This window comes from Pseudomonas putida (genome assembly GCF_028682455.1).
Taxonomy (GTDB): Bacteria; Pseudomonadota; Gammaproteobacteria; order Pseudomonadales; family Pseudomonadaceae; genus Aquipseudomonas; species Aquipseudomonas putida_AA.
Genome location: NZ_JANHLD010000001.1, coordinates 1,520,200 through 1,577,870, shown reverse-complemented (window position 1 = coordinate 1,577,870; position 57,671 = coordinate 1,520,200). Strand labels below are relative to the sequence as shown.

Genomic DNA, 57,671 nt, shown 5'->3' with positions numbered 1-57,671 from the left:
CCATAATGGCCGATTCGAATCTCCACGACCCCTAAGGATCGCCCGTGAGCCAAGCCTTGATCACCGCGTTGCAAAACCCCGCCCTGTTTCCCCATCCGGTCAAGCAATTCCAGGTGATCGAAACTCACATTTCCTGGGTGCTCCTGACGGGCGACTATGCCTACAAGATCAAGAAGCCGATGAATTTCGGTTTCCTGGACTTCACCGAACTGTCCGCACGCAAGCACTTCTGCGCCGAGGAACTGCGCCTGAACCAACGCCTGACCGAGGGCCTGTACCTGGAAGTGCTGCCGATTACCGGTAGCGCCGAAGCGCCACAGCTGGCCGGCGATGGCGAGCCTATCGAGTACGCAATCAAGATGCGCCAGTTCCCACAGGACCAGATGCTCAGCACCCTGCAGGCAAACGGCGAACTGACTGCCGAGCACATCGACCAGATGGCCCGGCAGATTGCCGAATTTCACCTGCAGGCGCCAAAAGTGGCTGTCGAGCACCCATTGGGTACTCCTGACAGCGTCATGGCGCCGGTGGAGCAGAACTTCGAGCAGATCCGCCCGTTCCTTTCCGACAAGGCCGACCTGCAACAGCTCGACGCATTGCAAGCCTGGGCCCAGGATAGTTTCAAGCGCCTGCACAGCTTGCTCGAAACGCGCAAGGCCGAAGGCTTCATTCGTGAGTGCCACGGCGACATCCACCTGGGCAATGCCACCCTGATCGACGGCAAGGTGGTGATCTTCGACTGCATCGAGTTCAACGAGCCGTTCCGCCTGACCGATGTCTATGCCGACACCGCCTTCCTGGCCATGGACCTGGAAGACCGGGGCCTGAAGTCGCTATCGCGCCGCTTCATCAGCCAGTACCTGGAACTCACCGGCGACTATGCCGGCCTCGAACTGCTGAACTTCTACAAGGCTTACCGGGCGCTGGTACGGGCCAAGGTTGCCCTGTTCAGCATGCCGGCCAACGCCGATGCGGTGCAGCGCGCCACCACCCTGCGCACCTACCGCAACTATGCCAACCTGGCTGAAAGCTACAGCGCCATTCCATCGCGTTTCCTGGCGATCACCCATGGCGTTTCTGCCGTGGGCAAGAGCCACGTGGCCATGCGCCTGGTCGACGCCCTGGGGGCTATCCGCCTGCGTTCGGATGTAGAGCGCAAGCGCATGTTCGGTGAGCAGGCCAGCGCCAGCGCAGGTCAACTGCAGACAGGCATCTACAGTGAAGACGCCAACCAGGCCACCTACCAGCGCCTGCACCAACTGGCCGAAACCATCCTGCGCGCCGGGTTCCCGGTTGTCATCGACGCCACCTACCTCAAGCAGGCCCAGCGTCAGGCTGCCGCCGGTGTCGCCAGCGAGACCGGCGTGCCGTTCCTGATCCTGGACTGCAATGCTCCGGAGGCGGTCATTGCCAGCTGGCTGGCCCAGCGCCAGACTGACAAGAACGACCCATCGGATGCCACCCTGGAGGTGATCAAGGCTCAGCAAATCAGCCGCGATCCGCTCAGCGCCGAAGAAGTACTGCAGAGCAAGCGGGTGGAAACCAACGAAAGCGGCAGCCTCGACCTGCTGGTCAAGCAGATCCGCCAGCGCCTGCCAGGGCTCTGACCCTCCCCAAGCGTGAAGCAGTCGACACTTCACGCTTGAACCCGAACGCCTCCACGATGATGGCACTATAGTGTCATCATCGAGTTCCACAGGGAGGCGCCTTCATGAATCAGCCACGGCAATTGGACAGCGCGCTGTATGCGCTGGTGCATGACGAACAGATCGCCCACTTCAACCGCGAGAAGCCCAAGGACGCCAGCATCGACTTTCGTGGCGGTGACTTTCGGGGGCTGGACCTGCGCGAACTGGACACCACTGGCATCGACTTCAGCGATGCCTATTTTCGCGCCGCCGACCTGCGCGGGCTGGACCTTCGCCATAACGGCCTGGAAGGTGCGAGCCTGGCTCATGCGCAAATTTCCGGCACCTACTTCCCCAGCGAACTGAGCGCCGACGAGATTCTCATGTCGGTCAATTTCGGCACACGGCTGCGCTATCGCACTCGCTCGTAACCCTGAACGCCCCGCCGGGCGTGGCCTGGCGGGGCGTTTGTGGCTACCCGTCGGCACCCGATGGCAAAACGCCGCGTATTCTGGAAGTGCCGCTACACTGCTCATTGACCTGCCAGCGATTCCCTCTCAAGACCGTTCAGCCGTCGCAAGGAGGCTTGATGAACGATGAACTCCAGCATCTGAAAAATCTTGGCAAGACTTCTGCGCAGTGGCTGCATGCGGTCGGTATCCACAGTGCTTCGGATCTTCGTCGGCTTGGCGCGGTGAATGCCTACCAGGCCGTACGCACCCGCGGCTTCCGGGCCTCGAAGGTGCTGCTCTACGCAATCGAAGGTGCCCTGCTCGACATGCACTGGAACGACATTCCCCCTGAACGCAAGGAAGCGCTCAACCAACAACTGGATGCCAAGACCCCGAGAAAAAATAATTGAAAATAGACGGGTACAACGATTGACATCGAAATGAGAATCGTTATGATTATCACAACTGGTCGCGAGACTGGTTGGGTAACCTGAAAGCCCCTGGTTCGGACTCTCAGATTATCTCCTCATCAGGCTAATCACGGTTATTGACCCGGCAGTTTTGCCGGGTCTTTTTTTGCCTGCGTTTTGTTCGCTCAGCGGGCGATGATCAGCGGATGCCCCCGCTCCGGATGCCGCTGCACCAGCACATCAATACCGAACACCGACTTGAGCGACTCAGGCTGCAACGCCTGGTCGGGGGTGTCCAGGGCGTGCATGCGACCCTGTTCGAGCAACAGGATCCGGTCGCAGTAACGTGCCGCCAGGTTAAGGTCATGCAATATGACCAGCACCGCCGCGCCACGATCTGCGAATGCACGCACGGCCTGCAAGGTGGTGTGCTGGTGCAAGGGATCGAGCATTGACGTCGGCTCGTCGAGCAGCAGCGTCCTCCCCTCCTCTCCCGGCCACAGCTGCGCCAGCACCCGCGCCAGGTGAACCCGTTGGCGCTCACCTCCCGACAATGCCAGATAGTTGCGCCCGACCAGGTGCCGGGCATCGGCGGCCTGCAGCGCAGCGTCGACAATCTGCTGGTCATGGAGCAGGCCCGTACGGTGCGGCAGGCGCCCCATGCCGACCACGTCCTCGACCTTGAACGCGAACCCAAGGCTGGATATCTGCGGCAACACCGCAAGACGCTGGGCACGCTCCTGGCCAGGCCAGTACGACAGGTCCCTGCCATCCAGGGTCACGCGCCCCTGACTGGCGCTCAATTCGCCGCACAGTGCCCCGAGCAGGCTGCTTTTACCGGCACCATTGGGGCCAAGCACACCCAGCACCTGAAAGGGCTGCACCGCCAGGCTGATATCACTGAGCACCTGATTGCGACCTCGTTGCAGGAACAGGTTCTCGACACTGAGCATCAGGTACGCCCCCGCAGCAACAGGTAGAGGAAAAACGGTGCGCCGATAAAAGCGGTGACGATACCGATCGGCAACTCGGCAGGCGCCAGCGCCAGTCGCGCTATCAAGTCGGCAAACAGCAGCAGTGCCGCCCCCGCCAACAGCGAGGCCGGCAGCAGCACCCGATGATCGGGGCCAGACAACAGGCGCACCAAATGCGGCACCACCAGCCCGATGAAGCCGATCAGGCCGGCAGCCGCCACCGCTGCCCCGACACCCAGCGCGGTACAGAACACCAGTTCGCGCTTGAGGGCCTCGACCTCAATGCCCAGGTGCCTCGCCTCAGATTCGCCCAGCAACAAGGCATTCAGGGCCTGGGCCCGACGCGGAAGCCACAAAACAATACCGACGGCGACCATCACCAGCGGCCACAGCCGCTCATAGCTGGCACCGTTGAGACTGCCCAGGTTCCAGAAAGTTAGTGTGCGCAGGGTGGCGTCGTCGGCCAGGTAGGTGAACAGGCCCACCACGGAGCTGGCCAGCGCCGTCAAGGCGATGCCGGCCAGCAGCATGGTAGCGACGCTGGTCTGACCATGGCGCCGTCCCAGGCGATAGACCAGGGCTGTCACACCCAGGCCACCGAGAAAGGCAAAGATCGACAACAAGTAGGGTGAAAAGGCTTCGGGGATACCGCCCAGCCAGCTACTGCCGACAATCGCCACCGCCGCACCGAGCGCCGCGCCACTGGATACCCCCACCAGGCCAGGGTCGGCCAGCGGATTACGAAACAGACCTTGCATGGCCACCCCGGACAACGCCAGCACCGCCCCGACCGTCAGGCCGAGCAAGGTGCGCGGCAGGCGAATCTGGCCGAGGATGAGCTCGGCCTGATCAAGGCCGTCCCCGCCAATCGGCATGCCCAGCAGTCGCAGGCCCGCGCGCAGCGTATCGAACAACGGCAAGCTCACCGGCCCCAGCGCCAGGGACAACCCCACCGCCAGCAGGCACAGCAGCGCCAGGGCGACGAACAGCGTCCTAGGTTTGATCAGCTGATTCATTGGGCTGTGGGGTAAAAGGCTAGCGAGAGATGCTGCAAGGTGCTCGGCAGGCGCGGCCCCAGGCCGCCCACCAGCAAGGTTGGGTCAAGCTCTACCAGTCGTCCTGCTCGAGCAGCCTTCGAGGCCTTCAAGGCTGGGTTCTCCTTGAGCAGTGCCTGCATGGCCTGTTCGCCACTGAGACTGCGATCGGCAAACACCAGCACGTCCGGGTTCAACGCAGCCAAGGCCTCGACCGAGAAGTTCTTGTAGCCGTCGTTGTCGGCCAGGTTACGCGCGCCAGCCTGCTTGAGCAGCCAGTCACCGGCGGTGCCCTTGCCTGCAATCATTGGCTTGGCGCCAGCATGGCCGACCAGCAGGATCACCCCTGGGGCCGGCTGCCGGGCCTGAACCTGCTTGAGCTTATCTTGCAGGTCATCGAGTTGCTGGCGGTACTCGACGTAGGCCTGCTCGGCCTGCGCTTCGTTACCGAGCAACCGCCCCAGGTGCTTGAGATTGGATTCCACCGCCTGCAGATCGGCCTTGCTGGAAAACAGCTCGACCTTGACCCCCGCCCCACGAATCTGTGCCAGCACCGGCGGCGGGCCCATTTCTTCGGTTCCGACCAGTACATCAGGGCGGAGGCTCAGAACCCCTTCGGCCGATAACTGACGCTGATAGCCGATACTGGGCAAGGCCTTGAGCGACTCGGGATGCTGACTCGTGGTATCGACCCCGACCAGGCGCTTTTCACCGCCCAGCGCCGTCACCCATTCGCTCAGTGCCCCGCCGGCGCTGACCCAGCGCTGCGGCAAGGTTTCGGCATAGGCGAAGCTTGTGAACACAAGACCCATACACAGGCTGATCAGGCTGGCACTTCGGCGCATAACGGACTTCCTGGGGAAAGGGGCGGTATCCGAGTGGATAACACAGGGCGCCACGGGTTATAAAGCGTCCGACGCGGCGTATTCGAACAATTTGATAATTGTTTGCATTTGAACGTCAAGCGAACACCGTGACCCAGGTAACTCCCCTCGCCATGCACTTTCTTTGTTTACCCAACGAACTGGGCGAAGGCCAAAGCCGTGGCTTTGTCCTCGACGATACCGCTCTGTTCGCCGTTCGCCGCGCAGGCACGGTGTACCTGTACCAGAATCGCTGCCCCCATCGCGGCATCCCGTTGAACTGGGAGCCGGACCAATTCCTCGACAGCAGCGCCAGCCTGATCACGTGCTGCCGGCATGGCGCGCTGTTTCTGATCGAGTCGGGTGAATGTGTGGCCGGGCCCTGTGCCGGCGACCACCTGACTGCCCTGGCGTGCCGGGAAGACAGCCAGGGCATATGGCTGATCAGCTGAGCAATACGGGCAGTGGCCGGTCGATGTAGATCTGCTCGCCGTCGATGTGGGTGCCATACGCCAGCACCTCGACGCCATCCGCCACCGCAGCGCGCAAGGCTGTGGCATAGGCCGCATCGATTTCCCCGGCAGGGCGTACCGCCTCGATGCCGCTGAGATTCACACAGTACAGTTGCACCGCCCTCACGCCTTGACGCGCCAACGCCGCCAGTTCACGCAGGTGCTTGGCGCCGCGCTGGGTCACCGCGTCCGGGAAGGCAGCTACGGCCGAGTCGGCGTACCCCAGGGTCACGCTCTTGACCTCGACATAGGCCGGCCCCTGGGCATAGTCCAGGCGAAAATCCACCCGGCTACGCTCCTCGCCGTAGGCAACTTCGCGCTTGAGCCCGGTAAACCCGGCCAGCTCACTGATGCGTCCGGCGAGCAACGCTTCTTCGACCAGGGCGTTGGCGCGTCCGGTATTCACACAGGCCAGCCGCCCCTGGGGAGTCTCACTGATTTCCCAGGTGCCCGGCAGCTTGCGCTTGGGATCACTGGAGCGGCTGAACCACACCTGCCCGCCTTCGACCATGCAATTGAACATCGAGCCCGTATTGGGGCAATGGATTGTGATCTGCTCGCCGCAAGGCAGTTCGATGTCGGCCAGGAAGCGTTTGTAGCGGCGTAGCAGGCGAGCGCTTTCGAGGGTTGGAGTAAAACGCATCAGCCTTGCCAGCTCCGCAAGCCACGGGCAATCCGCTCTACTGCTTCCTGCAGTCGCGGCAAGCTCTGGGTATAGGCAAAGCGCACGTGATGCCCCGCGAGGTGGCGACCGAAATCCAGACCCGGGGTGAACGCGACATGTTCGGTTTCAAGGAAATGCTGGCAAAACGCAAAGGCATCACCGCCAAAGGCGCTGATGTCGGCGTACAGGTAGAACGCCCCTTGCGGCTCCACGGCAATGCCGAAGCCCAGCTCGCGCAAGGCTGGCAGCAGGAGGTCGCGGCGAAGCGCGAACTCGGCGCGGCGCTCTTCGAGAATGGCCAGGGTCTGTGGTTCGAAGCATGCCAGCGCCGCATGCTGAGCCATGCTCGGGGCACTGATATAGAGATTCTGTGCGAGCTTCTCAAGATCGCCCACCGCCTCGGGAGGCGCCACCAGCCAGCCAAGGCGCCAGCCGGTCATGCCGAAATACTTGGAAAAACTATTAAGGACGAAGGCGTGGTCATCGACTTCCAGCACGCTGGCAGCGTCCAGCCCGTAGGTAAGCCCGTGGTAAATCTCGTCGACAACCAAGTGCCCACCATGGGCACGGGTGGCCGCAGACAGGCCTGCCAGCTCGGAGCGGTCCAGCACGGTACCGGTCGGGTTGGCCGGAGATGCCACCAGGGCACCGACGGTGTCGTTGTCCCAGTAGCGCTCGACCAGATCGGCTGTCAGTTGATAGTTGACCTCAGGTCCCACCGGCACCAACTGCGCGCCGCCTTCGACCAGGCGCAAAAAGTGCCGGTTGCAGGGGTAGCCCGGGTCTGCCAGCAACCAGTGCTTGCCTGGGTCCACCAGCAGACTGCTGGCCAGCAGCAAGGCGCCGGAGCCACCGGGGGTGATGAGGATGCGCTGGGGGTCGATGTCCAGTGCGTAGCGCTGGTGGTAGAAGCCCGCAATGGCTTCTCGCAAGGCCGGCAAGCCGCGCGCGGCGGTATAGCGTGTGTGCCCGGCAGCCAGCGCGGCCTGACCGGCCTCGACGATGGGGGCGGCGGTGGTGAAGTCCGGCTCGCCGATTTCCAGGTGAATCACATCACGGCCGCTGGCTTGCAGCTCATTGGCGCGCGCCAGCAGGGCCATGACGTGGAAGGGTTCTATGGCGCGGCTGCGCGCACTGTAGGACTGGGCCATCAGCCTTCTCTCAAATGGGTCTAGAATATTGATTCTACCCATGTGCCGGAGCGAACGTGTGGCTAAACCTGCTGTCAACCACGAAGACAACCGGGAGTAGCGCGCCCCGATTCGATCTGGTAAGTTCGGCGGCTCGCAGTCGCAGGGCCGGCGGGCGCCGGAGATGGAGCAGCCTGCGCAATGGATTAGAAGAGTGAGAGGCGGTCTATTCATGTCCACCCAAGAAAAGCAACAAAGCAGTCAACTCGTTCGCGGCTTCGAACCCTACAAAGAAACCAAGGGTGAGGAGTACATGGGTGCCCCCATGCGCAAACATTTCACCACGCTCCTTCAGAAGTGGAAGAAAGAGCTGATGGAAGGTGTGGACGCGACTGTGGACCACATGAAAGACGAGGCAGCCAACTTCCCGGACCCGGCCGATCGCGCCAGCCAGGAAGAAGAGTTTGCCCTTGAGCTGCGTAATCGCGATCGCGAACGCAAGCTGATCAAGAAAATCGACAAGACTCTGCAACTGATCGAGGACGAAGAGTACGGCTGGTGCGAAAGCTGCGGTGTGGAGATCGGTATCCGCCGCCTGGAAGCCCGTCCGACTGCCGACCTCTGCTACGACTGCAAGACCTTGGCGGAAATCAAGGAAAAGCAGGTCGGCAAGGCCTGATCCGACCAGAACGGGGCGCTCAAGGCGCCCCGCTTCATTTATAGCTGTACCGATTGTCTCGTACCCTCGCCATGAGCATGAACAACCCTCGCTACATCGGGCGCTTCGCCCCAACCCCAAGTGGATTCCTGCATTTCGGCTCGCTGGTCGCGGCCTTGGCCTCCTGGCTCGATGCGCGCGCCGCCGGCGGGCAGTGGCTGCTGCGCATGGAAGACATCGACCCACCACGCGAAGCCCCCGGCGCCCAGGCCGCCATCCTGCACACCCTGGAAAGCTACGGACTGGAGTGGGATGGTGAGGTGGTCTATCAAAGCCGGCGCCACGACGCCTATGCCGAAGTGGTCGAGCGCCTGTTCCGGCAGGGACTAGCCTACGCGTGCACCTGCTCGCGCAAGCAGCTTGAGGGCTACCACGGCATCTACCCAGGCCTGTGCCGCAACCTCGGCCATGCCCAGCAGGATGCCGCCATTCGCCTGCGCGTACCGGAACTTACCTACCGGTTCGAAGACCGCGTACAGGGCACTTTCGAACAACACCTGGGCCGTGAAGTGGGCGACTTTGTCATTCGCCGCCGCGACGGACTCTACGCCTATCAACTGGCCGTCGTGCTGGATGATGCCTGGCAAGGGGTGACCGATATCGTGCGCGGCGCCGACCTGCTGGACAACACGCCACGCCAGCTCTACCTGCAGGAGCTGCTGGGCCTGTCGCAACCTCGCTACCTGCACGTGCCGCTGATCACCCAGCCCGATGGGCACAAGCTGGGCAAAAGCTACCGTTCCGCGCCCTTGCCTGCCGAGCAAGCGACCCCGTTGATCCTGCGTGCCCTGCGCGCCCTGGGCCAGCCCACTGACCCTGCCATGGAACATTCCCGGCCCGCCGAGGTGCTGGCCCATGCGGCCCGGCACTGGAACGCCGACACCCTGCCGCGACGCCTGACCGTGCCGGAAGCGGATTTGCACTAGAGCCGGTGGAAGCGGCTTGCCCCTACAAAGCTCAATAAATTCAAAACTTTGGCTAAAACGCGCAAGGCCGTTTGCAGTCGCCAGCCCATCCGTTACCATCGCCGCAGCCATTTGCGCCAATAATAAGTCCAAGCAGCAGCGCCCTAACCTTTGAGGCCAGCATGTATATCTATCGTTTGGTCCTGCTTCTGGTCGTGGGGATCTACCTGTTCTCCCCGGCCATCATGGACTGGTGGATCGAGCCGACCGGAGCCTGGTATCGCCCTTACCTGCTCTGGCTGATCCTGATCGTCGTGACCTTTATCCTGCAGAGCCAACGTGATGCCGATGAGCTTTAGCCTGACCCAGATGATCCTGATCAGCGCCGCCTACTTGCTGGTGCTGTTCGGCGTGGCCTGGGTCAGCGAACGCGGCATGATCCCGCGCTCGATCATTCGCCACCCGCTGACCTACACCCTGTCGCTGGGGGTCTACGCCAGTGCCTGGGCCTTCTATGGTTCGGTGGGACTGGCGTACCAGTACGGCTATGGATTCCTGGCCTGTTACCTCGGGGTTTCCGGTGCCTTCCTGTTGGCGCCGGTCTTGCTTTATCCGATTCTCAAGATCACCCGCACCTATCAGCTGTCGTCCCTGGCCGACCTGATCGCCTTCCGCTTCCGCAGCACCTGGGCTGGCGCCCTGACCACGGTGTTCATGCTGATCGGCGTGCTGCCCTTGCTGGCGTTGCAGATCCAGGCGGTGGCCGACTCCATCAGCATCCTCACCGGTGAGCCTGTGAAGGCCCGGGTGGCCCTGGCCTTCTGCGCGCTGATCACCCTGTTCACCATCTTCTTCGGCTCTAGGCACATCGCCACGCGGGAAAAGCACGAAGGCCTGGTCTTCGCGATAGCCTTCGAGTCGGTGATCAAGCTCCTGGCCCTGGGCGGCATCGGCCTGTACGCCCTCTATGGCGTGTTCGGTGGTCCGCACCAGCTGGAAGTCTGGCTGCTGCAGAACCAGACCGCCCTGGCCGCACTGCATACGCCATTGCAGGAAGGTCCGTGGCGCACCCTGCTGCTGGTGTTCTTCGCCTCGGCCATCGTCATGCCGCACATGTACCACATGGCCTTTACCGAGAACCTCAACCCGCGCTCGCTGGTCAGCGCCAGCTGGGGCCTACCCCTGTTCCTGCTGCTGATGAGCCTGGCGGTGCCGCTGATTCTCTGGGCTGGCCTGAAGATGGGCGCCAGCACCAGCCCCGAATACTTCACCCTGGGCCTGGGCATCGCCGCCAACAACCAGGCGCTGGCCTTGCTGGCCTATGTCGGTGGCCTCTCCGCCTCCAGCGGCCTGATCATCGTCACCACCCTGGCCTTGTCGGGGATGGCCCTCAACCATCTGGTACTGCCGCTGTACCAACCACCCGCCGAGGGCAACATCTATCGATGGCTGAAGTGGACCCGCCGGGCCTTGATCGTCGCCATCATTGCCGCAGGTTTCGGCTTCTACCTGACCCTGGGCAGCCAGCAGGATCTTGCCAACCTGGGCATTGTCGCCTTCGTTGCCACTCTGCAGTTCTTGCCCGGCGTCCTCTCGGTACTGTATTGGCCCACCGCCAACCGGCGCGGGTTCATCGCCGGTTTGCTGGCCGGGATCCTGGTGTGGATGGTGACCATGTTGCTGCCGCTGGTGGGCAACCTGCAGGGCTTCTACATCCCGCTGCTGAACATGATCTACGTGCTCGACGACACCAGCTGGCACATGGCGGCCATCGCCTCGCTGGCAGCGAACGTGCTGTTGTTCACCCTGATCTCGCTGTTCACCAACGCCAGCAGCGAAGAGGTCAGCGCTGCCGAAGCCTGCGCCGTGGACAACGTGCGTCGGCCCCAGCGGCGCGAGCTGCATGCCGCATCCCCCCAGGAGTTCGCCACGCAGCTGGCCAAGCCCCTGGGAGCCAAGGCAGCACAAAAGGAAGTGGAGCAGGCCCTGCGCGACCTGTACCTGCCCTTCGATGAACGTCGCCCGTATGCACTGCGCCGCCTGCGCGATCGGATCGAAGCCAACCTGTCTGGCCTGATGGGCCCCAGCGTTGCCCAGGACATGGTCGAGACCTTCCTCCCCTACAAGTCCGGTAACGAAAACTATGTCACCGAAGATATCCATTTCATCGAGAGCCGCCTGGAAGACTACCACTCGCGCCTGACCGGCCTTGCCGCCGAGCTGGATGCCCTGCGTCGCTACCACCGCCAGACCCTGCAGGAACTGCCCATGGGCGTCTGCTCGCTGGCCAAGGACCAGGAAATCCTGATGTGGAACAAAGCCATGGAGGAGCTCACCGGCATTGCGGCCAAGCGCGTGGTCGGCTCGCGGCTGACCACCATCGGCGAACCCTGGCGCGGGCTGTTGCTGGGCTTTATCAACGTCCCCGACGAACACCTGCACAAGCAGCGCCTTGGGCTCGATGGCCAGACCCGCTGGCTGAACTTGCACAAGGCCGCCATCGACGAGCCCCTCGCACCAGGCAACAGCGGCCTGGTGATACTGGTCGAGGACCTCACTGAAACTCAGGCCCTGGAAGACAAGCTGGTGCACTCCGAGCGCCTGGCCAGCATCGGTCGCCTGGCCGCTGGCGTCGCCCACGAAATCGGTAACCCGGTCACCGGGATCGCCTGCCTTGCCCAGAACCTGCGCGAAGAACGGGAGGACGATGGCGAGATTACCGAACTGAGCAGCCAGATCCTGGAGCAGACCAAGCGTATCTCGCGCATCGTTCAATCATTGATGAGCTTTGCCCATGCCGGCAGCCACCAGCACAGCGACGAGCCGGTATGCCTGGCCGAAGTGGCACAGGACGCCATCGGTCTGCTGGCCTTGAACCGGCGCAATTTCGAAGTACAGTTCTTCAACCTGTGCGATCCCGAACACTGGGTCGACGGCGACCCGCAACGCCTGGCCCAGGTGCTCATCAACCTGCTCTCCAACGCCCGCGACGCCTCGCCTGCCGGCAGTGCCGTGCGGGTCAAGAGCGAAGCCAGCGAGCATACCGTCGACCTGATCGTCGAGGACGAAGGCAGCGGTATTCCGAAAAACATCATGGATCGGCTGTTCGAACCCTTCTTCACTACCAAGGACCCGGGCGAAGGTACCGGACTGGGGCTTGCTCTGGTCTATTCCATCGTGGAAGAGCATTATGGACAAATCACCATCGACAGCCCGGCCGATACCCAGAGCCAGCGCGGCACCCGGATCCGAGTGACCCTGCCGCGTCATGTCGTAGCGACGTCCGCTGTGAACTGAGACCGTCGAGAGAATTGAATCAATGCCGCACATTCTGATCGTCGAAGACGAAACCATCATCCGCTCGGCGCTGCGTCGACTGCTCGAGCGGAACCAGTACCAGGTCAGCGAGGCCGGCTCGGTTCAGGAAGCCCAGGAACGCTTCAGCATTGCCACCTTCGACCTGATTGTCAGTGACTTGCGCCTACCCGGCGCCCCGGGCACCGAGTTGATCAAGCTCGGCCAGGGTACACCGGTGCTGATCATGACCAGCTACGCCAGCCTGCGTTCGGCTGTCGACTCGATGAAGATGGGCGCGGTGGACTACATCGCCAAGCCGTTCGACCATGACGAAATGCTCCAGGCCGTGGCGCGTATCCTGCGCGACCGCCAGAACGCCCCGGCGATCCCTGCCGAGGCCCGTGGCAACGGCAAGGCTGCCTCGGCAGACAAAGGCACCAGCACTGCGGCCAACGGCGAGATCGGCATCATCGGCTCCTGCCCACCGATGCAGGACCTGTACGGCAAGATCCGCAAAGTGGCGCCCACGGACTCCAATGTACTGATCCAGGGTGAGTCGGGCACCGGTAAGGAACTGGTCGCCCGAGCCCTGCACAATCTTTCACGCCGGGCCAAGGCGCCGATGATTTCGGTGAACTGCGCGGCGATCCCGGAAACCCTGATCGAATCGGAACTGTTCGGCCACGAAAAGGGCGCTTTCACCGGCGCCAGCGCCGGTCGCGCCGGCCTGGTCGAAGCTGCCGACGGCGGCACCTTGTTCCTCGACGAGATCGGCGAATTGCCCCTGGAAGCCCAGGCGCGCCTACTGCGGGTATTGCAGGAAGGCGAGATCCGCCGGGTCGGCTCGGTACAGTCGCAAAAGGTCGATGTGCGCCTGATCGCCGCGACGCACCGGGACCTGAAGAACCTGGCCAAGGTCGGGCAGTTCCGTGAAGACCTTTATTACCGCTTGCACGTCATCGCCCTCAAGCTACCCGCCTTGCGCGAGCGCGGCGCCGACGTCAACGAAATTGCCAACGCCTTCCTCGCCCGCCAGAGTGCACGCATCGGTCGTAACGACCTGCGCTTTGGGCATGACGCAGAGCAGGCCATCCGTCACTACTCCTGGCCGGGTAACGTCCGGGAGCTGGAGAACGCGGTGGAGCGCGCAGTGATTCTGTGCGAAAGCCCGGAAATTTCCGCCGACCTGCTGGGCATCGACATCGAGCTGAGCGACCTGGACGACGATGAACCGTTCGCGAGCCTGCCAGGCAGCGGCAGTACGACCAACAACACCAGCCACGAACCCACCGAGGACCTGTCCCTGGAAGACTACTTCCAGCACTTCGTACTCGAACACCAGGACCACATGACGGAAACCGAGCTGGCGCGCAAATTGGGGGTCAGCCGCAAGTGCCTGTGGGAGCGTCGTCAACGCCTCGGTATCCCGCGGCGCAAGAGCGGTGCGACCAGCGACAGCTGATACCTTTCAGCTGTCACCGCGGGTGCGCGGCGGTAACACTGTCACGTTGCGACAAACTGTTACCTCGCCACAATCTCGTAACAAAAACCGGGGCTTACGGTAACGAAGCCCCGGTTTTTTTTCGCCCTGCCAAGGCCCCCAACCCCCTCCAACCCCTTGTTTTACTGGGGTTTGCAAAAGTTGGCACGGCACCTGCTATATGTTCGGTACAAGAACAATAACAAGCACTGCAAAAGACAATAAAAATAAGACGAATCGGCTCACGCACAATAAGAACAAGACGGCGGAGGCGCAGCTAACTGATTCTTTTGGAGAGGAGTTGTTTTTGGGGCTTGCCCCACAACCAGGCAGAGAACAATAAAAACTGCACTCAAGCAGGGCCTGAACTGGTTGGATCGCAAGATCATTGCAACATCAGCGACCAAAGCAATCCGTTTGCTCTTGAATCCCGGTTAGGGAGATCGTCCACAAGCTTTGCGTTTTGTGGATAGGGCACTCAACAAAAACAAGAAGCCCGGCAAAAAAACAATAAGAGCACGCAACTACTTCTTGGGGAGCTTCGGCTCCCCTTGTAGTTTCTCCCCTCGCTCCACCCCCTCGTTTTGCTACCGCCTACACCATCTGCCCAGTAAATGCTAGAATCCCCGGCCATCATGCGGCCATTCTTCGTTTTTGGCCGAACATTCCTTCAAACAGTGCATCCCATGCTGAAGAAGCTGTTCCAGTCGTTCCGTCCTCCCGTACGTGGTCCGCACCACAAGCGCACCACGCCTGAAGTGATCAATAGCGGTCAACACTCGCTGCAACGTGGCCAATTCAGTCGTCATGCGGTGAGCATCGTCGAGCGCCTGCAAAATGCTGGCTACCAGGCTTACCTGGTGGGTGGCTGCGTGCGTGACCAACTCCTGGGGATCACCCCCAAGGACTTCGACGTCGCCACCAGCGCCACGCCTGAACAAGTCCGCGCCGAGTTTCGCAATGCGCGCATCATTGGCCGCCGTTTCAAGCTGGTTCACATCCATTTCGGACGTGAGATCATCGAAGTCGCCACCTTCCGCGCCAACCATCCGGAAAGCGAAGCAGAAGACAGCCACACCTCGTCACGTAACGAGAGCGGGCGAATTCTGCGCGACAACGTCTATGGCACCCTGGAAGAAGATGCGCAACGCCGCGACTTCACCATCAACGCCCTGTACTACGACCCGGTCAGCGAGCGCATCCTCGACTACGCCAATGGCGTACACGATATTCGCAATCGCCTGATCCGCCTGATCGGCGATCCGACCCAGCGTTACCAGGAAGACCCGGTGCGGATGCTGCGTGCCGTGCGATTTGCCGCCAAGCTGAACTTCGGCATCGAGAAGCACACCGTGCAGCCGATTCGCGACCTGGCGTCGATGCTGCGTGAAATCCCGGCCGCTCGCCTGTTCGAGGAAACGCTCAAGCTGTTCCTCTCCGGCTACGCCGCCGATACCTTCGAGATGCTGGTCGACCTGCAGTTGTTCGATCCACTGTTCCCGGCCAGCGCCGAGGCCCTGGAAGAACATCCGACCTATACCCACACCCTGATCAGCCAGGCGCTGATCAACACCGACCTGCGCATCAAGCAGGGCAAGCCGGTTACCCCGGCTTTCCTGTTCGCCGCCCTGCTCTGGCCGGCCCTGCCAGGTCGCGCATTGCGCCTGCAGAGCCGTGGCATGCCGCCAATCCCGGCCATGAACGAAGCGGCCCACGAGCTGATCGCCGAACAATGCCAGCGCATTGCTATCCCCAAGCGATTCACCCTGCCGATCCGCGAGATCTGGGACATGCAGGAGCGCCTGCCACGGCGCAGCGGCAAACGTGCCGACCTGCTGCTGGACAACCCGCGCTTTCGCGCCGGCTACGACTTCCTGCTGCTGCGTGAAAGCGCTGGCGAGGAAACCGATGGCCTGGGCCAATGGTGGACCGACTACCAGGAGTGCAACGACACCGAGCGACGCGAGATGATTCGTGAGCTGGGCAATCGGGACGAAGGCGCCGCTGCCGGCCCACGCAAACGCAAGCGCAGCCCGAGCAAGCGCAAACGTGCCGACGCCGCGGGCGAATAAGCATGGAGCGTGTGTACATCGGCCTGGGCAGCAACCTGGATGAACCGCAGGAGCAACTGCGCAGCGCGGTCAACGCGCTGCAGCAATTGCCTGGAACGACGGTAGCGGCGGTGTCGGCCTTCTACAGCAGCGAGTCGCTGTCACCCGGCCAGCCGCACTACACCAATGCTGTCGCCGCCCTGGACACCCAACTGCCCCCCCTGGCACTGCTCGACGGCCTGCAGGCCATCGAGGCCGCCCAGGGTCGCGAGCGCAAGGAGCGCTGGGGCCCACGCACCCTCGACCTGGATATCCTGCTGTACGGCAACCAGGTGATCGACATTCCCCGCCTCAAAGTCCCGCATTACCACATGCAGGCCCGCCCCTTCGTCCTTTATCCCTTGGCCGAGCTGGTCCCGGATGACTTTCTGCTGGCCGACGGACGCGTACTGTCCGAGCTGCTGGCAGATTGCCCGTTCGTCGGCCTGGAGCGCCTGTAGCCGGGCCCTCCCCCACGCGGTAACGCCCGTAACAGTGCATTCGTAACAATGCGGTAACAGGGTAATTGACTTCAGCCCCCACCCTCACGACTATAAGCGTCCCGTGGCGCCTGCGCGCCACAAAAAGGCGTATATAGGCCTGGAACAGGTCGTAACCAAAACACCACAATCGATGATGTGCTGTTCCAGAAGATGAATACACGCGTTGTACGCAGTCGTTTTTCACAGCGCCTGAACGAGGATTCCTTTTCATGCCAGAAGTAACCCTGACTACCCTGCAAAGCCTCAAGGCCAAGGGTGAGAAAATAACCATGCTGACCTGCTATGACGCGACGTTTGCTCAGGCTGCCAGCCGTGCCGGCGTGGAAATATTGCTGGTGGGTGACTCCCTGGGCATGGTCCTGCAGGGCCATGACAGTACCCTGCCCGTCAGTACCGCCGACATGGCCTACCACACTGCCTGTGTGAAGCGTGGTAACGACGGCGCACTGATCCTCGCCGACTTGCCCTTCATGGCCTATGCCACCGCCGACCAGGCCTTCGCCAACTGTGGCGCCCTGATGCAGGCCGGTGCCCACATGGTCAAGATCGAAGGAGCCGCCTGGCTGGGCGATACCATTCGCATGCTGGCCGAGCGCGGTGTACCGGTGTGCGCCCACATGGGCCTGACGCCGCAGGCAGTCAACATTCTTGGCGGCTACAAGGTTCAGGGCCGCCAGGAAAGCCAGGCCCGGCAGATGCGTGCCGATGCCATCGCCCTGGAACAGGCCGGCGCTGCCATGCTGCTGCTCGAATGCGTGCCGAGCGAACTGGCCGCGGAAATCACCCAGGCGGTGAGCATTCCGGTGATCGGCATCGGCGCGGGTAGCGCCACCGACGGTCAGGTCCTTGTGCTGCACGACATGCTGGGCCTGTCGTTGACTGGCCGAGTGCCCAAGTTCGTGAAAAACTTCATGGTCGGCCAGAGCGACATCCAGGGTGCACTCCAGGCTTACGTAGCAGCGGTCAAGGACGTCAGCTTCCCAGGCAGCGAACACGGGTTCAGTGCATGAATACAGTCAAGACCGTCCGCGAACTGCGCGCCGCCGTTGCGCGCGCGCGCAGTGAAGGCAAGCGCATCGGCTTCGTGCCGACCATGGGTAACCTGCACAGCGGCCACGCGGCCTTGGTGACCAAGGCTGCGCAACGTGCCGACTTCGTGGTCGCCAGCATCTTCGTCAACCCGCTGCAGTTCGGCCCCAGCGAAGACCTCGACAAATACCCCCGTACCCTCGCCGCCGACCAGGAGACCCTGCTCCAGGCAGGCTGCCACCTGCTGTTCGCGCCCAGCGTCGAAGAGATGTATCCCGACGGCATGGCCGGCCAGACCAGGGTCAGCGTTCCAAACGTGTCTGAAGGCCTGTGCGGCGCCAGTCGCCCGGGGCACTTCGAAGGCGTAGCGACCGTGGTCAGCAAGCTGTTAAACATGGTGCAGCCGGATTTGGCCGTGTTCGGTCAGAAGGACTTCCAGCAATTGGCGGTGATCCGCGCCCTGGTGCGCGACCTGAACATGCCGATCCAGATCATCGGCGAGCCGACCGTACGCGCCGACGATGGCCTGGCGTTGTCGTCGCGCAACGGCTACCTGAACGAGGCGCAACGCGCCACTGCGCCGGCGTTGTATCGCGTGCTGAGTGCAATGGCCGCGTCGATCGAGCAAGGCGAGCGGGACTACCCGACCCTGATCGCCAGCAGCCAGGAACAACTGGTCGTTGCCGGCTTTCGCCCCGACTACCTGGAAGTCCGCCAGGCAATCAGCCTGCGTCCGGCCACCGCCGATGATCGCGACCTGGTGATTCTGGCGGCTGCGTTTCTGGGTGCCACTCGTCTGATCGACAACTTGCACCTGAACCTCGACGACCAGTAAAAGATCCCGCAAGAGGAATCCCATGCACGCCATCATGCTCAAGGCCAAGCTGCACCGCGCCGAAGTCACTCACGCGGTGCTCGACTACGAAGGCTCCTGCGCCATCGACGGCCTGTGGCTGGACCTGGCCGGTATTCATGAGTACGAACAGATCCAGATCTACAACGTTGATAATGGCGAGCGCTTCACCACCTATGCCATTCGCGGCGAGGAAGGCTCGCGGATGATCTCGGTCAACGGCGCTGCCGCGCACAAGGCCAAGGTCGGTGACCGGGTGATCATCTGTGCCTATGCTCACTACTGCGAAGCCGAGCTGGTCAACTTCAAGCCCCGCATGCTCTACATGGCCCCAGGCAACGAACTGAGCCACACCAGCAATGCCATTCCTGTCCAGTTGGCCTAAGGTCAGCCCGTTTGCAGGCCGATGACATATATTGCCATCGGCCTGCAAACGGGTCGCTTTTCCCAGTGTCCAAGGCAGTTCAAGCAATAAGGAAACCTGCAGCGATGGCGTACTACCGCACCCCTCATGATGTAACGACCTTGCCCGCGTGGAAGGCGCTCCAGCAACACCGCGAAGCCATGCAGGACTTCAGCATGCGCGATGCATTCAACGCCGACCCGCAACGATTCAATCACCTGTCCCTGAGCTGCTGCGGCCTGTTTCTCGACTACTCGAAAAACCTGATCAATGGCCAGAGCCGCGACTTGCTGGTCAACCTGGCCAACGAAGTCGGCTTGCAGGACGCGATCAAATCGCTGTTCGCCGGTGAAATCCTCAACGCCTCCGAAGGCCGGCCTGCGCTGCACACCGCCCTGCGCCGTCCAGTGGGCGACAAGTTGAACGTCAACGGCGTCAACGTGATGCCCGAAGTGCACAAGGTGTTGAACCAGGTTACCGAGCTGGTTGGCCGCATCCATGACGGCCTGTGGCGCGGCTACAGCGAAAAGCCGATCACTGACGTGGTGAACATCGGCATCGGCGGCTCGTTCCTCGGCCCCGAGCTGGTATCGGAAGCCTTGCTGCCTTACGCCCAGCGCGGTGTGCGCTGCCACTACCTGGCCAATATCGACGGCAGCGAGTTCCACGAGCTGTCGGCCAAGCTGCGCGCCGAAACCACGCTGTTCATCGTTTCATCGAAATCCTTCAACACCCTGGAAACCCTGAAGAACGCCCAGGCGGCGCGCAGCTGGTACCTGGCCCAGGGTGGCTCGGAAGCCGAGCTGTACAAGCACTTCATCGCCGTGTCCAGCAACAAGGCGGCCGCTGTGGCCTTCGGTATTCGCGAAGAGAACATCTTCCCGATGTGGGACTGGGTGGGTGGACGTTACTCGCTGTGGTCGGCGATCGGCTTGCCGATCGCCCTGGCCATCGGCACTGCCAACTTCAAGGAACTGCTGTCGGGTGCCTACACCATGGACCAGCACTTCCAGAACGCACCATTTGACCAGAACATGCCGGTGCTGCTGGCCCTGCTGGGCGTCTGGTACGGCAACTTCTGGGGCGCACAGAGCCATGCGATCCTGCCCTACGACCACTACCTGCGCAACATCACCAAACACCTGCAACAGCTGGACATGGAGTCCAATGGCAAGAGCGTTCGCCAGGACGGCACGCCGGTCAACCACGATACCGGCCCGGTGATCTGGGGCGGCGTGGGCTGCAACGGTCAGCACGCCTACCATCAATTGCTGCACCAGGGCACCCAGTTGATCCCGGCCGACTTCATCGTTCCGGTGGTCAGCTTCAATCCGGTGGCCGACCATCATCAATGGCTGTACGCCAACTGCTTGTCGCAAAGCCAGGCACTTATGCTCGGCAAGACCCGCGCCGAGGCAGAGGCCGAACTGCGCGACAAGGGCATGGCCGAAGAGGACGTCCAGAAACTTGCGCCCCACAAGGTTATCCCGGGCAACCGTCCGAGCAACACCCTGGTGGTGGAGCGCATCAGCCCTCGTCGCCTGGGTGCGCTGGTTGCAATGTACGAGCACAAAGTGTTTGTGCAGAGCGTGATCTGGGGTATCAACGCCTTCGACCAATGGGGTGTTGAGCTGGGCAAGGAGCTGGGCAAAGGTGTTTATCAGCGCCTGACCGGAGGCATCGAAGAGCCCGCCGAAGACGCATCGACCCAAGGCCTGATCAACTTCTTCCGCAGCCGCCACCGCGGTTGAACCCGACTGCGCTGCCCCTGGTCGAACGAACACGGCCAGGGGTAGCGGCTACACTGTTCTGACACTGTTGCAGGAGCCCTCCCCAGGAAGGCTTCTGACTAAAACAAGCAGAACAGGACCCCGCCATGTTCGATATCAGCGCATATCCCCATGCCGACGCCGTCAGCAAAGCGGCACGACTGAGCCCGGCCGACTATGAACGCCTGTACCGCCAGTCGATAGAAGATCCCGATGCCTTCTGGACAGAACAGGCCAAGCGCCTGGACTGGATAAAACCCTTCGGCAGTGTCCAGCACAGCGACATGAAGACCGGCCAGGCACGCTGGTTCGAAGGGGCGCAACTCAATGTCAGTTACAACTGCATCGACCGTCACCTGGCCACCCGCGCCGATCAAGTCGCGATCATTCGAGAAGGTGACGACCCGGCCGACTCCAGCCTGATCACCTACCGCGAGCTGCACGACAAGGTCAGCCGCCTGGCCAATGTGCTCAAGCAGCGTGGCGTTAAAAAAGGTGATCGGGTGTGCATCTACATGCCGATGATCCCCGAGGCCGCCTACGCCATGCTGGCCTGTAGCCGAATCGGCGCGATCCACTCGGTCGTGTTTGGCGGTTTCTCGCCCGATGCCTTGCGTGACCGGATTCTCGACGCCGACTGCCGCACGGTAATCACTGCGGACGAAGGTGTACGCGGCGCCAAGACCATCGCCCTGAAAAAGAACGTCGACAAGGCCCTGGCCAGTTGCCCCAATGTGAGCAGCGTGGTGGTAATCAAGCGCACCGGTGGCGCTGTCGACTGGAGCGAAGGCCGCGATATCTGGTACCACGAAGCCATTGCCCAGGCGGATGCCGACTGCCCGCCCGAGCCAATGGACGCGGAAGACCCGCTGTTTATCCTCTACACCTCCGGCAGTACCGGTAAACCCAAGGGGGTTATGCACACCACTGCCGGCTACCTGCTGCAAGCGGCCATGACGTTCGAGACGGTGTTCGACTACCGCGACGGTGAAGTGTTCTGGTGCACCGCTGACGTGGGCTGGGTTACCGGTCACAGCTATATCGTCTATGGGCCACTGGCCAACGGTGCGATCACCGTGATGTACGAAGGCGTGCCCAATTACCCCGATGCTTCGCGCTTCTGGCAGGTGGTCGACAAGCATCAGGTGAACATCTTCTACACCGCCCCCACCGCCTTGCGCGCCTTGATGCGTGAAGGCCAAGGCCCGTTGAAGGACACCTCGCGCCAGAGCCTGCGCCTGCTCGGCAGCGTGGGCGAACCCATCAACCCTGAAGCCTGGGAATGGTACTTCGAGGCGGTGGGCGAGCAACGCTGCCCCATTGTCGACACCTGGTGGCAGACCGAAACCGGCGGCATCATGATCAGCCCGCTGGTGGGTACGCGACGCATCAAGCCCGGTTGTGCGACCCAACCCATGTTCGGCGTGCAACCCGTGCTGCTCGACGACAAGGGCAAGCTGATCGAAGGCGCCGGGAGCGGGATGCTGGCGATCAAAGCCAGTTGGCCCGCCCAGATCCGCAGTGTGTACGGCGATCATCAACGCATGATCGAGACCTACTTCAAACCGTTGCCAGGTTATTACTTCACCGGTGACGGCGCCCGTCGCGACGCCGATGGCGACCTGTGGATAACCGGTCGCATCGATGATGTGATCAACGTCTCCGGACATCGGATCGGCACCGCCGAAGTCGAGAGCGCGCTGGTGCTGCACGATGCCATCGCCGAGGCGGCCGTAGTCGGGTACCCTCACGACCTCAAGGGCCAGGGTATCTATGCCTTCGTGACGCCCATGAACGGCGTCGCCCCGGACGATGCGCTCAAACAGGAACTGCTGGCCCTGGTCAGCAAGGAAATTGGCAGCTTCGCCAAGCCGGAACTGATCCAGTGGGCCCCGGCCCTGCCCAAGACCCGCTCAGGCAAGATCATGCGCCGCATCCTGCGCAAGATCGCCTGCAATGAACTCGACAACCTCGGCGACACGTCGACCCTGGCCGACCCCAGTGTGGTGCAGGGCTTGATCGACAAGCGCCTCAACCAGTAAGCGGTAGCCTCTCCCGGCTGCCACGCCACAAGGTAGCCATGGAAGCGATTCGCCGCCGTATCGAAACCCAGGTGATGAGCCTCACCGGCTTGTCCCTGGGGCAATTGGACCTCGAGACCCCCAAGGGCGATCCCGGCCTGTTCGGCCCGGACAGCATAAGTTGGCGTGTGCACGGAGATTTCCCCAGCATGCTGGTCGGCGGTATCAGTGCCTTGCTCCTGCAATTGCTGCATCCGCTGGCCCTGGCGGGTGTATGGGACCACTCCAACTTCCGTCAAGACCTGCTCGGGCGCCTGCGACGCACCAGCCAGTTCATCTCGGGGACCACCTTTGGCTCTACCCGCGACGCCGACTGGTTGATCGACAAGGTGCGCACCATTCACCTTCAGGTCGTGGGCAACGCTGCAGACGGGCGCCCTTACGCCGCCAGCGACCCGGACCTGTTGACCTGGGTACATGTGGCTGAAGTCAGCAGTTTTCTCGCCGCCCACCTGCGCTATCGCAACCCGCACATGCCGCTGGACGAGCAGGATGCCTATTACGCTCAAATCGCCCTGATTGCCGAACGCCTGGGAGCCCGCGATGTACCCCGCTCCCGCCAGCAGGTGACCGACTACCTGCTGGGCATGCGCCCACAGTTGTACTGCGATGGGCGCAGCCATGAAGTGGTTCAGGTGTTGCTCGATGCCCCGGCGCCCAGTCGCCTGGCCCAGCCGATGGGCAGCCTGATGCTGCGTGCCGGCATTGATCTGTTACCCCTTTGGGCCAGTGACCTGCTCGAGCTGCGGCAGCCTCCCCTGCAACGACGCCTGATCCGCCTGGGCATCCACGCCACTGCCCCGGTGCTGCGCTGGGCCATGCGCGATGGATCGCTGCAACGGGCCCGGCGGCGCATGGGGCTCGGCTGAGCACGACCGGGCAGTTCGCCGTTGGCGGTACCCCTGGCATCTATGCCACCATGGCGGCCTATCAAGGCCCTTGGAGGCCTGTGCTGTTCTGACACCAAATCGAATAAGAGTGAGGACCTGCGCCATGCAAGATGTCGTTATCGTTGCCGCCACCCGTACCGCTGTCGGTAGCTACCAGGGAGCGCTGGCCACTATTCCTGCCGTTGACCTGGGCGCTGCCGTGATTCGCCAGCTACTGGCCCAGACCGGCGTCGACGGCGAGCTGGTCGATGAAGTTATCCTCGGCCAGGTACTGACCGCCGGAGCTGGGCAAAACCCCGCCCGCCAGGCCGCGATCAAGGCAGGCTTGCCCCACGCCGTACCCGCCATGACGCTCAACAAGGTCTGCGGCTCTGGCCTCAAGGCACTGCACCTGGCCGCCCAGGCCATCCGCTGTGGTGATGCCGACGTCATCATCGCCGGCGGCCAGGAGAACATGAGCCTGGCCAACTATGTGATGCCCGGTGCGCGCACCGGCCTGCGCATGGGCCACAGCACGCTGATCGACACTATGATCAGCGACGGCCTGTGGGATGCCTTCAATGACTACCACATGGGTATCACAGCCGAGAACCTGGTGCACAAGTACGGCATCAGCCGCGAAGACCAGGACGCCTTCGCCGCCGCCTCCCAGCAGAAAGCCGCAGCGGCCATCGAGGCAGGTCGCTTCGTCGACGAGATCACGCCAATCCTGATCCCCCAGCGCAAGGGCGACCCGATTGCCTTTGCCATCGACGAACAACCTCGTGCCGGCACCACTGCCGAGTCCCTGGGCAAACTCAAGCCTGCTTTCAAGAAGGACGGCACTGTCACGGCCGGTAATGCCTCGTCGCTGAACGACGGTGCCGCGGCAGTGATGCTGATGAGTGCCGCCAAGGCCCAGCAACTGGGCTTGCCGGTGCTGGCCCGGATCAAGGCCTACGCCAACGCTGGTGTCGACCCGGCGATCATGGGCATCGGCCCGGTAAGTGCCACTCGGCGCTGCCTGGACAAGGCCGGCTGGCAGTTGGCCGACCTGGACCTGATCGAAGCCAACGAAGCCTTCGCCGCCCAGGCGTTGTCGGTCGGCAAGGAACTGGCGTGGGATGCCAGCAAGGTCAACGTCAACGGCGGAGCCATTGCCCTGGGCCACCCGATCGGCGCTTCGGGCTGCCGTGTGCTGGTTACCCTGCTACATGAGATGATCAAGCGCGATGCCAAGAAAGGCCTGGCCACCCTGTGCATCGGTGGCGGTCAGGGCGTAGCCCTGGCGATCGAACGCTGATCACCGCAGGAGGGGCTGCAACGGCCCCTCCCGCGCTTTCTGCTGGTAAACTGCACGCCCCAAACCAAGGCTACGTGCATGTCCCTCTTGAATCAGGCGCTGCGCGCCGCCCTCGATGCCCGCAAGGGACTTCTCAGCGAACTGCATGCCCAAGGCACCGATTGCTATCGCTTGTTTCATGGCAGCCAGGAGGGCGCCGGCGGCCTGACCATCGACCGCTATGGCCCGCAGCTGCTGGTGCAGAGTTTTCACCAGACACTGGACACCGATACCCTGCTTGCCCTTCACGCGGCGATCGAGGCAGAACTGGGTATCGAGTTGCTGCTGGTGTACAACGACCGCTCCCAAGGCAACAGCCGTATCGACCGCCGCGACCCGGTGTACCAGCCAAGCGAAGCCGCCCTGGCCGATCACGTCGGTCACGAATGGGGCCTGAACTACCGGGTACGTGGCCGCCATGCGGGCCAGGATCCACTGCTGTTTCTCGATTTGCGCAATGCGCGCGGCTGGGTCAAGCAGCACAGTGCCGGCAAACGTGTACTCAACCTGTTCGCGTACACCTGTGGTGTCGGCCTCAGCGCTGCTGCAGGCGGTGCCCGTGAAGTGTGCAACCTGGACTTCTCCGAAGGCAATCTGGCGGTGGGCAAGGAAAACAATGCCCTCAACCCACAATTGCTGCCCATGGAATTCATTCAGTCGGACTACTTTCCGGCCATCCGCCAGCTTGCCGGGCTACCTGTCAGCCAGCGCCGCGGGCACAAGTTGCCAGCCTACCCTCGCCTCGAACAGCGCACCTTCGACCTGGTTTTTCTTGATCCCCCCGCCTGGGCCAAGAGCGCCTTCGGCACCGTCGACCTGCTGCGCGACTACCAGAGCCTGCTCAAGCCTGCGCTGCTCAGCACCGCGAAGGATGGCGTTCTGATCTGCTGTAACAATCTGGCCAAGGTCAGTCTCGAGGACTGGCGCGACCAGGTACTGCGTTGCGCCGAAAAAAATGGGCGTCCCGTACGTGACTGGCAGGTCCTCAAACCCGCCAGCGACTTTCCGTCGCAGGACGGCCAATCGCCGCTCAAGACCTTGATTCTTCAGCTCTGAAAGATTTTTTCGCTTATTTCTGGAGTAATTTCGGAACCGATTTTACGTGCCATACTCCAAGCACTCCCGTTCGAGACAGACGACGTCGCACATGCCCAAAGGATTGAAATGCGCCCTCGGCGCCATGCTGGCCGCAGTGGCCTTGTACAGCCTGCTTGGCTTTCTGATTCTCCCAGGGGTGGCCCTGCGTATCGCCAATCAGCAGTTGGCCAACTACGCTACGGTGCCGGCCCATCTGCAGCGTATAGAGCTCAACCCGTTCAGCCTGGAGTTGACTCTCTGGGGGCTGCAGATTGGCGAGCCAGGCAAGGAACAGGTCGGCTTCGAGCGCCTCTATGCCAACCTGCAGCTCGACAGCCTGTGGTCCGGTGCGCTGCACCTGGACGGTATCGAGCTGGACAAGGCCCGCACCGAAGTACTGTTTGCCAAGGATGGAAGCCTTAACCTAACCCAACTGTTCAAGCTACCCGCCAGCGAACCCAAGCCCGAGGAGCCGCCGAGCGACCCTTTCCCGGTACGCATCGGCAGCATCAAACTGAGTGAGGGTTACCTGCACTTCGAGGACCTTCGCCCCAGCGAACCGATCGAGTTTCTCTACGACTCGATGAATCTGGAACTGAAGAACCTCAGCACCCTGCCCGAAGACAGTACCGACATGACCTTGGTGGCCATCGGCCCGCACGGGGGGCGTATCGACTGGAGCGGTACGTTCAGCCTGATTCCCATCGCCTCTGAAGGCACCCTGAAGATCACTGACGGCAAGATGAAGGCCTTCTGGCCCTACGTCCGCGATGCCGTCCCGCTGGTGCTGGAAGAAGGCGTGCTGAGCCTCGACACCCACTACTCGCTGAACCTGTCCAAGGAAACCGAACTGCTGCTCGACAACACCTCTGTCAGTATCGCGCCGTTTGCCATCAAGACCCCGGATGGGCGCCCGCTGGCTCGTCTGGCGCGCCTGGATGTGAGCGAAACGTCCGTCGACCTGGCCAAGCAGTTGGTCACCGTCGGCAAGATTCGCAGCGAACAGCTGGAAACCTGGGCGGCCCTGGAGTCGGACGGCCAACTCGATTGGCAGAAGCTGTTCGCCAGCCAGCCCCCCAAGGCCACCCCGCAAGAGAAGACCGCGCCTGCAACTGCCGAGCCGAGTGCCGAGCAAGACGCCGCGCCTGCAGCACCGAGCAAACCCTGGCAAGTCCTGCTCAAGGACGTGCAGTTGCGCAACTACCAGGTTCACCTGGCCGACCGCTCCCAGAAAGAGCCAGTCGCGCTCGATCTTGGCCCTCTGAATCTGGACCTGCAGAACTTCGACAGTCTCAACCAGTCGCCCTTCACCCTCAAGCTCGATACCGGTGTTGGCAAGCAAGGCAAGCTCCAGGCAGCCGGTGAGGTCAACCTGGCGCCGGTCACAGCACGGCTCAAGGTGAGCACCCAGGACATCGACTTGCGCGTTGCCCAGGCCTATATAAGCCCCTACATCCGCTTGGAGCTGCGCAGTGGCATGCTGGGCAGTGACCTCGACGTCAACCTCAAGAGCGTCGAGCCGCTGGCCTTCACCATCGATGGCAAGGCTCAGGTCAACCAGCTGCATACTCTCGACACCATCAAGGACCGGGATTTTGTCAAATGGCAGCAGTTGAACCTGGATACGGTGTCGTACCGGCACGGCGATGCCTTGAGCATCGGCAAGGTCACCTTGAAGCAGCCCTACGCGCGCTTCATGATCAACGAAGATCGCACCACCAACATCGATGACCTGCTGATCCCGCAACCGGCCACGGCTCAAACCCAGGCCAAGAGTAAGCCTGCAGCAAGCAGCGACAAGCCGTTGGGCATACGTATCGGTGCCATCGACATCAACGACGGCTCAGCCAACTTTGCCGACTTCAGCCTGACGCCCAACTTTGCCACGGCCATTCAGCAGCTCAACGGCCAGATCGGCACCATCGACAACCGCCAACCCAAGCCGGCCAAGGTGGATATCAAGGGTAAGGTCGATCGTTACGCACCAGTGACCATCAAAGGCGCGCTGAATCCCTTCGACCCGATGGCAAGCCTGGATATCGCTACCAGCTTCAAGCGCGTCGAGCTGACCACCCTGACACCTTACTCAGGCAAGTTCGCGGGGTTCCGCATCCGAAAGGGCCGTCTCAATATCGACCTGCACTACATCATTACCCAGGGCAGGCTCAAGGCCGAGAACAAAGTGGTGGTCGAGCAACTGCAACTGGGCGAGAAAGTCGACAGCCCGGATGCAGTCGACCTGCCGATTCGCCTGGCCGTGGCGCTGCTCAAGGACACCGAAGGCAAGATCTCCATTGAACTGCCGGTTACAGGTGACCTGAACGATCCGCAGTTCAGCGTCATGCCGATTGTCTGGCAGACGCTGCGCAACCTGGTACTGCGCGCAGCCCAGGCGCCGTTCAAGTTCATCGGCGGCTTGATCAGTGGTGGCGATGCCCAGGACCTCGGCAGCGTGGCCTTTGCGGCCGGCTCCAGTGATCTCGCGCCTGACGCCCAGGGTGCCCTGGACAAACTGGCAGCCGCCCTCAAGGAGCGCCCGGCCCTGCGCCTGGAGATCGAAGGCACCAGTGCCCAGAGCAGCGACGGCCCGTTGATTGCCCAGCAGCGCCTGGAGCGCGAATACCAAAGCACCTACTACAAGATCCTCCAACGCCGCGGCGACAAAGTACCCGCCCAGGCCTCGGACCTGAAGGTGCCCGATGGCGACAAACCGGCCATGCTCGAAGGCATCTACCGTACCCGCTTGAAACAGCAACCACCCGCCGAGTGGGAGCAACTGGATCGTGAACAGCGCACCACTCAGTTGCGTGACGCGGTGCTCAAGTCGTGGGCCGAAAGCGCCTTGCTGCTGCGCCAGCTCGGCCAAGCGCGGGCCAGCAGCATCAAGGACTATCTGGTCGACAAGGCCAAGCTGGAAGATGACCGGGTGTATTTCATTGACGCAAGCCTCGGCCAGGCGGAGCCGGACGGTCGCGTGATCACACCGATGCACCTGGACGCCGAGTAGAAGCGAGCCCATAAAGAAGCCCCGGCAACCAGTGCCGGGGCTTTGAGTGACCAAGTCCTTTTGGTCTTTCGCATGAACCTTTGGGGGTCTGCGAGTCGGGACAAACTTCCTGTTTATTCGGATTTCAGGCCATCAGCCGATACGGCCTTCACGCCTTTGATTTTCTTGGCAATGGCCACTGCCATGTCTTTCTGCGAATCGGTCAGCGTCACGTCCGAAGACAGGGAAACCACGCCCTTGTTGGTTTCAACTTTGATGTCAGTGCCAGGGACACCTTTTTCAGTCATCAGGTCAGCTTTGACCTTGGTAGTGATCCAGGTATCGGAGGTCGCCTCTTTTGCCTCGGTCATTTCACCGGCAGCAACGGTCAGCGGTGCCTGAGTAGCCTGTTGGGCAAATGCCGCATTAGCCAGGGTCAGGGTCAGGGCGGTGGCAGTAGCGGCAGCAATAGCGAACTTCTTCATACGAGACACTCCTGTTTTTCGAAAAGTCTGCGCCTTAAGTCCTGGCAGCAGGGGTATGAATACCATTGCAGGGGCTGTGCCAGTTTTTGCAATGATATAAATCCTTAAAAATCAACAAGTTACGAATCAAGCAAACAACCGGGATCGTGCATTTTGCAAGCCCGGTGAAAATCCTGCATGCAAGATGCAAGTCCGCAAGGTATTTCCTGCAGACATAAAAAAAGGACCCTGAGGGTCCTTTTTTCAACACATCAAGCTTAGACGCCCGATGCCTTTGCCGCTGCAACGTCTTTGATCGACAGCTTGATACGGCCGCGGTTGTCCACGTCCAGTACCAGTACTTCGACTTCCTGACCTTCCTTGAGGATGTCGGTCACTTTCTCGACGCGAGCATCACTCAGCATGGAGATGTGAACCAGACCGTCCTTGCCAGGCAGGATGTTGACGAAGGCACCAAAGTCAACGATGCGCTCGACCTTACCAACGTAGATCTTGCCGATCTCCGCTTCTGCAGTGATGCTCAGAACGCGCTGACGAGCAGCTTCAGCGGCGTCTTTGGTCTCACCGAAGATCTTGATCGAACCGTCGTCTTCGATGTCGATCGAGGCCTTGGTTTCTTCACAGATGGCACGGATGGTCGCGCCGCCTTTACCGATAACGTCACGGATCTTGTCGGTGTCGATCTTCATCGCGATCATGGTCGGAGCATTTTCCGACAGTTCGCTACGGGACTGACCGATGATCTGGTTCATCTGGCCGAGGATGTTCAGGCGCGCTTCCAGGGCCTGGCCCAGGGCGATTTCCATGATCTCTTCGGTGATACCGTTGATCTTGATGTCCATCTGCAGCGCGGTAACACCTTTGGCGGTACCGGCTACCTTGAAGTCCATGTCGCCCAGGTGGTCTTCATCACCGAGGATGTCGGTCAGAACAGCGAACTTCTCGCCTTCTTTGACCAGGCCCATGGCGATACCGGCAACAGGCGCCTTCATTGGTACACCGGCGTCCATCAGAGCCAGGGAAGCACCGCAGACCGAAGCCATGGAGCTGGAACCGTTGGACTCGGTGATTTCCGATACCACGCGGATGGTGTAAGGGAAGACGTCAGCGGCAGGCAGCATGGCCTGGACCGAACGACGAGCCAGACGGCCGTGACCGATTTCGCGACGGCCAGCACCGCCCATGCGACCACACTCGCCCACCGAGAACGGAGGGAAGTTGTAGTGCAGCATGAAGGGGTCTTTCTTCTCGCCTTCGAGGGTGTCGAGCAGCTGCGCGTCACGGGCAGTACCCAGGGTCGCAACGACCAGGGCCTGGGTTTCGCCACGGGTGAACAAGGCCGAACCGTGGGTTTTTGGCAGCACGCCAACTTCGATGTTCAGCGGACGCACGGTCTTGGTGTCGCGACCGTCGATACGTGGCTTGCCGTTGACGATGTTTTCGCGAACGGTGCGGTATTCGATTTCACCGAAGATCTCTTTGACTTCGGAAGCCGAAGGCTGACCTTCTTCACCGGAGAACTTGGCGATCGCCTGATCGCGCAGCTCGCCCAGGCGCGCGTAGCGATCGGCCTTGACGGTGATGGTGTAGCCCTGGGAAACGGCTTCGCCGAATTCGGCGCGGATGGCGTTCAGCAGTTCGGTGTTGGCAACAGCCGGTTTCCACTCCCAGGTCGGCTTGGCAGCTTCGGCGGCCAGCTCTTTGACAGCCTGGATCACAGCCTGGAATTCGTCGTGGGCGAACAGGACCGCACCCAGCATCTGATCTTCGGTCAGTTCTTTGGCTTCCGATTCAACCATCAGTACGGCGTCGGAAGTACCGGCAACGACCATGTCCAGGCTCGAGGCAGCCAGTTGCTCGTAGGTCGGGTTCAGCAGGTAGCCGGTGCTCTCGTGGAAAGCAACGCGCGCGGCGCCGATCGGGCCTTCGAACGGAATACCGGAGATGGCCAGGGCAGCCGAGGTACCGATCATCGCAGCGATGTCCGGATCGGTCTTCTTGCTGGTGGAAACGACGGTGCAGACGACCTGCACTTCGTTCATGAAGCCTTCTGGGAACAGAGGACGGATCGGACGGTCGATCAGACGCGAAGTCAGGGTTTCTTTCTCGGAAGGACGGCCTTCACGCTTGAAGAAACCACCAGGGATCTTGCCGGCGGCGTAGGTCTTTTCCTGATAATGAACGGACAGGGGGAAGAAGCCTTTGCCTGGATCGGCCTGTTTGGCACCGACCACGGTCACCAGCACGGTGACATCGTTGTCGACGGTGACCAATACGGCGCCGGACGCTTGACGAGCAATACGGCCCGTCTCGAGGGTAACGGTCGATTGACCGAACTGGAATTTCTTGATTACCGGGTTCACGGTTTCCTACCTTCTTCAGTGGCTCTGGGGGAACTGGTTCTTGCGAATTCTTGGGCAGAACAGGGAATCGGCCCCGTTGACCGTCCAGATAAAACTAGAGGTTGGGAGCCTGCCCTGCCTTTGCGGTAAACCGCTCAGGCGAGACAGACAGCCAACCTCATAGATACGCGCGGCGTGTTCATCGCTCCCGATGCCAGGCACCGGAAGCGAAGAATGCAACACGCCGTGCACACCACTGGCCAGGCCGCTATTAGCGACGCAGACCCAGGCGACCGATCAGGGCGCTGTAACGAGTGGTGTCTTTGCCCTTCAGGTAGTCCAGCAGCTTACGACGCTGGTTAACCATGCGGATCAGGCCACGACGCGAGTGGTGGTCTTTACCGTTGGCCTTGAAGTGGCCTTGCAGCTTGTTGATGTTGGCGGTCAGCAGTGCAACTTGCACTTCCGGGCTACCGGTGTCACCAGCAGCTTGCTGGAATTCGCCAACGATCTTTGCTTTTTCTTCAACGCTGAGTGCCATTTGGCTTCTCCAAATCAAGGGAAACCGAAAAAACGGTTTCCAATAGGCCAGGGACAAATCCCTGTATTCATAAGTGAGGCGTAACCGTGCCTATTAACAGCCATCCTCTTTGCCGCCAGTGCCGGGCCTGGGCCTGACACTGAAGGTTTCGATCATTCTGACCGAATCAGTCGACGCGGCGCGATGCGCCCGTCTTCGCTCACTTCACCGATACCGATGAATCGACCGTTGTGATCTTGTACCCGAACCATGCCGAACTTCGGCGCTTCGGGAGCCCTGACTGGCTGTCCATGCAGCCAGTAGAAGGCACTGTGCTCGGAGAACTGCAACAGAGGCCAGTCTTGCAGGCCGCTATCGGACGGCATCAGGAAACGGTCGACCGCCTCGTTGCCGTCTTCGGCGTGAACCGCTTCGAGCTCTTCGAGGGTCACCGTCTGGGCCAGCTCGAAGGGACCGGCATGGGTACGACGCAGCTCGGCTACATAAGCCCCACAACCGAGAATCTCGCCGATATCTTCGACCAGCGTGCGGATATAGGTACCTTTGCTGCAACCAACTGACAGCCGAACCCGGGTGCCTTCACACTCGAGCAACTCCAAGCGGTTAATAGTAACAGAACGTGCTTCACGCTCCACTACTTCCCCTGCACGCGCCAGCTTGTACAACGGCTGGCCATCGCGCTTGAGGGCAGAGTACATCGGCGGTATCTGACTGATTTCACCACGAAATTGTGGCAGAACCGCTTCAATATCGGCGCGACCAACGGTTACATCTCGGGTTTTCAGTACTTCGCCTTCAGCATCGCCCGTGGTTGTGGTCTGCCCCAACTGCATGACCGTCTCGTATCCCTTGTCGGAATCGAGCAGGTACTGGGAAAACTTGGTGGCTTCGCCGAAACACAGCGGTAACACACCGCTGGCCAGCGGGTCGAGGCTGCCAGTGTGGCCGGCCTTTTCAGCATTGAGCAGCCAGCGGACCTTCTGCAGGGCAGCATTGGAAGTAAACCCCAACGGCTTGTCGAGCAGGATGATGCCGCTGACATTACGACGGATACGTTTGACCTGGGCCACCGCTTACTCCTTGGTGTCCGGGGTATCGGCGGCCTGGTGCTGGCTGTCCTCGGCGACAGCGCGCTCGATCAGCGCCGACAGATGGGCACCTCGGGTCACGCTTTCGTCGTAGTGGAAATGCAACTGCGGCACGCTGCGCAGCTTCATTTCCTTACCCAATTGCATCCGCAGGAAACCCGCGGCGGAATTGAGCACTTTAAGGCTTTGCTTGATGTCTTCAGCGCTGTCCTGGCCCATGACGGTGATATACACCTTGGCATGGCCAACATCGCGGCTGACGTCGACGGCGGTGATTGTCACCAGGCCGACACGTGGATCTTTGACTTCGCGACGAATCAGTTGGGCCAGCTCGCGCTGCATCTGATCGCCAATGCGTTGGGTACGGCTATATTCTTTTGCCATTTTTGCTACCTGTAACTAAAGCGGCAAACGCCCGGCCAGGCTTGAGCCTGACCGGGCGTTGCGTTCAGAGCCGTTGATGACCGCCTTGCGACGGGCATTTCGCGCCTCCCATGCTCGATACTTAGAGCGTACGAGCCACTTGGACTTTCTCGAAGACTTCGATCTTGTCGCCGACTTTGACGTCGTTGTAGCTCTTCACGCCAATACCGCATTCCATGCCGGCACGCACTTCGGACGCATCGTCCTTGAAGCGACGCAGCGATTCCAGCTCGCCTTCGAAGATCACCACGTCCTCGCGCAGTACGCGGATTGGACGGTTGCGGTAGACCACACCCTCGACGACCATACAGCCAGCGATGGCGCCGAACTTCGGCGAACGGAACACATCACGCACTTCGGCGATACCCAGGATGTTCTCGCGAACATCGCTGCCGAGCATACCGGTCAGGGCTTTCTTGACGTCTTCAATGATGTCGTAGATCACGTTGTAGTAACGCATATCCAGACCTTCCTGCTCGACGATCTTGCGCGCGCCGGCATCGGCACGCACGTTGAAGCCGAACAGTACTGCATTGGAAGCCAGGGCCAGGTTGGCGTCGCTCTCGGTGATACCACCGACACCGCCACCAATCACGCGAACCTGTACTTCGTCGTTGCCCAGGCCACTCAGGGAGCCCTGCAGGGCCTCGAGAGAACCACGAACATCGGACTTGAGCACGATATTGAGGGTCTTCTTCTCTTCCTGGCCCATGTTCTCGAAGATGTTCTCGAGTTTGCCGGCATGCGCGCGAGCCAGTTTGACTTCGCGGAACTTGCCCTGACGGAACAGCGCCACTTCGCGGGCTTTCTTCTCGTCAGCCACAACGCTCAGTTCGTCACCAGCGTCCGGGGTACCATCCAGGCCGAGAATCTCGACCGGGATCGACGGGCCGGCTTCCTTAACAGGTTTGCCGTTCTCGTCGAGCATGGCACGTACACGGCCGTAGTTCGAACCACACAGGACCATGTCGCCCTGGCGCAGCGTACCGTCCTGAACCAGCACGGTAGCCACTGGGCCACGACCCTTGTCCAGGCGCGACTCGACCACCACACCACGACCCGGGGCCGATGGCGTAGCCTTGAGCTCGAGGATCTCGGCTTGCAGCAGAACGGCTTCCAGCAGTTCGTCTACACCGGTACCCATCTTCGCGGAAACTTTGACGAATGGCGTGTCACCACCCCAGTCCTCGGAAGTTACGCCTTCGACGGACAGCTCGTTACGGATACGATCGAGGTCAGCACCAGGCTTGTCGATCTTGTTCACCGCGACAACCAGTGGAACACCGGCGGCCTTCGCATGCTGCACCGCTTCGCGGGTCTGAGGCATTACGCCGTCGTCCGCAGCGACCACCAGAATCACGATGTCAGTGGCCTTGGCACCACGGGCACGCATGGCGGTAAACGCGGCGTGGCCTGGGGTGTCGAGGAAGGTGACCATGCCACGATCGGTTTCTACGTGGTAGGCACCGATATGCTGGGTGATACCACCGGCTTCGCCAGCGGCAACCTTGGCACGACGGATGTAGTCGAGCAGCGAGGTCTTACCGTGGTCAACGTGACCCATAACGGTCACAACTGGAGCACGGGAGAAGGTCTCACCTTCAAACTTCAACGATTCGGCCAGGGAATCTTCCAGAGCCGTGTCGCTGACCAGGGTGACCTTATGGCCCAGCTCTTCGGCGACCAGCTGAGCTGTCTCCTGATCGAGCACCTGGTTGATGGTCACCGGAGTGCCCAGCTTGAACATGAACTTGACGACTTCAGCTGCCTTGACCGACATCTGCTGCGCCAGGTCGGAAACCGTGATGGTCTCGCCGATCTGAACGTCGCGGATAACCGGACCGGTCGGGTTCTGGAAACCGTGGGCGTTGCGCTTCTTCGGCTTGCCCTTGCCACGACCACCACGACGGAAGCTGTCGCTTTCTTCGTCGGTAGTACGCGGAGCAGCACGCGGCGTTGGCGCCTTTTCCTTTTCCTTGACCTTGACCGACACACGCGGCGCTTCGTTACGACGCTCGCCACCACGACGTTCGTCGTCACGGGCTTTGTCGTTACGACGCACGTCGTCTTTCTTGCGGTCAGCAACCGGAGCCGGAGCAGCATCGGCTGCTTCGATTACCGGAGCCGGCGCAGGAGCAACCGGTGCGGCAGCAGGTGCGGCAGATGCAGCAGCTGGCTGACGGCGGGCTTCTTCGTCGGCACGTTGACGTGCTTCAGCATCGGCTTTTTCACGAGCTGCGTTTTCCGCCGCGCGGCGCTCTTCCAGCTCGCGCTTCTGCTCGGCCTGGATCTCTTCCGGGCTGCGCTGAACGAATACTTTCTTCTTGCGTACTTCTACGCTGATGCTTTTGCTACCGGCAACACGCAGGGTGCTGGTGGTCTTGCGCTGCAAGGTAATCTTGCGCGGCTCTTCCACTTTCGCCTTGTGACTGCTCTTCAAATGAGCCAGCAGAGCCTGCTTCTCATTGTCGGTCACTACCTGACCGGCGTCGGTGTGCGGCAGACCTGCCTCACGCATCTGCTGCAGCAGGCGCTCTACCGGTGCAGCGACCTCTTGGGCCAATTCTTTCACCGTGACTTGCGTCATGCACTTCTCTCCTCAGGCCGCGCCTAATTACTCGAACCAGTGGGCTCGGGCGGCCATGATCAACTTGCCGGCACGCTCTTCGTCGATACCGTCGATGTCGAGCAGGTCATCAATCGACTGCTCGGCCAGGTCTTCGCGGGTAACTACGCCGCGCACCGCCAGTTCCATCGCCAAATCCTTGTCCATACCCTCAAGCGAGAGCAGGTCTTCGGCCGGATGGGCGTCTGCCAGCTTTTCCTCAGTAGCGATGGCTTTGGTCAACAAGCGATCCTTGGCACGAGCACGAAGCTCGTTGACGATGTCTTCGTCAAAGCCGTCGATGTTGAGCATTTCTTCCAGCGGTACGTAGGCAATCTCTTCCAGGCTGGTGAAGCCTTCATCGACCAGCACCTGTGCCAGCTCTTCGTCGACTTCCAGCTCGTCGATAAAGTTGCGCAGGATGTCACCGGTTTCAGCTTGCTGCTTGGCCTGGATGTCCGATTCGGTCATCACATTCAGGGTCCAGCCGGTCAACTGGCTGGCCAGACGCACGTTCTGGCCGCCACGGCCAATCGCCTGGGCCAGGTTGTCGGCGCCCACGGCGATGTCCATGGCGTGGGCATCTTCATCGACGATGATCGCCGCGACTTCAGCCGGCGACATAGCGTTGATGACGAACTGTGCAGGGTTGTCGTCCCACAGGACGATATCCACACGTTCGCCGCCCAGTTCGCCGGACACCGCCTGGACACGCGATCCGCGCATGCCGATACAGGCACCCTGCGGGTCAATGCGCTTGTCTTTGGAGCGTACGGCGATTTTGGCTCGCGACCCCGGATCACGGGATGCGGCCATAACTTCGATCAGGCCCTCGGCGATTTCCGGCACTTCGATGCGGAACAGTTCGATCAGCATCTGTGGCGCGGTACGCGACAGGATCAACTGCGGGCCACGGTTCTCGGTGCGAATTTCCTTGAGCAGTGCACGCAAGCGCACACCCACACGGAAAGTTTCGCGGGAGATGATGTCTTCGCGGGCCAGCAACGCCTCGGCGTTGTTTCCCAGGTCAACGATGACGTTGTCACGGGTGACCTTCTTGACGGTACCGGAGATGATCTCACCCAGACGCTCGCGGTAGGCATCTACCACTTGAGCGCGCTCGGCTTCACGGACCTTCTGTACGATGACCTGCTTGGCAGTCTGAGCGGCGATGCGACCGAACTCGATGGACTCGATCTTTTCTTCGATGACGTCGCCGACTTTAGCTTCAGGATGGGTATCCTGAATTTTCGCCAGCCAGGTCTCGACAGCCGGATCGTCAAGATCCGCTTCATCGACGACAGTCCAACGACGGAAGGTTTCGTAATTACCGGTGTGGCGGTTGATTTCCACACGCAGGTCGACTTCGTCGTCAAAACGTTTTTTGGTTGCAGTGGCCAGTGCCACTTCCAGCGCTTCAAAAATTACGCTAGCCGGTACGCCTTTTTCGTTGGATACCGACTCAACAACCAGCAGTACTTCTTTGCTCATCGTACGCCTCGCCTTTCGCAAGCCATTGGATCCGCGCGGTCCGCCGGACCCGGCACGTCTCAGTCAAAACTGGGAATAATGTTGGCCTTGTCGATCGAATCGATCGGCAGCAGGAATTCGTTGTTATCAACCTGGACAACAACGTCCTGCTCCTCCACACCACGGAGAAGGCCCTGAAAGTTACGACGACCTTCAAAGGGCGTACGCAGCTTGATCTTCACTTGTTCGCCGGCATGCGAAGCAAACTGTTCCAAAGTGAACAGTGGGCGATCCATGCCAGGAGAGGACACTTCAAGGGTGTATTCGGAACTGATCGGATCTTCGACATCCAGGATACCGCTGACCTGACGACTGACAACTTCACAGTCTTCGACCAGAATGCCGTCCGCTTTGTCGATATAAATACGCAGTACCGAATGCTTGCCCTGAGAGATGAATTCGATCCCCCAGCATTGATAGCCAAGAGCCTCGACCACCGGGGCCAACAAGGCCTGCAACTGTTCTAGCTTGCTCGACACCTGAACCCCCTCGTGCATGCTGTGCAAATAAAAAATGGGCAAAGCGCCCATCCCTGATACGTCGTTGAATACCGACGCTATGACTGTTCAGCCAAGAAAAAGCCCCTGCAAAAGGGGCTCCGCTGAAACTGGTTGCGGGGGCTGGATTTGAACCAACGACCTTCGGGTTATGAGCCCGACGAGCTACCAGACTGCTCCACCCCGCGACAAAGCTGGGGCGAAAGTATACGACCGAACCCTGTCAGGGTCAATCTAACCTCCACCTACAAGAAAGCCCGCTGTAGCGGGCTGTCTTGTTTCAATTGGTACCGAGAAGGGGACTCGAACCCCTACACCCTATGGGCACAACCACCTCAAGGTTGCGTGTCTACCAATTCCACCACCTCGGCAATACTACTTTGAAACCCGTTACTTCTGCTCTTGAGCGGGAGGGACATCGCCAGCACTAGTGGCTTCGCCCTTCTGCTCCTGGAGCACCGGTACATCATCTGTTGCCGGCTTTTGCTGCTTCACTTCCAATACTGCTGGATCTGGCAACCCTACTTGAGTCAGCTCATGAGCTTTCTCTTTAGCAAAGTATCCTAACCCAAGAGCAGTTAAGAAGAAAGAGGCAGCTAGTATAGCAGTAAACTTACTCAGAAAGGTAGCAGAACCTTGGCTTCCGAACACAGTATTTGAAGCACCTGCGCCGAAAGATGCACCCGCTTCCGCACCTTTACCCTGTTGCAGCAACACCAGCACTACCAAACCCAGTGCGCCCAACAGATGAAAAACTACTACGACTGTTTCCAGCATTTTTCAGTTTCCTGCGGCGCGACAAATTGCACCGAATTCGTCTGCGTTCAGGGACGCTCCACCTATGAGCCCCCCATCGATATCCGGCATGCCGAACAGCTCAGCCGCATTGGCCGCCTTCACGCTGCCGCCGTATAGAAGCCGCACATTTTTCGCGACTTCGGCATTCTCTGCCGCCAGCTGTGCGCGGATGGCTGCGTGCACATCCTGCGCTTGCTGTGGCGTGGCCGTCAGCCCTGTACCGATGGCCCAAACAGGCTCATAGGCAATCACCGCATTGGCGAAGGCTTCAACACCGAAAGCTTCGATGATGCAACCCAACTGACGCCCGACAATCTCAAGCGTTTTACCCGCTTCGCGCTCTTCGAGGGTCTCCCCTACGCAGAGCACCGGCTTCAAACCACAAGCCTGTGCCGCAGCGAACTTGCGGTTAAGGACTTCGCCGCTCTCACCAATAATCTGGCGACGCTCCGAGTGCCCAACCAGTACAAGCCCGCAGCCTGCATCGACCAGCTGACTCGGTGCAATCTCACCGGTCAGTGCGCCTTGCTCAGGCTCTACCGCAGAATTCTGAGCGCCGACAGTGATCGACTTGCCCTGCAATCCATCAATCGCCTGACTGATGTACAACGAGGGAGGAAACACCGCGACCTCAACACCGCTCGGCAGGGCTAGATTGCTCAAGCCCTTGATCAGCTCAGCGACGCTGGCGCGGGTACCGTGCATCTTCCAGTTACCAGCTACCATAGGGCGACGCATGCTGTACCTCGTCGGTCAAAGTGGGCGCAGATGTTACCCAACCCGATCACAGCTGGCAAGCGTATTTCAGACGCAAACTTCACTTACCAGTTTTGCCAGGGCCTCGGCATGGGCGCGCACCTGACTTTCGTCATCACCCTCGACCATTACCCGCACCAATGGCTCTGTACCGGACTTGCGCAATAATACCCGCCCGCGACCCGCCATTTCTTCGGTAACCCGCGCACTGGCCTCTTTCACGGCCGGATGCTCCAGCGGATCGACCTTGCTTGCTCCGAAACGCACATTGATCAACACCTGCGGGCATTTGCGCAGCGCCTGGCGAGCCTGAGCCAAGGTCTCGCCACTGCGCTTGAGCGCCATGAGCACCTGTAGCGCCGCGATAATCGCGTCACCTGTGGTGGTGTGATTGCAGCACACTACGTGTCCTGAATTTTCCCCACCGATGACCCAATCACGCTCCAGCAACTCAGCCATCACATAACGATCGCCGACTTTGGCACGCACGAAAGGTATGTCGAGATCTTTCAGGGCCAGCTCCAGGCCCAGATTACTCATCAAGGTACCGACCACCCCGCCTTGCAGCTTGTTACGCTGCTGCAGGTCGCGGGCGATGATGAACAGCAATTCATCCCCATCGACGATGGCACCGGTGTGATCGACCATCAACACACGATCTCCGTCGCCGTCGAAGGCAATCCCAAGATCAGCATGCCCCACCAGCACTGCTGCCTGCAGGGACTCCATGTGGGTCGAACCACAATTTTCATTGATATTCAGGCCATCCGGCTGAGCCGACAGCACGGTGACCTCGGCGCCCAGCTCACGAAAAACACTGGGTGCGACCTTGTAAGTGGCGCCATGCGCGCAATCGACTACCAGCTTGAGGCCGGCAAAATCGGTGCTGCTCGGCACGCTGCTCTTGCAAAACTCGATGTAGCGGCCGGCCGCGTCGTTGATTCGTGACACCTTGCCCAGCTTGCTGGACTCGACCACCGTCATTGGTTGATCGAGCAACTCTTCAATCATCAACTCGACTTCGTCGGGCAGCTTGGTACCCTGGCCAGAGAAGAACTTAATACCGTTGTCGTCATGCGGATTGTGCGAAGCACTGATGACGATGCCGGCTTCAGCATGGAAAGTGCGGGTCAGGTAGGCGATGGCCGGTGTTGGCATTGGCCCCAACAGCAGTACGTCGGCGCCCGCCGCTGACAGGCCGGCTTCCAACGCCGACTCAAACATGTACCCCGAGATGCGGGTGTCCTTGCCCACCAATACCCGACAGGTACCCTGCTTGCGGAACGCCATGCCTGCCGCCCAGCCGAGCTTGAGCATGAAGTCAGGGGTGATGGGGTATTCGCCGACACGACCGCGAATGCCGTCGGTACCAAAATATTTTCTGCTCATAGATGCTCCATCACTATTATTCGGCGGCTTGAACCGCTGCAATCATTCGCACGACGTCGACGGTTTCGACAACATCGTGAACACGCAAGATGTTTGCACCCTTGGTCATGGCCAACGCAGCCAGCGCCAGGCTACCGTACAGCCGCTGCTCGACCGGGCGGTCGAGAGCCTGTCCAATCATGCTCTTGCGCGAAACCCCAACCAGCAACGGCCGCCCCAAGCGATACAAGGACTCCATGTGCTTGAAGAGGCTCAGGTTGTGCGCCAGGGTCTTGGCGAAGCCAAAGCCAGGATCAAGAATGATCCGCCCAGCATCGATACCCACCGCCGCACACGCAGCCATCCGTTGCTCAAGATAACTCGCCACCTCGGCGGTGACATCCTCGTAGTGGGGATTGTCCTGCATATCACCCGGCTCACCACGCATGTGCATCAGACATACCGGCAACCCGGTCGCCGCAGCCGCATCCAGAGCACCATCACGCGTGAGCGAGCGGACATCGTTGATCAAGCCGGCGCCAAGCCGGGCTGACTCACGAATGACAGCTGGGGTCGAAGTATCGACAGAAATGATCACATCCAGCTCTCGCGCGATAGCTTCAACCATCGGCGCCACCCGCTCAAGCTCCTCGAGCGCAGAAACTGCCCGTGCACCTGGCCGGGTGGACTCACCACCTATATCGATCAGGGTTGCACCTGCCGCGACCATTGCCTCGGCATGGCGCAAGGCTGCGTCCCGCTGATTGAAGCGGCCGCCGTCGGAGAAGGAATCTGGAGTGATATTGAGAATACCCATGACATGGGTACGGGACAAATCAAGAACCCGGTTGCCGCAAGGCAACCGGGTTGGGTACTGCTGTGAGGTCATATATGCCCTTAGACTTGAGCCGCTGGACCGCCGATCGGTGACTCTGGACGGTCACCCTGCTGCGCAGTGGTACCCGGAGTGCCCGACCCACCTTCCCAGTCTCGCGGCTCGCGCGGGGTGCGACCCGCCATGATGTCGTCAATCTGCTCGGCATCGATGGTTTCGTACTTCATCAGCGCATCGGCCATGGCGTCGAGCTTGTCGCGGTGCTCCGTGAGGATCTGCTTGGCGGTGGCGTAGCACTGATCAATGATGCTGCGCACTTCGGAGTCGATCAGCTTGGCTGTCTCACCGGAGACACTGGCGTGCTGGGAGCCTGCACTGCGCCCCAGGAAAACCTCGCCTTCTTCTTCGGCGTACATCAGCGGGCCGAGCTTCTCGGAAAGGCCCCACTTGGTCACCATGTTCCGGGCAATCTGACTGGCACGCATGATGTCATTGGATGCCCCGGTGGTAACACCATCGAAGCCCAGGGTCATTTCCTCGGCGATACGGCCGCCATACAGCGAACAGATCTGGCTGATCAATGCGCGCTTGGACAGGCTGTAACGGTCCTCTTCGGGCAGGAACATCGTGACACCCAGCGCACGCCCACGAGGAATGATCGAAACCTTGTAGACCGGATCGTGCTCAGGCACCACGCGCCCAACAATCGCGTGACCGGCTTCGTGATAGGCCGTGTTCCGCTTCTCTTTCTCGGACATGACCATGGTCTTGCGCTCGGCGCCCATCATGATCTTGTCTTTGGCGAGCTCGAATTCCTTCATTTCGACCACGCGCTTGCCACCACGAGCAGCGAACAGCGAGGCCTCGTTGACCAGGTTGGCCAGGTCCGCACCGGAGAAACCAGGGGTACCACGGGCAATGACCGCAGGATTGACGTTTTCGCCAATCGGTACCTTGCGCATGTGGACCTTGAGAATCTGCTCACGGCCACGGATATCCGGCAGACCCACCACGACCTGGCGGTCGAAACGACCTGGACGCAGCAGTGCAGGGTCGAGTACGTCAGGACGGTTGGTTGCTGCGATGACAATAATGCCATCGTTCATTTCAAAGCCGTCCATCTCTACCAGCAACTGGTTGAGGGTCTGCTCGCGCTCATCGTGGCCACCGCCCATGCCGGCGCCACGATGGCGGCCAACGGCGTCGATTTCGTCGATGAAGATGATGCACGGCGCATGCTTCTTCGCCTGTTCGAACATGTCACGAACGCGACTAGCGCCCACGCCCACGAACATTTCAACGAAGTCGGAGCCGGAGATGGTGAAGAACGGCACCTTGGCCTCACCCGCAATGGCCTTGGCCAGCAAGGTCTTACCGGTACCTGGCGGGCCGACCATCAGCACACCGCGAGGAATACGGCCGCCCAGGCGCTGGAACTTGCCTGGATCACGCAGGAATTCAACCAGTTCACCCACTTCTTCCTTGGCTTCGTCACAGCCTGCGACGTCGGCCAGGGTGGTCTTGACCTGGTCTTCGGACAGCAGGCGCGCCTTGCTCTTGCCGAAGCTCATTGGCCCGCCTTTACCACCTGCACCGCCTTGCATCTGGCGCATGAAGAACATGAACACGGCAATGATGACCAGGATCGGGAAGCTGGCGACCAGCAGTTGGGTCCAGATGGACTGTTGCTCAGGCTGCTTGCCTTCGACCACGACATGGTTGTCGACCAGATCGCCGATCAGGCCGTTGTCCTGAATGGCCGGACGGATGGTCTTGAAGCTGTCGCCATCGGTGCGCTTGCCGGTAATGACATAGCCATCGACCGCAACGCGCTCGACCTTGCCATCCTTGACCTGCTGAATGAAGTCGGAATAGTTGAGGGTCTGCGGCTCATTCGGGCTGGAGAAGTTGTTCATCACTGTCACCAGGACAGCAGCGATGATCAACCACAGGATCAAGTTCTTTGCCATATCGTTCAATTAGCTACCCTCTGAAGCCGGCTGACGGCGCAACCGTGCCTCGCATGATATTCACCGGCTTAACTTACTACATAACCTACACAACTGCAGGCGCCGTCTGTAACCCTTTGTGAAACCTAGACTACACGAAGTTCATCCAGGTCAGGCAGGATAGCCGATTGGAAAAAGCTATCGGACACCCTGAAAGCTGCCGGCCTGACGCCCTACTCGCCGCGATAACCCCTCGCCAGCAAGTATTGTTCGCGAGAGCGATCCCGCGAAGAATCAGGCTTGAGCATCTGGACCTTGTCGAATTTCTGACGAGCGTCCTTCAGGTATACGTCAAACCCTTCGCCCTGGAAAATCTTGATCAGGAAATCGCCACCCGGCTTGAGCACACGGGTCGCAAGATCCAGGGCCAGTTCGCACAGGAACATGGCCTTGGGGATATCCACGGCAGGCGTACCACTCATATTGGGGGCCATATCGGAAATCACAAGGTCTACGTGCGAATTACCTACCGCCTCCAGGATCTGGGCCAGTACTTCATCCTGGGTGAAGTCGCCCTGGATAAAAGTGACATCCGGGATACTGTCCATTTCCAGGATGTCCGATGCAATCAGCCGTCCCTGGCCGCCGATCAGACGACTGGTCACCTGCGACCATCCACCCGGCGCCGCGCCCAGGTCGACTACGCTCATGCCCGGGCGAATGATCCGGTACTTTTCCTGGATTTCCAGCAATTTGTAGCTCGCACGTGAGCGATAACCATCCTTTTGCGCCTTTTTGACGTAAGGATCGTTGAAATGTTCTTTCAGCCAGCCAAGGCTTGTCTTGGAACGCGCCATTGGGCACCTCGAATCATAAGGGTCGTGATTAACTGGGCGGATCCACGGGCCCTCGGGTAAAATGGCCGCCATTTTTACAGAATCAGACGAAGGGTCAGATTATGCCGCTCAATAACGAGCAGAAGAAACAGTACAAATCCATTGGCCACGATCTGAAACCAGTTCTTATTGTGGCAGGCAATGGCTTGACTGAAGGGGTTATCGCCGAACTCGAACGCGCCCTGGTCGATCACGAACTGATCAAGGTCGAGATTCGCTCGGAAGATCGTGAAGAACGTGCCGCTGCAATCGCCGCACTCTGCAAGGCCGGTCGCGCCGAACTGGTACAGACCATCGGGAAAAAGGCGTTGATCTATCGCCGCAACCCACAACCGAACAAGCAACTCTCGAACATCCATCGCTACAAGTGATGTTCGCTGCGGTCAGTGGCGCGCCTTGCGCGCCCTGCCCGGTACCGGCTGCATGACCAGCAGCAAGCCGGTCAAGCCCAAAACCAGATAACAGAACAACTGCCAGCGCAATTCCTGAGGCAATCCCACGCGCAAGGCGAAATACGCCACACACGCCAGCATCACCATCAGCAGCAATTGCCCTCGCATATCCCGCCACAGGCTGGCCAGCCCCTGAGCCTGAACCAGCACCATCACCTGCACCCCTGCGCAAAATGCCGCAAAGGCAACCAGTAACGAGGCCATCAGGCTGCCAATGTCCTCGATCAGCAGCGGCGCCAGGCCAACCTTGCCCAACGCCGGAAGCAAACCGAAATGCAACATCCACAGGCCGCCTACCCAGAACACCTGGGTAAGCTGCCAGATCACCGGGGCCGCAGCAAAGCTGCGGCGGCCGTCAGATGTGTTTGACTTCGACAATCTCGTACTCGACCGTACCGCTTGGCGTCTTGATCACCACGGTATCTCCCTCTTCCTTGCCAATGATGGCACGGGCGATCGGAGCACCGACCGAGAGCTTGCCCTGCTTGACGTCCGCCTCGTCCTCACCAACGATCTGGTAGGTCACCTGGTCGCCGGTCTCGGTGTTTTCCAGGTCTACGGTGGTGCCGAAGATCACCTTGCCGGTATGGGCAATGGTGGTGACATCGATCACTACCGAGTTCTGCAGGCGACCTTCGATATCGCGGATACGCGCTTCGACCATACCCTGCTCTTCACGGGCAGCGTGGTACTCGGCGTTTTCCTTGAGGTCGCCCAGCTCGCGGGCTTCACCAATGGCCTGACTCAAGCGCGGACGCTCGGTCTTGCTCAGGAAAAGGTGCTCTTCCTCCAGGGCGCGAGCGCCCTGGACGGTCATCGGGTACTTGGTAATGCTCATACGTTGAGTCCTGCATGCAGATCCTGCAAGCGGCGTACGGTCTTTTCCGGACCGAACTTCAGCGCTTCGCAGATGGCTTCACCGGCCGCAATGGTCGTGGTGCAGTAGATCTTGTGCTGCAACGCATTGCGACGAATCGAGTAAGAGTCAGCGATCGACTGACGACCTTCGGTGGTGTTGATGATCAGCGACACTTCGTCGTTCTTGATCATGTCGACCACGTGCGGACGACCTTCGGTCACCTTGTTCACGCGACGCACTTTCAGGCCAGCCGCTTCGATGACCTTGGCGGTACCGACAGTGGCAACCACTTCGAAGCCCAGGGAGATCAGGTCGCGGGCAACGCCGGCCACTTGTGGCTTGTCGTCATCACGAACACTGATGAACGCAGTACCGCCGGTCGGCAGCACTTCGCTGGCACCCATCTGGGCCTTTGCAAACGCTTCGCCGAAGCTGTCGCCCACACCCATGACTTCACCGGTGGATTTCATCTCAGGGCCGAGGATCGGGTCAACACCCGGGAACTTGGCGAACGGGAACACCGCCTCCTTGACGCTGTAGAAGTTAGGAATGATTTCCTTGGTGAAACCGATTTCCTTCAGCGACTTACCGGCCATCACGCGAGCAGCGATCATCGCCAGCGAAGTGCCGATGCACTTGGAGACGAACGGCACGGTGCGCGAGGCGCGCGGGTTGACTTCGATCACGTAGATCTTGTCGCCCTGCAGGGCCAGCTGAACGTTCATCAGGCCGACAACACCGAGCTCCAGGGCCATCTTCTTGACCTGTTCGCGGACTTCGTCCTGAACATGGGCTGGCAACGAGTATGGTGGCAGCGAGCACGCCGAGTCACCGGAGTGAACACCGGCCTGCTCGATGTGTTGCATGATTGCGCCGATGACAACGTCGGTACCGTCACACACCGCATCCACGTCCATCTCGATGGCGCAGTTGAGGAAGTGGTCCAGCAGTACCGGGCTGTCGTTGGACACTTGTACGGCTTCACGCAGGTAGCGCTTGAGCTCGTCCAGTTCGTAGACGATTTCCATCGCACGGCCGCCCAGTACGTAGGACGGACGCACCACCAGCGGGTAACCGATGACGCCGGCAGCACGAATGGCTTCGTCTTCGCTGCGCACGGTGGCGTTTGGCGGCTGCAGCAGGTTCAGGCGCTGAACCATGTGCTGGAAACGCTCGCGGTCTTCGGCACGGTCGATAGCGTCAGGGCTGGTACCGATGATCGGCACGCCGGCCTCTTCAAGGGCGCGAGCCAGTTTCAGCGGGGTCTGGCCGCCGTAGTGGACGATCACGCCTTTCGGCTTCTCGACACGCACTACTTCCAGCACGTCTTCCAGGGTCAGCGGCTCGAAGTACAGACGGTCGGAAGTGTCGTAGTCGGTGGAGACGGTTTCCGGGTTGCAGTTGACCATGATGGTCTCGTAACCGTCTTCGCGCAGCGCCAGAGCGGCGTGTACGCAGCAGTAGTCGAACTCGATGCCTTGGCCAATACGGTTCGGACCGCCACCCAGGATCATGATCTTGTCGCGGGTCGACGGGTTTGCCTCGCACTCTTCCTCGTAGGTCGAATACAGGTAGGCGGTGTCGGTGGCGAACTCGGCAGCGCAAGTGTCGACGCGCTTGTAGACCGGGAACACTTCGAGCTTGTGGCGATGACGACGCAGGTTCTTGTCGGTAATGCCCAACAGCTTGGCCAGACGCTGGTCGGAGAAGCCTTTGCGCTTCAGGCGCAGCATGAGGTCCTTGTCGATGGCCGACAGGGCCAAGGTCTTGACCTTCTCTTCTTCCTTGATCAGATCTTCCATCTGCACCAGGAACCAGTGGTCAATACCGGTCAGGTCGAAGATTTCGTCGCAGGTCATGCCGGCGCGCATGGCGTCAGCCACGTACCAGATACGCTCGGCGCCCGGCACGGTCAGTTCACGCTTGAGGATACTCGACGCTTCAGGGCTTGCCAGGTCGACTTTCGGGTCCAGGCCGCAAACGCCAACTTCCAGGCCGCGCAGGGCTTTCTGCAGGGACTCCTGGAAAGTACGGCCGATGGCCATGACTTCACCCACGGATTTCATCTGGGTGGTCAGGCGAGCGTCGGCTTTCGGGAATTTTTCGAAGGCAAAACGTGGCAGCTTGGTAACGACGTAGTCGATCGATGGCTCGAACGAAGCCGGGGTACGGCCGCCGGTGATGTCGTTCTGCAGTTCGTCGAGGGTGTAGCCGACCGCCAGCTTGGCGGCGATCTTGGCAATCGGGAAACCCGTCGCCTTCGAAGCCAGCGCCGAGGAACGCGACACCCGCGGGTTCATCTCGATTACAACCATACGACCGGTGTCGGGGCAGATACCGAACTGCACGTTGGAACCGCCGGTCTCGACACCGATTTCACGCAGCACCGCCAGCGAGGCGTTGCGCATGATCTGGTATTCCTTGTCGGTCAGGGTCTGTGCTGGAGCAACGGTGATCGAGTCACCGGTGTGCACACCCATCGGATCGAAGTTCTCGATCGAGCAGACGATGATGCAGTTGTCCTTTTTGTCGCGGACCACTTCCATCTCGTACTCTTTCCAGCCGATCAGCGATTCATCGATTAGCAGTTCCTTGGTTGGCGACAGGTCCAGACCACGGGCGCAGATTTCTTCGAACTCTTCACGGTTGTAAGCAATACCGCCACCGGTGCCGCCCATGGTGAAGGACGGACGAATGATGCACGGGAAGCCCAGCTTCTCGAGCACTGCGTTGGCTTCTTCCATGCTGTGGGCGATGCCCGAGCGCGGGCACTCAAGGCCGATGGCCTTCATGGCGGTATCGAAGCGCGAACGGTCTTCGGCTTTGTCGATGGTGTCGGCATTGGCGCCGATCATTTCCACGCCGAACTTTTCCAGGACGCCTTCGCGCTCCAGGTCCAGGGCGCAGTTCAGTGCAGTCTGGCCACCCATGGTTGGCAGCAGTGCATCCGGACGCTCTTTCTCGATGATCTTGGCCACTGTCTGCCATTTGATCGGCTCGATGTAAGTGGCATCGGCCATCGCCGGGTCGGTCATGATGGTGGCCGGGTTGGAGTTCACCAGGATGACGCGATAGCCTTCCTCGCGCAGGGCCTTGCAGGCCTGGGCGCCGGAGTAGTCGAATTCGCAGGCCTGGCCGATCACGATCGGGCCAGCGCCGAGAATCAGGATGCTTTTAATGTCTGTACGTTTTGGCATGGGTTGTCACTCAATTCCGCAGGTCAGTCGGCAAGCCGCATTGAACAATCGTGGGGGCGGCACCTGAACGCGGCTTGCACCGGTCCAGGGCCTTCTCGCCAGGTGCTCAGCGGCGCTTGGCCATGGCATCGATGAAACGGTCGAACAGTGGCGCGACATCGGTCGGGCCCGGACTGGCTTCAGGGTGACCCTGGAAGCTGAAGGCGCTCTTGTCGGTGCGTTCGATACCTTGCAGGGTACCGTCGAACAGCGACTTGTGGATGGCGCGAACGTTGCCTGGCAGCGTTGCTTCGTCAACCGCGAAGCCGTGGTTCTGGCTGGTGATCATGACCACACCGGTATCCAGGTCCTGGACCGGGTGGTTGGCACCGTGGTGACCATGACCCATCTTGACGGTCTTGGCGCCGGAGGCCAGGGCCAGCAGCTGGTGCCCCAGGCAGATGCCGAACACCGGGATCTCGGTTTCGAGAATGTCCTTGATCGCCTGGATCGCGTAATCGCAAGGCTCTGGATCGCCAGGGCCGTTGGACAGGAACACACCATCAGGATTGAGTGCCAGAACTTCGCTGGCCGGGGTTTGCGCCGGCACCACGGTCAGGCGGCAGCCGCGGGCAACCAGCATGCGCAGGATGTTCAGCTTGACGCCGAAATCGTAGGCCACCACGTGGTACGGCAGTTCGGCGGCGTCGATCGTCGCGTGGCTGTCGGTCTTCAGCTCCCAGACACTGGAGCGCCACTCATAGCTACTCTTGGTGCTGACGACTTTAGCCAGGTCCATGCCCTTCAGGCCCGGGAAACCGCGAGCGGCGGCAATTGCTGCCTCTTCGCTAATGTTGTCGCCAGCCAGGATGCAGCCGTTTTGTGCGCCCTTCTCACGCAGGATGCGCGTCAGGCGACGGGTGTCGATCCCGGCGATGGCAACCACGTTGTTGGCTTTGAGGTAGTCAGGCAGCGACTGCTTGTTGCGCCAGTTGCTTGCGATCAGAGGCAGGTCACGAATGACCAGACCGGCCGACCAGACGCGGTCGGATTCGGCGTCTTCCGGCGTGGTGCCGGTGTTGCCGATGTGTGGGTAAGTCAGGGTAACGATTTGCTGCGCATAGGAAGGGTCAGTCAGGATTTCCTGATAGCCGGTCATTGCGGTGTTGAACACCACCTCACCAACGGTCTGACCGTCGGCTCCAATGGCTTCACCGCGAAAAATGCTGCCATCGGCAAGGGCGAGTATGGCTGGCTTAGTCAAGAAGACCTCCCGTAAATCAAGCCTGAAGGGGCGATCGCAGGTTGCAAAAAAGCGGAATGACGTATAGACACGTCACCCCGCTTTCTTCGTCGAATTATCTGCGCGCTTTTAGTGGACACACTAAAGCTGTAGCTTACAGAAAAACGCTTTTTCGGTCTACCGCTGAAGTGCCTAGAAAACACAGGATTGCGACAGAGGGGATTGTAGGAGCGGGCTTGCCCCGCGACCTGGCCGACATACCCGCAGCCAATCGCGGGGCAAGCCCGCTCCTACATGGGGCGCTTAGCGCAGGTCTAGCACGTCCTGCATGTCGTACAGGCTCGGCTCACGCCCTTCCAGCCAGAGGGCGGCACGTACGGCACCCTTGGCGAAGGTCATGCGACTGGAGGCCTTGTGGGTGATCTCCAGGCGCTCACCCTCGGCAGCGAACAGCACGGTGTGATCACCGACCACATCACCGGCACGCACCGTGGCAAAACCAATGGTCTGACGATCACGGGCACCGGTCTGGCCCTCACGCCCATAGACCGCCACTTCCTGCAGGTTACGCCCCAGCGCCTGGGCAACAACCTCACCCATGCGCAGCGCGGTACCCGAAGGCGCATCGACCTTGTGACGATGGTGGGCTTCGATGATTTCGATGTCGACATCATCGCCCAGCACCCGTGCAGCCATGTCCAGCAGCTTCAGACTGAGGTTCACACCCACGCTGAAGTTGGCCGCGAAGACAATCGGGATTTCCTTGCCCGCCTCGGCCAGCAACTGCTTCTCTTCAACACTGAAGCCTGTGGTCCCGATGATCATGGCCTTGCCTGCCTTGCGACAGAACGCCAGGTTCTTCAGGGTTACCGAAGGATGCGTGAAGTCGATCAACACGTCGAACTCATCAACCACCTTGGCCAGGTCATCGGACAACAGCACGCCGATCCGACCCAGGGCAGCCAACTCGCCCGCATCAGCCCCGACCAACGTGCTGTCGGGACGATCAATCGCCGCCGTCAGCCCCGCACCCGGGGTTTGCTGGATAGCTTCGATCAGGGTCTTGCCCATGCGCCCTGCCGCGCCCATTACCGCTATACGTCGCATGCCCTATTCCTTCTTACAAGTCGCCGAAGAAGCGCTTCACGCCTTCAAACCAGCCATTGGCCTTGGGCGAATGGGAACTGTCACCTTCCAGCGAATCACGCAGCTCTTCAAGCAGCTCGCGCTGGCGACGACTCAGGTTGACCGGGGTCTCGACCGCGACCCGGCACATCAGGTCACCGGCTCCACCGCCGCGAACCGGCGCAACACCCTTGCCACGCAGGCGGAACTGCTTGCCGGTCTGGGTACCTTCCGGAATCTTCAGCTTGACCCGACCATCGAGGGTCGGCACTTCCAACTCACCACCCAGGGCGGCGTCGGTGTAGCTGATCGGTACTTCGCAGTACAGGTGCTTGCCATCACGCTGGAAGATCGGGTGTTCGCGTACATTGATGACAACATACAGATCACCGGTCGGACCACCGTGGGAACCTGCTTCGCCCTCACCTGAAAGACGAATGCGATCGCCGGTATCGACACCAGCCGGCACCTTGACCGAGAGCGTCTTGTACTCTTCGATGCGACCTTCGCCGTGGCAAGAGCCGCAAGGATCGGTGATGATCTTGCCCTGACCATGGCAACGCGGGCAGGTCTGCTGAACGGAGAAGAAGCCCTGCTGCATCCGCACCTGGCCAATACCACCACAGGTCGGACAGGTCGAAGGCGACGAGCCTTTCTTGGCCCCGGAACCGTCACACGGCTCACAGTTGACCAATGTCGGCACACGGATATTGACCGTGGTGCCGCGCACAGCTTCTTCAAGGTTCAGCTCAAGGGTGTAGCGCAGGTCGCTGCCACGCTGGGCACCGCCACGCGAGCCACCACGGCCACCGCCGAAGAAATCGCTGAACACATCACCGAAAATATCGGAGAAATTCGCACCGCCGAATCCGGCACCACCGCCCCCCACGCTCGGGTCGACGCCGGCATGACCATACTGGTCGTAAGCCGCACGCTTGCTGGCATCAGAGAGCACTTCGTAGGCCTCGTTGGCCTCCTTGAATTTCTCTTCCGACTCTTTGTCATCAGGATTACGGTCCGGGTGATGCTTCATCGCCAGGCGGCGATACGCCTTCTTCAGGTCCGCTTCACTGGAGCCGCGCTCAACTCCCAGAACTTCGTAATAGTCACGCTTTGCCATAAGTCTTTGCACTCTTGAGGACGTTCGGCAAACCTCTGCGCATTTCGCGCCGTGCCGCCAGCACCTGCCTCATGCCCTCCAGGAGGCACGACAGATGCCGTGAAAAATCGGGTATTCCAGACACGCCAACGCGGGAGCAAGCCCCCGCGCGGCGACATCCTACCAGCCAACCACTAGAAAGCAGTCAACCGGCCGACAACATGCAGCAATTACTTGTTGTCTTTGACTTCTTCGAACTCAGCGTCGACGACGTCGTCGTGCTTAGGTTCTTCAGCCTGCTGCGCGCCAGCTTGTGGCTGTTCGGCCTGCTGCTCGGCGTACATCTTCTGAGCAACTGGAGCCGACACTTTCGACAGCTCTTCGACCTTGGCATCGATGGCAGCCTTGTCGTCGCCTTTGATGGCGGCTTCCAGGGCAACCACGGCAGCCTCGATCGCAGTCTTCTCTTCGGCAGTGACCTTGTCACCAGCGTCAGCGACCATCTTGCGAGTCGAGTGAACCAGTGCATCACCCTGGTTACGGGCAGCGGCCAGCTCTTCGAACTTGCGGTCTTCTTCCGAGTTCGCTTCAGCGTCGCGGATCATCTGCTGAATTTCTTCATCAGACAGGCCGGAGTTGGCCTTGATCACGATCGACTGGGTCTTGCCAGTAGCCTTGTCTTTGGCGCCTACGTGCAGGATGCCGTTGGCGTCGATGTCGAAGGTTACTTCGATCTGTGGCACACCACGTGGCGCTGGTGGGATCTCGGCCAGATCGAACTTGCCCAGGGACTTGTTCTGAGCAGCCTGCTTACGCTCACCTTGCAGCACGTGAATGGTCACGGCGCTCTGGTTGTCATCTGCAGTCGAGAACACTTGCGACTTTTTGGTCGGGATAGTGGTGTTCTTCTCGATCAGCGCAGTCATCACGCCACCCATGGTTTCGATACCCAGGGTCAGCGGGCTGACGTCCAGCAGCAGTACGTCTTTCACGTCACCGGCCAGTACCGCACCCTGGATGGCAGCACCCATGGCAACAGCTTCGTCAGGGTTGACGTCCTTGCGTGCTTCTTTACCGAAGAAATCGGTAACCGCTTTTTGCACCAGCGGCATACGGGTCTGACCACCGACCAGAATCACGTCATCGATCTTGCTGACGTCGATGCCGGCATCTTTCATGGCGATACGGCATGGCTCGATGGTGCGTTGAACCAGGTCTTCTACCAGCGACTCCAGCTTGGCGCGGGAGATCTTCACGTTCAGGTGCTTAGGACCGGTGGCATCTGCAGTGATGTACGGCAGGTTGACGTCGGTCTGCTGGCTCGAGGACAGCTCGATCTTGGCCTTTTCAGCAGCTTCTTTCAGACGCTGCATGGCCAGCGGGTCACCCTTGAGGTTCATGCCGCTTTCTTTCTTGAACTCGTCGACGAGGTAGTCGATCAGGCGAATATCGAAGTCTTCACCACCGAGGAAGGTGTCACCGTTGGTGGCCAGAACTTCAAACTGGTGCTCGCCATCGACTTCGGCAATTTCGATTACCGACACGTCGAAGGTACCGCCACCCAGGTCATAAACGATCACGGTGTGATCGCCCTTGGCCTTGTCCATACCGTAAGCCAGAGCAGCTGCGGTTGGCTCGTTGATGATACGTTTTACGTCCAGACCGGCGATGCGACCGGCATCCTTGGTGGCCTGGCGCTGGCTGTCGTTGAAGTAGGCCGGAACGGTAATGACCGCTTCGGTGACAGGCTCACCGAGATAGTCTTCGGCGGTCTTCTTCATTTTCTTCAGGATTTCAGCCGAAATCTGAGGCGGTGCCATTTTCTGGCCGTTCACTTCCACCCAGGCGTCGTTATTGTCGGCCTTGACGATTTTGTACGGAACCATCTGGATGTCTTTCTGCACGACATCTTCGTCGAAACGACGACCGATCAGACGCTTGACCGCATACAGGGTGTTGTGCGGGTTGGTAACGGCCTGACGCTTGGCCGACTGACCAACCAGGATCTCGCCATCGTTGGCGTAAGCGATGATCGACGGCGTGGTACGCGCGCCTTCAGCGTTTTCAATAACCTTGACGTTGCCGTTTTCCAGAATGGAGACGCAGGAGTTGGTGGTCCCCAGGTCGATACCGATGATTTTGCCCATGTTAACTCTCCCGAAACTTGAATTTTGTTGCCGCAGCAGTGGTGGCTAACTGCGGTAATACTTGAATGCTTGACACCTAAATGGGGGCGCCCGAAACGATTTCAAGCCTGCTCGTCAATCGACGGCGAAACCACTGCAGGGGCCTTGCTGACCACGACCATGGCAGGGCGCAGCAGGCGACCATTGAGCTGATAGCCCTTCTGGAACACCTTGAGCACGCTGTTGGGCTCGACCTCGGCACTTTCCTGCATGGCCATCGCCTGATGGTGCTCGGCATTGAAAGGTTCGCCGTGCGGATCAATTGCTTCCAGGTTGTAGCGCTTGAGGGTGTCGTGGAACATTTTCAGGGTCAGCTCGATACCTTCGCGCATCGGACGGATGCTTTCGTCCTCGGCACTGGACAGTTCCAGACCGCGCTCCAGGCTATCGATGACCGGCAGCAGGTCACCGGCGAATTTTTCCAGGGCGAACTTATGTGCCTTCTCGACATCCTGTTCGGCGCGGCGGCGCACGTTCTGAAGGTCGGCAGCGGTGCGCAGGGATTGATCCTGGGCCGCCGCCAGCTGCTCTTCGAGCACCTGCACGCGGGCGCTCAGCTCTTGTGCGCCAGTGGCCTCGGCGTTCAGATTCTGTTCATCCAGCTGTTCGTCAGCCATAAAATCTCTCCTCTCGAATAGTGTCAGCGAGCTGTACTCGCGCTTCTGCCGGCTATATGGGGTCGTAAAACCCAGGTTCAAGGGCCAAAGAACATGGCAGACCATTTCGCTCATAACCCATCGCACTCAAAACGGCGCCATGACAACCAAATCGAGCTAAGTGCGCCCATTGTCAGCGAATCTAAAAACACTGTATAAATAACCAGACTTAACGCCTGGGAGCCGCCCCAATGCTGGTGCACCTGTCCGTACATAACTACGCCATCGTCGAACACCTGGACCTCGAGCTCGCCCGCGGGATGAGTGTGATCACCGGTGAAACCGGGGCCGGCAAATCGATCATGCTCGATGCCCTGGGCCTGACCCTGGGTGATCGTGCCGACAGCGGCGTTGTGCGCCCCGGCGCCGACAAGGCGGACATCCTCGCCACCTTCGACCTCGCGGACATTCCCGAAGCCCGCGCCTGGCTGGCGGAGCGCGACCTGGACAACGACGGCCCGTGCATCCTGCGTCGGGTAATCACCGCCGAGGGGCGCAGCCGCGGCTACATCAATGGCACGCCCTGCCCGCTCGGCGATCTCAAGGCCCTGGGCGAGCTGCTGATCGACATCCATAGCCAGCATGAACATCAATCATTACTGAAAGCCGACACCCATCGTCGTCTGCTCGACGAGTACGCAGGCGCTACAGACCTGGCGCGCCAGGTCCAGCTGGCAGCCCAGCGATGGCGGCAAACCCGACAAGAACTGGAGCGGCTGTCCAACTCCGGCGACGAACAACGCGCGCAGCATCAACTGCTCAGCTACCAGCTCGAAGAGCTCGACAACCTGGGCCTGGGCGAGAATGAGTTGGAACAACTGGAGCAGGAGCACAAGAACCTGACCAATGTCGAGGCCTTGTTCGGCATTTGCCGCCAGGTCATCGACCACTGCAGCGAGAACGATTCAGGCAACGTGCTCAACGCCCTCACCGCCAGCCTCAATCGGTTGACGGCGGTGCAGAACGCACCCAAGGCGCTGGACGAGGCCGCCACCATGATCGCCAGTGCGCAGATCCAGGTTGAAGAAGCGGTCGGCGAGCTCAATCGCTTCCTGGATAACTTCGATGCCGACCCTGCTCGCCTTCAACAACTCGAAGAACGCCTCGACAGCATCTATACCCTGGCCCGCAAGCACCGGGTACATCCGACCGAGCTGGCCAACCTCCAGCAACGGCTGATGGAAGAGCTCGAAAGCCTTAACGCCAATGACGAATCCATCGAGCGCCTGGGTGACGAGCTCGCCGCTTTTGCCCGCCACTACCAGGAAAAGGCTGGCGAACTGAGCGCCTTGCGCTGCCAGGCCGCCAGCCAGCTGGCCAATGCGGTGGAGCAGGAAATTCAGCGCCTGGGCATGCCCGGCGGGCGCTTCAGCATCGAACTGCACAGCAACACCAGTGACGACCTCTCACCCCATGGTCGCGAGCAGGTGGAACTCCTGGTCAGCGCCAACCCCGGCCAACCGCTCAAGGCCCTGGCCAAAGTCGCCTCCGGGGGCGAGCTTTCACGGATCAGCCTGGCGATCCAGGTGATCACAGCACAAACCTCGCGCATCCCCACCCTGGTGTTCGATGAAGTGGATGTGGGTATCGGCGGCCCGACGGCAGAGATTGTCGGCCAGTTGCTGCGTCGCCTCGGCGAGCGCGGCCAGGTACTGACCGTGACTCACCTGCCGCAAGTTGCAGCGCAGGGTCA

The 57,671-nt window shown here is 60.5% G+C and carries 49 protein-coding genes and 2 tRNA genes (1 of these 51 running past the window's edge); 22 read left to right on the top strand and 29 right to left on the bottom strand.

Going from position 1 to position 57,671, the window contains the following annotated elements; all coding sequences use genetic code 11:
* Window positions 1-44 precede the first annotated feature (44 nt).
* The 3 genes from NPS58_RS07740 (at window position 45) to NPS58_RS07730 (ending at window position 2,490) form a co-directional block, all read left to right on the top strand.
* On the top strand, window positions 45-1,607 hold the full coding sequence (locus NPS58_RS07740; protein ID WP_274114844.1) for an AAA family ATPase: 1,563 nt from the start codon (window positions 45-47) through the stop codon (window positions 1,605-1,607).
* 104 nt (window positions 1,608-1,711) lie between these two features.
* The gene (locus tag NPS58_RS07735; protein ID WP_274114842.1) at window positions 1,712-2,059 is read left to right on the top strand and encodes a pentapeptide repeat-containing protein; all 348 of its coding nucleotides are present in this window, start codon (window positions 1,712-1,714) and stop codon (window positions 2,057-2,059) included.
* Window positions 2,060-2,217: 158 nt separating this feature from the next.
* Window positions 2,218-2,490 (top strand): TfoX/Sxy family protein, encoded by a 273-nt coding sequence (locus tag NPS58_RS07730; protein WP_028944497.1) that lies wholly within the window; start codon window positions 2,218-2,220, stop codon window positions 2,488-2,490.
* A 185-nt stretch (window positions 2,491-2,675) separates the two neighbouring features.
* Here NPS58_RS07730 and NPS58_RS07725 read toward each other — a convergent pair whose 3' ends face one another.
* Genes NPS58_RS07725 through NPS58_RS07715 form a run of 3 tightly spaced genes read right to left on the bottom strand, consistent with a single transcriptional unit; the run spans window position 2,676 to window position 5,343 of the window.
* Window positions 2,676-3,443 carry a heme ABC transporter ATP-binding protein gene (locus NPS58_RS07725; protein WP_274114839.1) on the bottom strand — a complete coding sequence of 256 codons (768 nt, stop codon included), beginning with the start codon at window positions 3,441-3,443 and terminating at the stop codon, window positions 2,676-2,678.
* A complete protein-coding gene (locus tag NPS58_RS07720) occupies window positions 3,443-4,426 on the bottom strand; it encodes a FecCD family ABC transporter permease (RefSeq protein ID WP_274115379.1) in 984 nt (327 codons plus the stop codon). Before NPS58_RS07720 ends, NPS58_RS07725 begins: the two co-directional genes overlap by 1 nt.
* A gap of 50 nt (window positions 4,427-4,476) precedes the next feature.
* Window positions 4,477-5,343 (bottom strand): heme/hemin ABC transporter substrate-binding protein, encoded by an 867-nt coding sequence (locus NPS58_RS07715; RefSeq protein WP_274114837.1) that lies wholly within the window; start codon window positions 5,341-5,343, stop codon window positions 4,477-4,479.
* A gap of 152 nt (window positions 5,344-5,495) precedes the next feature.
* Here NPS58_RS07715 and NPS58_RS07710 point away from each other — a divergent pair, with 152 nt between their 5' ends.
* Window positions 5,496-5,813, top strand: coding sequence for a Rieske (2Fe-2S) protein (locus NPS58_RS07710; RefSeq protein ID WP_274115378.1), 318 nt, complete (start codon window positions 5,496-5,498; stop codon window positions 5,811-5,813).
* Here NPS58_RS07710 and sfsA read toward each other — a convergent pair.
* Entirely contained in the window at window positions 5,806-6,516 is a 711-nt protein-coding gene (gene sfsA, locus NPS58_RS07705) for a DNA/RNA nuclease SfsA (protein ID WP_274114835.1), read from the bottom strand. The two genes, NPS58_RS07710 and sfsA, sit on opposite strands and share 8 nt — an antisense overlap.
* A complete protein-coding gene (locus NPS58_RS07700) occupies window positions 6,516-7,688 on the bottom strand; it encodes a pyridoxal phosphate-dependent aminotransferase (protein ID WP_274114833.1) in 1,173 nt (390 codons plus the stop codon). Before NPS58_RS07700 ends, sfsA begins: the two co-directional genes overlap by 1 nt.
* A 211-nt stretch (window positions 7,689-7,899) precedes the next feature.
* On the opposite strand from NPS58_RS07700, the gene dksA reads away from it, so the two are divergent.
* The 16 genes from dksA (at window position 7,900) to NPS58_RS07620 (ending at window position 29,090) form a co-directional block, all read left to right on the top strand.
* Window positions 7,900-8,346, top strand: coding sequence for an RNA polymerase-binding protein DksA (gene dksA / locus NPS58_RS07695; protein WP_274114831.1), 447 nt, complete (start codon window positions 7,900-7,902; stop codon window positions 8,344-8,346).
* 77 nt (window positions 8,347-8,423) lie between these two features.
* On the top strand, window positions 8,424-9,311 hold the full coding sequence (gene gluQRS, locus NPS58_RS07690) for a tRNA glutamyl-Q(34) synthetase GluQRS (protein ID WP_274115377.1): 888 nt from the start codon (window positions 8,424-8,426) through the stop codon (window positions 9,309-9,311).
* A gap of 161 nt (window positions 9,312-9,472) precedes the next feature.
* On the top strand, window positions 9,473-9,649 hold the full coding sequence (locus tag NPS58_RS07685) for a hypothetical protein (protein WP_003250005.1): 177 nt from the start codon (window positions 9,473-9,475) through the stop codon (window positions 9,647-9,649).
* Entirely contained in the window at window positions 9,633-12,587 is a 2,955-nt protein-coding gene (locus tag NPS58_RS07680; protein ID WP_274114829.1) for a sensor histidine kinase, read from the top strand. The genes NPS58_RS07685 and NPS58_RS07680 overlap by 17 nt, the downstream gene beginning before the upstream one ends.
* 22 nt (window positions 12,588-12,609) lie before the next feature.
* Complete coding sequence (locus NPS58_RS07675; RefSeq protein WP_274114827.1) at window positions 12,610-14,049, top strand: sigma-54-dependent transcriptional regulator; 1,440 nt, start codon at window positions 12,610-12,612, stop codon at window positions 14,047-14,049.
* A gap of 704 nt (window positions 14,050-14,753) precedes the next feature.
* Window positions 14,754-16,139 carry a polynucleotide adenylyltransferase PcnB gene (locus NPS58_RS07670; RefSeq protein WP_274114825.1) on the top strand — a complete coding sequence of 462 codons (1,386 nt, stop codon included), beginning with the start codon at window positions 14,754-14,756 and terminating at the stop codon, window positions 16,137-16,139.
* A gap of 2 nt (window positions 16,140-16,141) precedes the next feature.
* Window positions 16,142-16,618, top strand: a complete 477-nt coding sequence (folK, locus tag NPS58_RS07665) for a 2-amino-4-hydroxy-6-hydroxymethyldihydropteridine diphosphokinase (protein ID WP_274114823.1) — start codon at window positions 16,142-16,144, stop codon at window positions 16,616-16,618.
* 251 nt (window positions 16,619-16,869) lie between these two features.
* Window positions 16,870-17,670 carry a 3-methyl-2-oxobutanoate hydroxymethyltransferase gene (gene panB / locus NPS58_RS07660; protein WP_274114821.1) on the top strand — a complete coding sequence of 267 codons (801 nt, stop codon included), beginning with the start codon at window positions 16,870-16,872 and terminating at the stop codon, window positions 17,668-17,670.
* Window positions 17,667-18,524 (top strand): pantoate--beta-alanine ligase, encoded by an 858-nt coding sequence (gene panC, locus NPS58_RS07655; protein ID WP_274114819.1) that lies wholly within the window; start codon window positions 17,667-17,669, stop codon window positions 18,522-18,524. Before panB ends, panC begins: the two co-directional genes overlap by 4 nt.
* Before the next feature lie 22 nt (window positions 18,525-18,546).
* Entirely contained in the window at window positions 18,547-18,927 is a 381-nt protein-coding gene (gene panD / locus NPS58_RS07650) for an aspartate 1-decarboxylase (RefSeq protein WP_274114817.1), read from the top strand.
* Between the two features lie 104 nt (window positions 18,928-19,031).
* Window positions 19,032-20,696: a glucose-6-phosphate isomerase gene (pgi, locus tag NPS58_RS07645; protein ID WP_274114815.1), complete on the top strand. Its 1,665-nt coding sequence runs from the start codon at window positions 19,032-19,034 to the stop codon at window positions 20,694-20,696.
* Between the two features lie 125 nt (window positions 20,697-20,821).
* Window positions 20,822-22,756, top strand: coding sequence for an acetate--CoA ligase (gene acs / locus NPS58_RS07640; protein WP_274114813.1), 1,935 nt, complete (start codon window positions 20,822-20,824; stop codon window positions 22,754-22,756).
* A gap of 38 nt (window positions 22,757-22,794) precedes the next feature.
* Window positions 22,795-23,664 carry an oxygenase MpaB family protein gene (locus tag NPS58_RS07635; RefSeq protein ID WP_274114811.1) on the top strand — a complete coding sequence of 290 codons (870 nt, stop codon included), beginning with the start codon at window positions 22,795-22,797 and terminating at the stop codon, window positions 23,662-23,664.
* A 124-nt stretch (window positions 23,665-23,788) separates the two neighbouring features.
* Window positions 23,789-24,967: an acetyl-CoA C-acetyltransferase gene (locus NPS58_RS07630; RefSeq protein WP_274114809.1), complete on the top strand. Its 1,179-nt coding sequence runs from the start codon at window positions 23,789-23,791 to the stop codon at window positions 24,965-24,967.
* Between the two features lie 78 nt (window positions 24,968-25,045).
* The gene (locus NPS58_RS07625; RefSeq protein ID WP_274114807.1) at window positions 25,046-26,062 is read left to right on the top strand and encodes a class I SAM-dependent rRNA methyltransferase; all 1,017 of its coding nucleotides are present in this window, start codon (window positions 25,046-25,048) and stop codon (window positions 26,060-26,062) included.
* Window positions 26,063-26,153: 91 nt separating this feature from the next.
* Window positions 26,154-29,090, top strand: coding sequence for a DUF748 domain-containing protein (locus tag NPS58_RS07620; protein WP_274114805.1), 2,937 nt, complete (start codon window positions 26,154-26,156; stop codon window positions 29,088-29,090).
* 113 nt (window positions 29,091-29,203) lie between these two features.
* Here NPS58_RS07620 and NPS58_RS07615 read toward each other — a convergent pair whose 3' ends face one another.
* From NPS58_RS07615 to rlmE, 16 genes are all read right to left on the bottom strand, one after another.
* Window positions 29,204-29,554: a BON domain-containing protein gene (locus NPS58_RS07615; RefSeq protein WP_274114803.1), complete on the bottom strand. Its 351-nt coding sequence runs from the start codon at window positions 29,552-29,554 to the stop codon at window positions 29,204-29,206.
* 257 nt (window positions 29,555-29,811) lie between these two features.
* Complete coding sequence (pnp, locus tag NPS58_RS07610) at window positions 29,812-31,917, bottom strand: polyribonucleotide nucleotidyltransferase (RefSeq protein ID WP_274114801.1); 2,106 nt, start codon at window positions 31,915-31,917, stop codon at window positions 29,812-29,814.
* Window positions 31,918-32,167: 250 nt separating this feature from the next.
* Window positions 32,168-32,437 carry a 30S ribosomal protein S15 gene (gene rpsO, locus NPS58_RS07605; RefSeq protein ID WP_028944521.1) on the bottom strand — a complete coding sequence of 90 codons (270 nt, stop codon included), beginning with the start codon at window positions 32,435-32,437 and terminating at the stop codon, window positions 32,168-32,170.
* 152 nt (window positions 32,438-32,589) lie between these two features.
* Complete coding sequence (gene truB / locus NPS58_RS07600; protein WP_274114798.1) at window positions 32,590-33,507, bottom strand: tRNA pseudouridine(55) synthase TruB; 918 nt, start codon at window positions 33,505-33,507, stop codon at window positions 32,590-32,592.
* Window positions 33,508-33,510: 3 nt separating this feature from the next.
* Window positions 33,511-33,909, bottom strand: coding sequence for a 30S ribosome-binding factor RbfA (rbfA, locus tag NPS58_RS07595; protein ID WP_038606777.1), 399 nt, complete (start codon window positions 33,907-33,909; stop codon window positions 33,511-33,513).
* Window positions 33,910-34,030: 121 nt separating this feature from the next.
* Window positions 34,031-36,535 (bottom strand): translation initiation factor IF-2, encoded by a 2,505-nt coding sequence (gene infB / locus NPS58_RS07590; RefSeq protein ID WP_274114795.1) that lies wholly within the window; start codon window positions 36,533-36,535, stop codon window positions 34,031-34,033.
* A gap of 27 nt (window positions 36,536-36,562) precedes the next feature.
* Window positions 36,563-38,044 carry a transcription termination factor NusA gene (gene nusA / locus NPS58_RS07585; RefSeq protein WP_274114793.1) on the bottom strand — a complete coding sequence of 494 codons (1,482 nt, stop codon included), beginning with the start codon at window positions 38,042-38,044 and terminating at the stop codon, window positions 36,563-36,565.
* Window positions 38,045-38,103: 59 nt separating this feature from the next.
* Window positions 38,104-38,562, bottom strand: coding sequence for a ribosome maturation factor RimP (gene rimP, locus NPS58_RS07580; protein WP_036989972.1), 459 nt, complete (start codon window positions 38,560-38,562; stop codon window positions 38,104-38,106).
* A 129-nt stretch (window positions 38,563-38,691) separates the two neighbouring features.
* Window positions 38,692-38,768 (bottom strand) — tRNA-Met (locus NPS58_RS07575).
* A 97-nt stretch (window positions 38,769-38,865) separates the two neighbouring features.
* Window positions 38,866-38,951, bottom strand: a tRNA-Leu gene (locus tag NPS58_RS07570).
* A gap of 19 nt (window positions 38,952-38,970) precedes the next feature.
* On the bottom strand, window positions 38,971-39,357 hold the full coding sequence (gene secG / locus NPS58_RS07565; protein WP_274114791.1) for a preprotein translocase subunit SecG: 387 nt from the start codon (window positions 39,355-39,357) through the stop codon (window positions 38,971-38,973).
* A gap of 3 nt (window positions 39,358-39,360) precedes the next feature.
* Window positions 39,361-40,116, bottom strand: a complete 756-nt coding sequence (gene tpiA, locus NPS58_RS07560; RefSeq protein ID WP_274114789.1) for a triose-phosphate isomerase — start codon at window positions 40,114-40,116, stop codon at window positions 39,361-39,363.
* A 66-nt stretch (window positions 40,117-40,182) separates the two neighbouring features.
* Window positions 40,183-41,523, bottom strand: coding sequence for a phosphoglucosamine mutase (gene glmM / locus NPS58_RS07555; protein ID WP_274114787.1), 1,341 nt, complete (start codon window positions 41,521-41,523; stop codon window positions 40,183-40,185).
* A 16-nt stretch (window positions 41,524-41,539) separates the two neighbouring features.
* The gene (gene folP, locus NPS58_RS07550) at window positions 41,540-42,391 is read right to left on the bottom strand and encodes a dihydropteroate synthase (protein ID WP_274114785.1); all 852 of its coding nucleotides are present in this window, start codon (window positions 42,389-42,391) and stop codon (window positions 41,540-41,542) included.
* Between the two features lie 8 nt (window positions 42,392-42,399).
* The gene (gene ftsH / locus NPS58_RS07545; protein ID WP_274114783.1) at window positions 42,400-44,307 is read right to left on the bottom strand and encodes an ATP-dependent zinc metalloprotease FtsH; all 1,908 of its coding nucleotides are present in this window, start codon (window positions 44,305-44,307) and stop codon (window positions 42,400-42,402) included.
* Between the two features lie 212 nt (window positions 44,308-44,519).
* On the bottom strand, window positions 44,520-45,143 hold the full coding sequence (gene rlmE, locus NPS58_RS07540) for a 23S rRNA (uridine(2552)-2'-O)-methyltransferase RlmE (protein ID WP_010222974.1): 624 nt from the start codon (window positions 45,141-45,143) through the stop codon (window positions 44,520-44,522).
* Between the two features lie 101 nt (window positions 45,144-45,244).
* Here rlmE and yhbY point away from each other — a divergent pair, with 101 nt between their 5' ends.
* Complete coding sequence (gene yhbY / locus NPS58_RS07535) at window positions 45,245-45,553, top strand: ribosome assembly RNA-binding protein YhbY (RefSeq protein WP_010222973.1); 309 nt, start codon at window positions 45,245-45,247, stop codon at window positions 45,551-45,553.
* A gap of 12 nt (window positions 45,554-45,565) precedes the next feature.
* Here the strand turns inward: yhbY and NPS58_RS07530 are convergent, their stop codons facing one another.
* From NPS58_RS07530 to grpE, 8 genes are all read right to left on the bottom strand, one after another.
* A complete protein-coding gene (locus tag NPS58_RS07530; protein ID WP_274115376.1) occupies window positions 45,566-45,961 on the bottom strand; it encodes an MFS transporter in 396 nt (131 codons plus the stop codon).
* 28 nt (window positions 45,962-45,989) lie between these two features.
* The gene (gene greA, locus NPS58_RS07525; RefSeq protein WP_084167971.1) at window positions 45,990-46,472 is read right to left on the bottom strand and encodes a transcription elongation factor GreA; all 483 of its coding nucleotides are present in this window, start codon (window positions 46,470-46,472) and stop codon (window positions 45,990-45,992) included.
* Window positions 46,469-49,690: a carbamoyl-phosphate synthase large subunit gene (carB, locus tag NPS58_RS07520; RefSeq protein WP_274114779.1), complete on the bottom strand. Its 3,222-nt coding sequence runs from the start codon at window positions 49,688-49,690 to the stop codon at window positions 46,469-46,471. The genes greA and carB overlap by 4 nt, the downstream gene beginning before the upstream one ends.
* A 106-nt stretch (window positions 49,691-49,796) precedes the next feature.
* Complete coding sequence (gene carA, locus NPS58_RS07515) at window positions 49,797-50,933, bottom strand: glutamine-hydrolyzing carbamoyl-phosphate synthase small subunit (RefSeq protein ID WP_274114777.1); 1,137 nt, start codon at window positions 50,931-50,933, stop codon at window positions 49,797-49,799.
* A 282-nt stretch (window positions 50,934-51,215) separates the two neighbouring features.
* On the bottom strand, window positions 51,216-52,019 hold the full coding sequence (gene dapB / locus NPS58_RS07510; RefSeq protein WP_274114775.1) for a 4-hydroxy-tetrahydrodipicolinate reductase: 804 nt from the start codon (window positions 52,017-52,019) through the stop codon (window positions 51,216-51,218).
* Between the two features lie 13 nt (window positions 52,020-52,032).
* Window positions 52,033-53,157 carry a molecular chaperone DnaJ gene (dnaJ, locus tag NPS58_RS07505; protein WP_274114773.1) on the bottom strand — a complete coding sequence of 375 codons (1,125 nt, stop codon included), beginning with the start codon at window positions 53,155-53,157 and terminating at the stop codon, window positions 52,033-52,035.
* Window positions 53,158-53,366: 209 nt separating this feature from the next.
* Window positions 53,367-55,283 carry a molecular chaperone DnaK gene (gene dnaK / locus NPS58_RS07500; RefSeq protein ID WP_136474431.1) on the bottom strand — a complete coding sequence of 639 codons (1,917 nt, stop codon included), beginning with the start codon at window positions 55,281-55,283 and terminating at the stop codon, window positions 53,367-53,369.
* A 101-nt stretch (window positions 55,284-55,384) separates the two neighbouring features.
* Window positions 55,385-55,939 carry a nucleotide exchange factor GrpE gene (gene grpE, locus NPS58_RS07495; protein ID WP_274114769.1) on the bottom strand — a complete coding sequence of 185 codons (555 nt, stop codon included), beginning with the start codon at window positions 55,937-55,939 and terminating at the stop codon, window positions 55,385-55,387.
* 230 nt (window positions 55,940-56,169) lie between these two features.
* Here grpE and recN point away from each other — a divergent pair, with 230 nt between their 5' ends.
* On the top strand, window positions 56,170-57,671 hold the 5' portion of the coding sequence (gene recN / locus NPS58_RS07490) for a DNA repair protein RecN (protein WP_274114767.1). It continues 172 nt past the right edge of the window; the window shows 1,502 of its 1,674 coding nt (coding positions 1-1,502); it begins with the start codon at window positions 56,170-56,172; its stop codon lies beyond the right edge, outside the window.

Bases quoted from the DNA above. Each gene is read 5' to 3' on its own strand.
- NPS58_RS07735 (WP_274114842.1), top strand. From the start codon at position 1,712: ATGAATCAGCCACGGCAATTGGACAGCGCGCTGTATGCGCTGGTGCAT.
- NPS58_RS07730 (WP_028944497.1), top strand. From the start codon at position 2,218: ATGAACGATGAACTCCAGCATCTGAAAAATCTTGGCAAGACTTCTGCG.
- NPS58_RS07725 (WP_274114839.1), bottom strand. From the start codon at position 3,443: ATGCTCAGTGTCGAGAACCTGTTCCTGCAACGAGGTCGCAATCAGGTG.
- NPS58_RS07715 (WP_274114837.1), bottom strand. From the start codon at position 5,343: ATGCGCCGAAGTGCCAGCCTGATCAGCCTGTGTATGGGTCTTGTGTTC.
- NPS58_RS07710 (WP_274115378.1), top strand. From the start codon at position 5,496: ATGCACTTTCTTTGTTTACCCAACGAACTGGGCGAAGGCCAAAGCCGT.
- sfsA (WP_274114835.1), bottom strand. From the start codon at position 6,516: ATGCGTTTTACTCCAACCCTCGAAAGCGCTCGCCTGCTACGCCGCTAC.
- NPS58_RS07700 (WP_274114833.1), bottom strand. From the start codon at position 7,688: ATGGCCCAGTCCTACAGTGCGCGCAGCCGCGCCATAGAACCCTTCCAC.
- dksA (WP_274114831.1), top strand. From the start codon at position 7,900: ATGTCCACCCAAGAAAAGCAACAAAGCAGTCAACTCGTTCGCGGCTTC.
- gluQRS (WP_274115377.1), top strand. From the start codon at position 8,424: ATGAACAACCCTCGCTACATCGGGCGCTTCGCCCCAACCCCAAGTGGA.
- NPS58_RS07685 (WP_003250005.1), top strand. From the start codon at position 9,473: ATGTATATCTATCGTTTGGTCCTGCTTCTGGTCGTGGGGATCTACCTG.
- NPS58_RS07680 (WP_274114829.1), top strand. From the start codon at position 9,633: ATGCCGATGAGCTTTAGCCTGACCCAGATGATCCTGATCAGCGCCGCC.
- NPS58_RS07675 (WP_274114827.1), top strand. From the start codon at position 12,610: ATGCCGCACATTCTGATCGTCGAAGACGAAACCATCATCCGCTCGGCG.
- NPS58_RS07670 (WP_274114825.1), top strand. From the start codon at position 14,754: ATGCTGAAGAAGCTGTTCCAGTCGTTCCGTCCTCCCGTACGTGGTCCG.
- folK (WP_274114823.1), top strand. From the start codon at position 16,142: ATGGAGCGTGTGTACATCGGCCTGGGCAGCAACCTGGATGAACCGCAG.
- panB (WP_274114821.1), top strand. From the start codon at position 16,870: ATGCCAGAAGTAACCCTGACTACCCTGCAAAGCCTCAAGGCCAAGGGT.
- panC (WP_274114819.1), top strand. From the start codon at position 17,667: ATGAATACAGTCAAGACCGTCCGCGAACTGCGCGCCGCCGTTGCGCGC.
- panD (WP_274114817.1), top strand. From the start codon at position 18,547: ATGCACGCCATCATGCTCAAGGCCAAGCTGCACCGCGCCGAAGTCACT.
- pgi (WP_274114815.1), top strand. From the start codon at position 19,032: ATGGCGTACTACCGCACCCCTCATGATGTAACGACCTTGCCCGCGTGG.
- acs (WP_274114813.1), top strand. From the start codon at position 20,822: ATGTTCGATATCAGCGCATATCCCCATGCCGACGCCGTCAGCAAAGCG.
- NPS58_RS07635 (WP_274114811.1), top strand. From the start codon at position 22,795: ATGGAAGCGATTCGCCGCCGTATCGAAACCCAGGTGATGAGCCTCACC.
- NPS58_RS07630 (WP_274114809.1), top strand. From the start codon at position 23,789: ATGCAAGATGTCGTTATCGTTGCCGCCACCCGTACCGCTGTCGGTAGC.
- NPS58_RS07625 (WP_274114807.1), top strand. From the start codon at position 25,046: ATGTCCCTCTTGAATCAGGCGCTGCGCGCCGCCCTCGATGCCCGCAAG.
- NPS58_RS07620 (WP_274114805.1), top strand. From the start codon at position 26,154: ATGCCCAAAGGATTGAAATGCGCCCTCGGCGCCATGCTGGCCGCAGTG.
- NPS58_RS07615 (WP_274114803.1), bottom strand. From the start codon at position 29,554: ATGAAGAAGTTCGCTATTGCTGCCGCTACTGCCACCGCCCTGACCCTG.
- rpsO (WP_028944521.1), bottom strand. From the start codon at position 32,437: ATGGCACTCAGCGTTGAAGAAAAAGCAAAGATCGTTGGCGAATTCCAG.
- rbfA (WP_038606777.1), bottom strand. From the start codon at position 33,909: ATGGCAAAAGAATATAGCCGTACCCAACGCATTGGCGATCAGATGCAG.
- infB (WP_274114795.1), bottom strand. From the start codon at position 36,535: ATGACGCAAGTCACGGTGAAAGAATTGGCCCAAGAGGTCGCTGCACCG.
- nusA (WP_274114793.1), bottom strand. From the start codon at position 38,044: ATGAGCAAAGAAGTACTGCTGGTTGTTGAGTCGGTATCCAACGAAAAA.
- secG (WP_274114791.1), bottom strand. From the start codon at position 39,357: ATGCTGGAAACAGTCGTAGTAGTTTTTCATCTGTTGGGCGCACTGGGT.
- tpiA (WP_274114789.1), bottom strand. From the start codon at position 40,116: ATGCGTCGCCCTATGGTAGCTGGTAACTGGAAGATGCACGGTACCCGC.
- glmM (WP_274114787.1), bottom strand. From the start codon at position 41,523: ATGAGCAGAAAATATTTTGGTACCGACGGCATTCGCGGTCGTGTCGGC.
- folP (WP_274114785.1), bottom strand. From the start codon at position 42,391: ATGACCTCACAGCAGTACCCAACCCGGTTGCCTTGCGGCAACCGGGTT.
- ftsH (WP_274114783.1), bottom strand. From the start codon at position 44,307: ATGGCAAAGAACTTGATCCTGTGGTTGATCATCGCTGCTGTCCTGGTG.
- rlmE (WP_010222974.1), bottom strand. From the start codon at position 45,143: ATGGCGCGTTCCAAGACAAGCCTTGGCTGGCTGAAAGAACATTTCAAC.
- yhbY (WP_010222973.1), top strand. From the start codon at position 45,245: ATGCCGCTCAATAACGAGCAGAAGAAACAGTACAAATCCATTGGCCAC.
- greA (WP_084167971.1), bottom strand. From the start codon at position 46,472: ATGAGCATTACCAAGTACCCGATGACCGTCCAGGGCGCTCGCGCCCTG.
- carB (WP_274114779.1), bottom strand. From the start codon at position 49,690: ATGCCAAAACGTACAGACATTAAAAGCATCCTGATTCTCGGCGCTGGC.
- dapB (WP_274114775.1), bottom strand. From the start codon at position 52,019: ATGCGACGTATAGCGGTAATGGGCGCGGCAGGGCGCATGGGCAAGACC.
- dnaJ (WP_274114773.1), bottom strand. From the start codon at position 53,157: ATGGCAAAGCGTGACTATTACGAAGTTCTGGGAGTTGAGCGCGGCTCC.
- dnaK (WP_136474431.1), bottom strand. From the start codon at position 55,283: ATGGGCAAAATCATCGGTATCGACCTGGGGACCACCAACTCCTGCGTC.
- grpE (WP_274114769.1), bottom strand. From the start codon at position 55,939: ATGGCTGACGAACAGCTGGATGAACAGAATCTGAACGCCGAGGCCACT.